At 64.4% G+C, this 55,932-nt stretch carries 56 protein-coding genes, 1 tRNA gene and 1 pseudogene (2 of these 58 cut by a window edge); 28 read left to right on the top strand and 30 right to left on the bottom strand.

Annotated elements, in window-relative coordinates; translation table 11 throughout:
• On the top strand, positions 1–1,083 hold the 3' portion of the coding sequence (gene hemW, locus K408_RS0111445) for a radical SAM family heme chaperone HemW (protein WP_051160660.1). It extends 102 nt beyond the left edge of the window; 1,083 of the gene's 1,185 nt are visible here — the last part of the coding sequence; its start codon lies beyond the left edge, outside the window; it ends in the stop codon at positions 1,081–1,083.
• 53 nt (positions 1,084–1,136) lie between these two features.
• Here the strand turns inward: hemW and K408_RS0111440 are convergent, their stop codons facing one another.
• Positions 1,137–2,369 carry a penicillin-binding protein activator gene (locus K408_RS0111440; protein WP_024338661.1) on the bottom strand — a complete coding sequence of 411 codons (1,233 nt, stop codon included), beginning with the start codon at positions 2,367–2,369 and terminating at the stop codon, positions 1,137–1,139.
• Between the two features lie 334 nt (positions 2,370–2,703).
• Between K408_RS0111440 and rsmI the strand changes: the two genes are divergently transcribed.
• The 7 genes from rsmI (at position 2,704) to K408_RS0111400 (ending at position 9,687) form a co-directional block, all read left to right on the top strand.
• A complete protein-coding gene (gene rsmI, locus K408_RS0111430; RefSeq protein WP_024338662.1) occupies positions 2,704–3,654 on the top strand; it encodes a 16S rRNA (cytidine(1402)-2'-O)-methyltransferase in 951 nt (316 codons plus the stop codon).
• Positions 3,641–4,042, top strand: coding sequence for a YraN family protein (locus K408_RS0111425; protein WP_024338663.1), 402 nt, complete (start codon positions 3,641–3,643; stop codon positions 4,040–4,042). Before rsmI ends, K408_RS0111425 begins: the two co-directional genes overlap by 14 nt.
• Before the next feature lie 10 nt (positions 4,043–4,052).
• Positions 4,053–4,997 carry a glutathione synthase gene (gshB, locus tag K408_RS0111420; protein ID WP_024338664.1) on the top strand — a complete coding sequence of 315 codons (945 nt, stop codon included), beginning with the start codon at positions 4,053–4,055 and terminating at the stop codon, positions 4,995–4,997.
• Positions 4,998–5,279: 282 nt separating this feature from the next.
• Positions 5,280–6,095: a Flp pilus assembly protein CpaB gene (gene cpaB, locus K408_RS0111415; protein ID WP_024338665.1), complete on the top strand. Its 816-nt coding sequence runs from the start codon at positions 5,280–5,282 to the stop codon at positions 6,093–6,095.
• Positions 6,096–6,105: 10 nt separating this feature from the next.
• Positions 6,106–7,623, top strand: a complete 1,518-nt coding sequence (locus K408_RS0111410; protein ID WP_024338666.1) for a type II and III secretion system protein family protein — start codon at positions 6,106–6,108, stop codon at positions 7,621–7,623.
• Positions 7,624–7,672: 49 nt separating this feature from the next.
• Positions 7,673–8,404, top strand: a complete 732-nt coding sequence (locus K408_RS0111405; protein ID WP_024338667.1) for a CpaD family pilus assembly protein — start codon at positions 7,673–7,675, stop codon at positions 8,402–8,404.
• Positions 8,401–9,687 (top strand): CpaE/TadZ family protein, encoded by a 1,287-nt coding sequence (locus tag K408_RS0111400; RefSeq protein ID WP_024338668.1) that lies wholly within the window; start codon positions 8,401–8,403, stop codon positions 9,685–9,687. The genes K408_RS0111405 and K408_RS0111400 overlap by 4 nt, the downstream gene beginning before the upstream one ends.
• 20 nt (positions 9,688–9,707) lie before the next feature.
• On the opposite strand, the gene K408_RS0111395 is transcribed toward K408_RS0111400, so the two are convergent.
• The 8 genes from K408_RS0111395 to K408_RS42035 form a co-directional block, all read right to left on the bottom strand.
• Positions 9,708–10,481 carry a tetratricopeptide repeat protein gene (locus K408_RS0111395; RefSeq protein WP_024338669.1) on the bottom strand — a complete coding sequence of 258 codons (774 nt, stop codon included), beginning with the start codon at positions 10,479–10,481 and terminating at the stop codon, positions 9,708–9,710.
• A gap of 79 nt (positions 10,482–10,560) precedes the next feature.
• A complete protein-coding gene (locus K408_RS0111390) occupies positions 10,561–10,806 on the bottom strand; it encodes a PilZ domain-containing protein (RefSeq protein WP_028145870.1) in 246 nt (81 codons plus the stop codon).
• A gap of 393 nt (positions 10,807–11,199) precedes the next feature.
• Positions 11,200–11,973, bottom strand: coding sequence for a DUF3800 domain-containing protein (locus K408_RS0111385; protein WP_196232367.1), 774 nt, complete (start codon positions 11,971–11,973; stop codon positions 11,200–11,202).
• An 8-nt stretch (positions 11,974–11,981) separates the two neighbouring features.
• The gene (locus K408_RS0111380; protein WP_024338671.1) at positions 11,982–12,872 is read right to left on the bottom strand and encodes a DDE-type integrase/transposase/recombinase; all 891 of its coding nucleotides are present in this window, start codon (positions 12,870–12,872) and stop codon (positions 11,982–11,984) included.
• 138 nt (positions 12,873–13,010) lie between these two features.
• Positions 13,011–13,084: transfer RNA gene (locus tag K408_RS0111375), tRNA-Ser, on the bottom strand.
• A 111-nt stretch (positions 13,085–13,195) separates the two neighbouring features.
• Positions 13,196–13,900, bottom strand: a complete 705-nt coding sequence (locus K408_RS0111370; RefSeq protein WP_024338672.1) for a hypothetical protein — start codon at positions 13,898–13,900, stop codon at positions 13,196–13,198.
• A gap of 73 nt (positions 13,901–13,973) precedes the next feature.
• Positions 13,974–14,201, bottom strand: a complete 228-nt coding sequence (locus K408_RS37945; RefSeq protein WP_035698010.1) for a hypothetical protein — start codon at positions 14,199–14,201, stop codon at positions 13,974–13,976.
• A 2-nt stretch (positions 14,202–14,203) separates the two neighbouring features.
• Positions 14,204–14,377, bottom strand: a complete 174-nt coding sequence (locus K408_RS42035) for a hypothetical protein (protein WP_155248365.1) — start codon at positions 14,375–14,377, stop codon at positions 14,204–14,206.
• A 152-nt stretch (positions 14,378–14,529) separates the two neighbouring features.
• Between K408_RS42035 and K408_RS0111360 the strand changes: the two genes are divergently transcribed.
• The 5 genes from K408_RS0111360 (at position 14,530) to K408_RS0111340 (ending at position 21,060) form a co-directional block, all read left to right on the top strand.
• The gene (locus K408_RS0111360; protein ID WP_024338673.1) at positions 14,530–16,068 is read left to right on the top strand and encodes a YifB family Mg chelatase-like AAA ATPase; all 1,539 of its coding nucleotides are present in this window, start codon (positions 14,530–14,532) and stop codon (positions 16,066–16,068) included.
• Positions 16,069–16,177: 109 nt separating this feature from the next.
• Complete coding sequence (locus tag K408_RS0111355) at positions 16,178–16,642, top strand: hypothetical protein (RefSeq protein ID WP_024338674.1); 465 nt, start codon at positions 16,178–16,180, stop codon at positions 16,640–16,642.
• Between the two features lie 123 nt (positions 16,643–16,765).
• On the top strand, positions 16,766–19,009 hold the full coding sequence (locus K408_RS0111350; RefSeq protein WP_024338675.1) for an ATP-binding protein: 2,244 nt from the start codon (positions 16,766–16,768) through the stop codon (positions 19,007–19,009).
• Between the two features lie 83 nt (positions 19,010–19,092).
• On the top strand, positions 19,093–19,722 hold the full coding sequence (locus K408_RS0111345; RefSeq protein ID WP_024338676.1) for a histidine phosphatase family protein: 630 nt from the start codon (positions 19,093–19,095) through the stop codon (positions 19,720–19,722).
• 312 nt (positions 19,723–20,034) lie between these two features.
• A complete protein-coding gene (locus tag K408_RS0111340) occupies positions 20,035–21,060 on the top strand; it encodes an AI-2E family transporter (RefSeq protein ID WP_349509759.1) in 1,026 nt (341 codons plus the stop codon).
• Here K408_RS0111340 and K408_RS41035 read toward each other — a convergent pair.
• The 8 genes from K408_RS41035 to hisB form a co-directional block, all read right to left on the bottom strand.
• Positions 21,021–21,365, bottom strand: coding sequence for a hypothetical protein (locus K408_RS41035; RefSeq protein ID WP_024338678.1), 345 nt, complete (start codon positions 21,363–21,365; stop codon positions 21,021–21,023). The two genes, K408_RS0111340 and K408_RS41035, sit on opposite strands and share 40 nt — an antisense overlap.
• Before the next feature lie 105 nt (positions 21,366–21,470).
• Positions 21,471–22,427, bottom strand: a complete 957-nt coding sequence (gene coaA / locus K408_RS0111330; protein WP_024338679.1) for a type I pantothenate kinase — start codon at positions 22,425–22,427, stop codon at positions 21,471–21,473.
• Between the two features lie 36 nt (positions 22,428–22,463).
• Positions 22,464–22,787 carry a phosphoribosyl-ATP diphosphatase gene (locus K408_RS0111325; RefSeq protein WP_024338680.1) on the bottom strand — a complete coding sequence of 108 codons (324 nt, stop codon included), beginning with the start codon at positions 22,785–22,787 and terminating at the stop codon, positions 22,464–22,466.
• A 77-nt stretch (positions 22,788–22,864) separates the two neighbouring features.
• Positions 22,865–23,638, bottom strand: coding sequence for an imidazole glycerol phosphate synthase subunit HisF (gene hisF, locus K408_RS0111320; RefSeq protein WP_024338681.1), 774 nt, complete (start codon positions 23,636–23,638; stop codon positions 22,865–22,867).
• A 10-nt stretch (positions 23,639–23,648) separates the two neighbouring features.
• Positions 23,649–24,386, bottom strand: coding sequence for a 1-(5-phosphoribosyl)-5-[(5-phosphoribosylamino)methylideneamino]imidazole-4-carboxamide isomerase (gene hisA / locus K408_RS0111315; protein WP_024338682.1), 738 nt, complete (start codon positions 24,384–24,386; stop codon positions 23,649–23,651).
• Positions 24,387–24,459: 73 nt separating this feature from the next.
• Entirely contained in the window at positions 24,460–25,110 is a 651-nt protein-coding gene (gene hisH / locus K408_RS0111310) for an imidazole glycerol phosphate synthase subunit HisH (RefSeq protein WP_024338683.1), read from the bottom strand.
• Entirely contained in the window at positions 25,107–25,637 is a 531-nt protein-coding gene (locus K408_RS0111305) for a DUF2628 domain-containing protein (RefSeq protein ID WP_024338684.1), read from the bottom strand. Before K408_RS0111305 ends, hisH begins: the two co-directional genes overlap by 4 nt.
• Before the next feature lie 64 nt (positions 25,638–25,701).
• The gene (hisB, locus tag K408_RS0111300; protein WP_024338685.1) at positions 25,702–26,295 is read right to left on the bottom strand and encodes an imidazoleglycerol-phosphate dehydratase HisB; all 594 of its coding nucleotides are present in this window, start codon (positions 26,293–26,295) and stop codon (positions 25,702–25,704) included.
• Between the two features lie 194 nt (positions 26,296–26,489).
• Here hisB and hslV point away from each other — a divergent pair, with 194 nt between their 5' ends.
• The 5 genes and pseudogenes from hslV (at position 26,490) to K408_RS0111275 (ending at position 30,744) form a co-directional block, all read left to right on the top strand.
• Entirely contained in the window at positions 26,490–27,050 is a 561-nt protein-coding gene (gene hslV / locus K408_RS0111295; protein ID WP_024338686.1) for an ATP-dependent protease subunit HslV, read from the top strand.
• Between the two features lie 91 nt (positions 27,051–27,141).
• Positions 27,142–27,623: pseudogene (locus K408_RS37940) on the top strand (GNAT family N-acetyltransferase).
• Positions 27,620–28,237, top strand: coding sequence for a DUF2585 domain-containing protein (locus K408_RS0111285; RefSeq protein WP_024338687.1), 618 nt, complete (start codon positions 27,620–27,622; stop codon positions 28,235–28,237). Before K408_RS37940 ends, K408_RS0111285 begins: the two are co-directional and overlap by 4 nt.
• 49 nt (positions 28,238–28,286) lie before the next feature.
• The gene (gene hslU / locus K408_RS0111280; protein ID WP_024338688.1) at positions 28,287–29,591 is read left to right on the top strand and encodes an ATP-dependent protease ATPase subunit HslU; all 1,305 of its coding nucleotides are present in this window, start codon (positions 28,287–28,289) and stop codon (positions 29,589–29,591) included.
• Positions 29,592–29,619: 28 nt separating this feature from the next.
• A complete protein-coding gene (locus K408_RS0111275) occupies positions 29,620–30,744 on the top strand; it encodes a hypothetical protein (RefSeq protein WP_024338689.1) in 1,125 nt (374 codons plus the stop codon).
• A 180-nt stretch (positions 30,745–30,924) separates the two neighbouring features.
• On the opposite strand, the gene K408_RS0111270 is transcribed toward K408_RS0111275, so the two are convergent.
• From K408_RS0111270 to K408_RS0111260, 3 genes are read right to left on the bottom strand one after another with little or no spacing between them, the layout of a single operon-like run.
• Positions 30,925–31,515: a Smr/MutS family protein gene (locus K408_RS0111270; protein ID WP_024338690.1), complete on the bottom strand. Its 591-nt coding sequence runs from the start codon at positions 31,513–31,515 to the stop codon at positions 30,925–30,927.
• Entirely contained in the window at positions 31,512–33,047 is a 1,536-nt protein-coding gene (gene mltA / locus K408_RS0111265; RefSeq protein ID WP_024338691.1) for a murein transglycosylase A, read from the bottom strand. Before mltA ends, K408_RS0111270 begins: the two co-directional genes overlap by 4 nt.
• On the bottom strand, positions 33,025–33,732 hold the full coding sequence (locus tag K408_RS0111260) for a Tim44/TimA family putative adaptor protein (RefSeq protein ID WP_024338692.1): 708 nt from the start codon (positions 33,730–33,732) through the stop codon (positions 33,025–33,027). The genes mltA and K408_RS0111260 overlap by 23 nt, the downstream gene beginning before the upstream one ends.
• Before the next feature lie 398 nt (positions 33,733–34,130).
• Here K408_RS0111260 and secB point away from each other — a divergent pair, with 398 nt between their 5' ends.
• A complete protein-coding gene (gene secB, locus K408_RS0111255; RefSeq protein WP_024338693.1) occupies positions 34,131–34,616 on the top strand; it encodes a protein-export chaperone SecB in 486 nt (161 codons plus the stop codon).
• Here the strand turns inward: secB and dnaQ are convergent.
• Genes dnaQ through K408_RS0111235 form a run of 4 tightly spaced genes read right to left on the bottom strand, consistent with a single transcriptional unit; the run spans position 34,607 to position 37,441 of the window.
• Positions 34,607–35,329 carry a DNA polymerase III subunit epsilon gene (gene dnaQ / locus K408_RS0111250; RefSeq protein ID WP_024338694.1) on the bottom strand — a complete coding sequence of 241 codons (723 nt, stop codon included), beginning with the start codon at positions 35,327–35,329 and terminating at the stop codon, positions 34,607–34,609. The genes secB and dnaQ overlap by 10 nt on opposite strands.
• Positions 35,330–35,360: 31 nt before the next feature.
• Complete coding sequence (gene coaE / locus K408_RS0111245) at positions 35,361–35,960, bottom strand: dephospho-CoA kinase (RefSeq protein WP_024338695.1); 600 nt, start codon at positions 35,958–35,960, stop codon at positions 35,361–35,363.
• 23 nt (positions 35,961–35,983) lie between these two features.
• Complete coding sequence (locus K408_RS0111240; RefSeq protein WP_024338696.1) at positions 35,984–36,592, bottom strand: Maf family protein; 609 nt, start codon at positions 36,590–36,592, stop codon at positions 35,984–35,986.
• A 9-nt stretch (positions 36,593–36,601) separates the two neighbouring features.
• Positions 36,602–37,441, bottom strand: a complete 840-nt coding sequence (locus K408_RS0111235; RefSeq protein ID WP_024338697.1) for a pyruvate, water dikinase regulatory protein — start codon at positions 37,439–37,441, stop codon at positions 36,602–36,604.
• A 458-nt stretch (positions 37,442–37,899) separates the two neighbouring features.
• On the opposite strand from K408_RS0111235, the gene hemJ reads away from it, so the two are divergent.
• The 7 genes from hemJ (at position 37,900) to K408_RS0111195 (ending at position 46,497) form a co-directional block, all read left to right on the top strand.
• The gene (hemJ, locus tag K408_RS0111225; RefSeq protein WP_024338699.1) at positions 37,900–38,334 is read left to right on the top strand and encodes a protoporphyrinogen oxidase HemJ; all 435 of its coding nucleotides are present in this window, start codon (positions 37,900–37,902) and stop codon (positions 38,332–38,334) included.
• A 256-nt stretch (positions 38,335–38,590) separates the two neighbouring features.
• The gene (gene rho, locus K408_RS0111220) at positions 38,591–39,856 is read left to right on the top strand and encodes a transcription termination factor Rho (RefSeq protein ID WP_011083462.1); all 1,266 of its coding nucleotides are present in this window, start codon (positions 38,591–38,593) and stop codon (positions 39,854–39,856) included.
• 196 nt (positions 39,857–40,052) lie between these two features.
• Positions 40,053–41,411 carry a tRNA uridine-5-carboxymethylaminomethyl(34) synthesis GTPase MnmE gene (gene mnmE, locus K408_RS0111215; protein ID WP_024338700.1) on the top strand — a complete coding sequence of 453 codons (1,359 nt, stop codon included), beginning with the start codon at positions 40,053–40,055 and terminating at the stop codon, positions 41,409–41,411.
• A 473-nt stretch (positions 41,412–41,884) separates the two neighbouring features.
• A complete protein-coding gene (gene mnmG, locus K408_RS0111210; protein WP_024338701.1) occupies positions 41,885–43,765 on the top strand; it encodes a tRNA uridine-5-carboxymethylaminomethyl(34) synthesis enzyme MnmG in 1,881 nt (626 codons plus the stop codon).
• A gap of 150 nt (positions 43,766–43,915) precedes the next feature.
• Positions 43,916–44,548 carry a 16S rRNA (guanine(527)-N(7))-methyltransferase RsmG gene (gene rsmG, locus K408_RS0111205; protein WP_245265893.1) on the top strand — a complete coding sequence of 211 codons (633 nt, stop codon included), beginning with the start codon at positions 43,916–43,918 and terminating at the stop codon, positions 44,546–44,548.
• A gap of 28 nt (positions 44,549–44,576) precedes the next feature.
• Complete coding sequence (locus K408_RS0111200; RefSeq protein WP_024338703.1) at positions 44,577–45,446, top strand: ParA family protein; 870 nt, start codon at positions 44,577–44,579, stop codon at positions 45,444–45,446.
• 163 nt (positions 45,447–45,609) lie between these two features.
• The gene (locus K408_RS0111195; RefSeq protein ID WP_024338704.1) at positions 45,610–46,497 is read left to right on the top strand and encodes a ParB/RepB/Spo0J family partition protein; all 888 of its coding nucleotides are present in this window, start codon (positions 45,610–45,612) and stop codon (positions 46,495–46,497) included.
• Between the two features lie 370 nt (positions 46,498–46,867).
• Here K408_RS0111195 and holA read toward each other — a convergent pair whose 3' ends face one another.
• From holA to leuS, 3 genes are all read right to left on the bottom strand, one after another.
• The gene (holA, locus tag K408_RS0111190; RefSeq protein WP_024338705.1) at positions 46,868–47,896 is read right to left on the bottom strand and encodes a DNA polymerase III subunit delta; all 1,029 of its coding nucleotides are present in this window, start codon (positions 47,894–47,896) and stop codon (positions 46,868–46,870) included.
• Positions 47,897–48,003: 107 nt separating this feature from the next.
• The gene (lptE, locus tag K408_RS0111185; RefSeq protein ID WP_024338706.1) at positions 48,004–48,555 is read right to left on the bottom strand and encodes an LPS assembly lipoprotein LptE; all 552 of its coding nucleotides are present in this window, start codon (positions 48,553–48,555) and stop codon (positions 48,004–48,006) included.
• Positions 48,542–51,166: a leucine--tRNA ligase gene (gene leuS / locus K408_RS0111180; protein ID WP_024338707.1), complete on the bottom strand. Its 2,625-nt coding sequence runs from the start codon at positions 51,164–51,166 to the stop codon at positions 48,542–48,544. Before leuS ends, lptE begins: the two co-directional genes overlap by 14 nt.
• 192 nt (positions 51,167–51,358) lie before the next feature.
• Here leuS and K408_RS0111175 point away from each other — a divergent pair, with 192 nt between their 5' ends.
• Positions 51,359–52,405 (top strand): GGDEF domain-containing protein, encoded by a 1,047-nt coding sequence (locus K408_RS0111175; RefSeq protein WP_028145867.1) that lies wholly within the window; start codon positions 51,359–51,361, stop codon positions 52,403–52,405.
• Here K408_RS0111175 and K408_RS0111170 read toward each other — a convergent pair.
• Positions 52,402–54,105 (bottom strand): sensor domain-containing diguanylate cyclase, encoded by a 1,704-nt coding sequence (locus tag K408_RS0111170; RefSeq protein WP_024338708.1) that lies wholly within the window; start codon positions 54,103–54,105, stop codon positions 52,402–52,404. The two genes, K408_RS0111175 and K408_RS0111170, sit on opposite strands and share 4 nt — an antisense overlap.
• A 108-nt stretch (positions 54,106–54,213) precedes the next feature.
• Here K408_RS0111170 and K408_RS0111165 point away from each other — a divergent pair, with 108 nt between their 5' ends.
• On the top strand, positions 54,214–54,903 hold the full coding sequence (locus K408_RS0111165; RefSeq protein WP_024338709.1) for a YggS family pyridoxal phosphate-dependent enzyme: 690 nt from the start codon (positions 54,214–54,216) through the stop codon (positions 54,901–54,903).
• Positions 54,904–54,959: 56 nt separating this feature from the next.
• Here K408_RS0111165 and K408_RS0111160 read toward each other — a convergent pair whose 3' ends face one another.
• Both K408_RS0111160 and K408_RS0111155 read right to left on the bottom strand, forming a co-directional pair.
• Positions 54,960–55,745: a 2-keto-4-pentenoate hydratase gene (locus K408_RS0111160; RefSeq protein WP_024338710.1), complete on the bottom strand. Its 786-nt coding sequence runs from the start codon at positions 55,743–55,745 to the stop codon at positions 54,960–54,962.
• A gap of 6 nt (positions 55,746–55,751) precedes the next feature.
• Positions 55,752–55,932, bottom strand: partial view of a L,D-transpeptidase family protein gene (locus K408_RS0111155; protein WP_035698006.1) — the 3' portion only. It continues 389 nt past the right edge of the window; 181 of the gene's 570 nt are visible here — the last part of the coding sequence; its start codon lies beyond the right edge, outside the window — the gene reads right to left on this strand; its stop codon occupies positions 55,752–55,754.

The raw sequence follows: 55,932 nt of genomic DNA, 5'->3' as shown, positions 1-55,932 counted from the left end.
GACTTCAACAGCCATGTCCGCCACGCCGCGATCGACGAGGCGAGGTTCGCCTCCGCTTTTGCTCGCGAGATCGCAACGACCGCCGAGCGTGCGCCCGGCCGCCAAGTCACCTCGATCTTCCTCGGCGGCGGCACGCCGTCCTTGATGCAGCCTGCAACGGTCGGCGCGGTGCTCGACGCGATCGGCAAGCACTGGACCGTCGCCAGCGACGTCGAAGTGACGCTGGAGGCGAACCCGACCAGCGTCGAGGCCACGCGCTTCGCAGGCTATCGCAGCGCCGGCGTCAATCGCGTGTCGCTCGGCGTCCAGGCACTCGACGATGCCTCGCTGAAGGCGCTGGGTCGCATGCACAGCGCGCGAGAGGCGCTGGATGCCGTCGCCATCGCGCGCCGCTCGTTCGACCGCTATTCGTTCGACCTGATCTACGCCCGCCCCGACCAGACGCCGGCGATGTGGGCCGACGAGCTGCGTCTTGCGATGGATGAAGCGGCCGAGCACCTGTCGCTCTACCAATTGACGATCGAGGAAGGCACGCCGTTCTTCGGCCTGCACAAGGCCGGTAAATTGAAGACGCCGGACGAGGCGGTCGCGCGCGCGCTCTACGACGTCACGCAGGAGACCTGCGACAAGCTCGGTCTGCCAGCCTACGAGATCTCCAACCACGCCCGCCGAGGCGCCGAGTGCCGGCACAATCTGGTCTACTGGCGCGGCGAGGAATATGCCGGCATCGGCCCCGGCGCGCACGGCCGCCTCGACATCGAGGGCGTGCGGCACGCCATCGCCACCGAGAAGCGCCCCGAAGCCTGGCTGATGCGGGTCGAGACCGGTGGCCATGGCATCGTCACCGACGAGCTGCTCAACAGCGAGGAGCGCGCCGACGAATTCCTGCTGATGGGGTTGCGCCTCGCTGAAGGCATCGACCCCGAGCGCTACAAGGCCCTTTCGGGTCGCCCGCTCGACCCCAAGCGCATCGCGCTGCTGCGCGAGGAAGGCGCGATCACGGTGGACCCGACGGGCCGCCTGCGCGTGACCAGCAGCGGATTCCCGGTGCTGGATGCGGTGGTCGCGGATCTGGCGGCGTAAGCCTGAGCGCCTAAATCAGCGCTCCCTCGCCCGCTTGCGGGAGAGGTAAACCATCACGCCCCAAAGCTCTTCGGTGAGCCCGCGACCGCAACACCGCCACCTTGCGTCACCTTCATCACCGCGAGCCCGCGCTCGTTCGTGCCGTCGGCGCGGAAGCGGAACAGGCCGTCGATGCCGGCGAAGCCGGAAGGATTGGTGAGCACGTCGGACGAGAAGCGCGTGGTGCCTTGCGTGCGCGCGAGCGCGGCGACGAGAGCGACCGCGTCATAGGCGAGCGTCGCGGTGCGGATCGGCTCTGCGCCGTATTTGGTACGGTAGCGGCCCGAGAAGGCGCGGAAGCCGGCCGGGTCGGGCGCGGCGTAGAGGCCGCCCTGAAGCGCCGGGCTCGCATAGACGCGCGGATTGTCCCACAGCCCGGTACCGAGCAGCTGGATGTTGCGCAGGTTTGAGCCTGCCGCCGTCATGGCATCCGCCACCGTCACGACGGCATCGCCGTCGTCGGCGATGAACAGCGCATCCGCGCTGCCAAGCTGCTGCGCCACGGTGCGCGCCGGGGTGGCGCGGTCGGCGCCATATCTCTCGAACGCGACGATGCGCCCGCCGCGCCGCGGCACTGCCGCCTTCACCGCGGCCTCGACGACATTGCCATAGGCATTGTCGGGCACCAGCACGGCGACGGATCGCTTTCCGATGCTGGCGGAATATTCGATAATGCGGTTGACGTCGGACTCCGGCAGGAAGCTCAGGAGATAGACACCGCGTCCGGCGATGCTGGAATCGGTCGAGAAGGCGATGACGGAAATGCCGCGCGTGCGCGCGACCTGCGCCACGGCCGGCACGGACTGTGCAAACAGCGGCCCCAGGATGATCTCGGCGCCTTCGTCGACCGCCTGCTGCGCACCGGCTTGCGCGCCTTGGGGGCTGCCATTGTCGTCCTTGATCAGGAGCTGGATGTTCGGATTCTGGAACTCGGCCAGAGCCATCTCGGCGGCGTTGCGCATGGATTGCGCGGCGAGGCCGGCATTGCCGGCCGCCGAGAGCGGCAGGATCAGGCCGACCTTCACGCCGCCGGTGCCGGCGGTCGTGGCCTGTTGCTGCGGACCTGCCGGCTGGGCCGGCGGCGCGGAACTCGAGAACGGATTGGAGAATTGGCTGAGGCTTTGCTGCACGCCGGCGCAGGCCGACAGCACGGGCGCGCCGAGCAACAGGCCGAGCGCACTCCGCCGGGTCGCTCCCGACGAGCGGAACCCCGGAACGGGAGACTTTGGATGACGCGGGCCCACCATGGCAGCTTCTCTTCTGACCGGCCGTCGCCAGCCGCTCATGACATTCCTTCCGCGACACAGGCCGCGGATTCAGGCATATAGTCGGCGAATAGTTAACCGAAACAAAAGGATAATAACCGCTTAACGCGGAAGCCTCCCCGTCCCGGCAACTGCTCGCCGTCTTCGTTCAGCATCAAGGCGGCGTTTCCGTCGTGAATATGGCGCGAAGGTCCCCATTCCCGCCCCGCGTGATCTTGATCGATCACATTCCCGTCCGTTATCCGCCCCACCTCGGCACCATCTTTTTCAGCCAGCCGGTTCCCAGCCCTGCGGATCATGCCTAAGTTGACCCATTATGCGCGCAAACCCGGCTCCGATAAATACGTCAGAAGCTCAGGACGCCGCCCCGCGCGGTTTCTCCATCGATGCCCATCGGCTCACGGCGTCGAAGGCCGCACCGGGCCTCCACCTGGTCGCAACCCCCATCGGCAATCTCGGCGACATCACGCTGCGCGCGCTGCAGACGCTCGCCGGCGTCGATGTCATCTTCTGCGAGGACACCCGCATCACGCGGCGCCTGACGGAGCGCTACGCCATTGCGGCCCAGCTCAAGCAATATCACGAGCACAACGCCGAAGCCGCGCGACCAAAGATTCTGGAAGCGCTCGCGGCTGGCGGCTCGGTCGCGCTGGTCTCCGACGCGGGCACGCCTCTGATTTCCGATCCCGGTTTCAAGCTGGTGCGCGAGGTCTGCGCCGCCGGCCATGCGGTGCATGCGCTGCCCGGCCCGTCCTCGGTGCTGGCAGCCCTGTCGGTCGCCGCGCTGCCGACCGATCGCTTTTTCTTCGAGGGCTTCTTGCCGGCGAAATCCGCCGCGCGCCGCGCTCGCCTGGCCGAGCTTGCACGTATCGACGCCACGCTGGTGATGTTCGAATCGGGCAATCGGATGCAGGCCACCCTGACCGACCTCGCCGAGATCATGGGCGAGCGGGAAGCCGCAGTCTGCCGCGAGCTGACGAAATTGCACGAAGAGGTCAGGCGTGCGCCTCTGGCCGAATTCGCGCGGCAGGCCGACGCGCCTGAGACGCGCGGCGAATTCGTCCTGGTGATCGGCCCGCCTGCAGCCGACGCCGAGGTGCTGGCATCGGACGCACTCGACGATCTCTTGCGCGAGCAGCTTGCCGCTCACACCGTGAAGGACGCCGTGGCGCACGCGGTGGCGCTCTCGGGGCGGCCGCGCCGCGAGGTCTATGCCCGCGCGCTCGAGCTCGCGAAGGATCTGCGAGGCGGCGATGGCGAAGACTGAGAACCCCCGGGAACCAAAGGTCGCCTCGCCCGAGCGCGTCGCCGCGTTTCGCACCGGCATCTCCGCCGAGAGCCGCGCCGCGGCCTATCTGATGGCCAAGGGCTACCGCATCCTCGCCAAGCGCTACCGCACCCCGCATGGCGAGATCGACATCGTGGCGCGCCGACGCAATTTGATCGCCTTCGTCGAGGTCAAGGCGCGGGCGAGCCTGGACGACGCCGCGTTCGCCGTGACGCCCCGCCAGCAGCAGCGCATCATCGACGCCGCGCAAGGCTGGCTCGTGGCGCATCCCGAGCATGCCGAATTCGAATTGCGATTCGACGCCATGCTGATTGCGCCGCGCTCGCTTCCGCGCCATGTGTTGGCGGCATTCGACGCCTCGACCTGAAAGGCAGACCATGAAGCTCAACGTCGCCGTCCAGATGGACCCCATTGCCCGCATCAACATCAAGGGCGATTCCACCTTTGCGCTGCTTCTGGAGGCGCAGAAGCGCGGTCATGGCCTGTCCTATTACACGCCCGACAAGCTCTCGATGGTCGGCGATGAACTGGTCGCACCGGTTCAGCTCCTGACCGTGCGCGACGAGCCCGGCAATCACTTCACTCTCGGAGAGCCCAGGCGCGAAGCGCTGAACGGCTTCGACGTGGTGCTGCTGCGCCAGGACCCGCCGTTCGACCTCGCCTACATCACCTCGACGCATTTCCTGGAGCGCATCCATCCGAAGACGCTGGTGGTCAACGATCCCGCCTCGGTGCGCAACGCGCCGGAGAAGCTGTTCGTGATGAATTTTCCGCAGCTGATGCCGCCGACGCTGATCTCGCGCGACCTCGACGAGATCAATGCGTTTCGCGACAGGCACGGCGCCGTCGTGATGAAGCCGCTGCACGGACATGGCGGCGCGGCGGTGTTCCGCGTGATGCCGCAGGACATGAATTTCGGCTCGCTGTTCGACATGTTCTCGGTCACTTTCAAGGAGCCCTGGGTGATCCAGCAATTCATCCCGGAGGTGAAGCACGGGGACAAGCGCATCATCCTGGTCGACGGCGAGTTCGCCGGCGCGGTGAACCGCGTGCCGGCCACTGACGACCTGCGCTCCAACATGGTGCGCGGTGGGGCGGCACAGGAGACCGAGCTCACGCCGCGCGAACGCGAGATCTGTGCGACGCTCGGCCCGGCGCTGCGCCAGCGCGGCCTGTTGTTCGTCGGCATCGACGTCATCAACGGCAACCTCACCGAGATCAACGTGACCTCACCGACGGGCATCCGCGCCATCGCGCGGCTCGGCGGCCCCGACGTCGCGGCGAAGATCTGGGACGTGATCGAGCACAAGCGTAAGAAGTAGCTTCTTGCGGCCCGGATGCGCGCGGCGACCTCGCGCTGCGCGCTAACCACCCGTTCACCATGGTGCCCCCGCGCCTCACGCGGACGCGCGTGTCAAACTGCGTTAAACTACGGAGCCGCGGGCCGGTCGAATAACGCCGCGTTCACCATCTGCCGAAATCCGGCATCGCGACTGACGCGCGCGTTCCGCCTCGCAACACCCCTTATACTTTTACTCCCTACTCATCGACACGGGGGAACACGCCAGGTGCGGTTCGAGTACCCCGCGTAAGAGTAGAAGAGTATGAATACCGCACGCATTGTCGTTCTCGTCATTGCGCTGGGCGCCGGCGGCGTCGCTGCGTATCTGGCGAGCGGCTACCAGAACGCGCCCGCGCCTGTCCTGTCCGTTGCCGAGAAGCTGCCGACGGTCGAGGTCCTCGTCGCGAAGAACGACATCCAGCTTGGCCAAGCCGTCAAGCCCGACGACCTGCAATGGCAGGCCTGGCCGGCGGCGACCGCGAGCAGCGCCTTCATCCGCCGCGACAGCAGGCCGGAGGCGCAGACCCAGATCGCCGGCTCGATCGCACGCGTGCCTCTGATGCAGGGCGAGCCGATCCGCGAGCAGAAGCTGGTCAGGGCCGAGGGCTCCGGCTTCATGGCCGCAATTCTGCCGTCCGGAATGCGCGCCGTTTCCACCGAGATTTCCGCCGAAACCGGCGCAGGCGGCTTCATCCTTCCGAATGACCGCGTCGACATCGTGCTGACCCGCCGCCTGAAGAATCCGGATGGCGACAACGGTCCGACCGGCGGCAACGACCTCGTTTTGTCCGAGGTCATCCTCACCAATATCCGCGTGCTCGCGATCGACCAGGCGCCGAAGGAAAAGGACGGCCAGAACGCCGTGGTCGGCAAGACCGTCACGCTCGAGCTCCGGCCCGACCAGGTCGCCACGCTCTCGGCCGCACGCCAGGGCGGGACGCTGACGCTCGCGCTGCGCAGCATCGTCGATGCCAACGCGGTCGACGGCACGCCCGAGGATCAGGCGATCAGGCGAACGGGCGGCGTGAACGTGATCCGCTACGGCGTGCAGGCACGGCAACTGACGTCACAGAAGTGATGGGGACAGCATGAACTACGGGGGTGAAAGGTCGGGCATGCGCATTCGGGGGAAGCGCGCGCGCTCGTTCCTGGCGGGGACGGTGTTGATGCTGGGGCTGCTCGCGGCTTCCGATGTCGTCAGCGCCGCGGATGCGCCGGTCGGCGACCAGGCGCCGATGCAGGCGTCGGACCTTGGCCTGTCGCCGGTCGCGACCGTCGCCCCGGCGAGGACGCGCTTCCTGTCGCTCGGCGTCGGCAAATCCGTCGTCATCGACCTGCCGCGCGAGGTCAAGGACGTGCTGGTGGCCGATCCCAAGATCGCCAACGCGGTGATTCGCTCGGCCCAGCGCGCCTACATCATCGGCGGCCAGGTCGGCCAGACCAACGTGGTGTTCTTCACTGCCGACGGGCAGCAGGTCGCCTCCTACGACATCGCTGTGAAGCGCGATCTCAACGGCATGCGCACGGCGCTGCGCCAGTCCCTGCCAGGCGTGCAGATCGAAGGCGTCGGCGACAGCGTGATGCTGACCGGCTCGGTGTCGAGCCCGGTCGAGGCCCAGCAGGCCGGCGACGTCGCTGCAAAGCTCGTCGGCGGCTCGGACAAGGTCGTCAACAACATCGTCGTGCGCGGCCGCGACCAGGTCATGCTCAAGGTCGTGGTCGGCGAAGTCCGCCGCGATATCGTCAAGCAGCTGGGCGTCGATCTCAGCGCCAGCCTCAACGCCGGCACGGCGGTGGTGAATTTCAACAATTCCAACCCGTTCTCGGTGGCTGGCGGGCCGATCGTCGGCAGCAATGGCCTCGGCCTCGCCGGCGTTTCCAAGGGCGTCGCCACGGTCAGTGCCACGATGCGGGCGATGGAAAGCGCCGGTGTCATGCGCACGCTGGCCGAACCGAGCCTCACCGCGATCTCGGGCGAATCCGCAACCTTCATCGCCGGCGGCGAATTCCCGATTCCCGCAGGCTATTCCTGCGACCCGGTCACCCACGTCTGTACCACCCAGATCAGCTACAAGAAGTTCGGCATCTCGCTCAACTTCACCCCGGTCGTGCTCAGCGAGGGCCGCATCAGCCTGCGCGTGATGACCGAGGTCTCGGAGCTGTCGAATACGAACTCGATCACGTTGACGCAGGCGGTGTCCGCGACATCGAGCAACTCGATCACCATCCCTTCGATTCAGACGCGCCGCGCCGAGACGACGCTGGAAATTCCCTCGGGCGGCTCGATGGCAATGGCCGGCCTGATCCAGCAGCAGACCAAGCAGGCGATCAACGGCCTGCCCGGCATCGACCAGGTGCCGATCATCGGCGCGCTGTTCCGCAGCCGGGACTTCGTCAACAACGAGACCGAGCTGATGGTGATCGTGACGCCCTATGTGGTGCGCGCGGTCGCCCAGAAGGAATTGTCGCGTCCCGACGACGGCTTCGCACCGGCATCGGATGCGCAGACGGCGCTGCTCGGCCGCATGAACCGCCTCTATGGCGTCGCGCGCCGCGTCGATCCGATCAACGGCGCGCCCGATGATTTCGGCTTCATCATCGACTGAAACGAACGGTTTGGGGACCGGCAGGAACGGGGCAAGAGGGGACCAGGCGATGATGACAACATCAGCCGATCGACGTCGCAACCGACGGATCGCGCTGGCATTGACGGCCCTGTCCGTCATGCTCGGCGCCTGCAACACCACGGAGATCGTCACCCAGACGGTTCCGACCGACTATCGCCAGCGCCACCCGATCGCGGTGCAGGAAGGCAAGAAGTCGATCGTGATCTTCGTCGGCAAGGCGAGGGGCGGCCTCTCGGCCGCACAGCATTCGGACGTCGCCGGCATTGCCCGGGAATGGTTGCACGAAGGCACCGGCTCGATCGTCGTCGACGTTCCCGTCGACACCGCCAATTCGCGCGCGGCGGCCGCGACCTTTCAGGAGATCCGGTCCGTGCTCACGTCCGCAGGCGTGCCATCGCGTGCCGTCGTCCAGCATCCGTATCGCCCCGAGGACCCCGGGCTGCTGCCCACCATCCGCTTGAGCTATTCCAAGATCAAGGCAGTCGCGGGCCCCTGCGGGCTGTGGCCTGAAGACATCGGCCCCAACATCCTCGACCCCGGCTATAACGAGAACCGGCCCTATTTCAACCTGGGTTGCGCCAGCCAGCGCAATCTCGCAGCGATGATCGACAATCCGGCCGACCTCGAGCAGCCGCGCGGCGAGACGCCCGCCTATACCGCACGGCGCAACATCGCCTTCGAGCGCTACCGCAAGGGCACGCCGATCGCGACGCCCTCACCCGACGCCGACAAGGCCAAACTCAGCGATACCGGCAAATGACAGGCATCCACGAAGACGCGGACGATCCGCGGCACCCCGAGGAACATATCGCACCGGTTCCCCGTATTTCGGTGCAAGCCTTTTGCGAGACCGAGCAGACGCTCACTGCGGTGACCGCGGCGGGTCAGGATCGCCGGCTTGCCAAGGCCCACCTCACCGCGAAGGAGGGCGGCCTCGCCGCGGCGATCGAGGTCTATGAATCGATGCCGACCCCGAACGTGATCGTCATCGAATCCGACGGCACGCGCGACATCCTCGAGGGGCTCGACGACCTCGCCGGCGTCTGCGATCCCGGCACGCGCGTGGTGGTGATCGGCAACCCCAACGACACCGCGCCCTATCGCGAGCTGGTACGCCGCGGCGTCAACGATTACGTGGTCGGACCGGTCGAGACCCTCGATGTCGTCCGCTCGATCTGCAGCCTGTTCTCGGCCTCCGAGGCCATCATCACCGGCCGCGTGATCGCGGTGGTCGGCGCCAAGGGTGGTGTCGGTGCGTCCACCGTCGCGCATAATGTGGCCTGGACCATCGCCCGAGACCTTTCGCTCGATTCAGTCGTGATCGACCTCGACCTCGCCTTCGGCACCGCCGGCCTCGACTACAACCAGGATCCGGTGCAGGGCATCGCCAACGCGGTGCTGTCGCAGGACCGGCCGGATACCGCGCTGATGGAGCGGCTGCTCGCCAAATGCACCGATCGTCTCAGCCTCCTGGCAGCGCCCGCCACGCTCGACCGGGTCTACGATTTCGGCGCCGAGGCTTTTGACGCGGTGTTCGACACGCTGCGCATGACCACGCCCTGCATCGTGCTCGACGTTCCCCATCAATGGTCCGGCTGGACACGGCGCGCGCTGGTCAACGCCGACGACATCGTGATCGTGGCCGAGCCCGACCTCGCGAACCTGCGCAACACCAAGAACATGCTGAGCGTGCTGAAGGCAGCGCGCCCCAACGACCGGCCGCCGCTGTACTGCCTCAACCAGGTTGGCATGCCCAAGCGCGCGGAGATCGAGGTCAAGGCGTTCGCCAAGACCATGGAGAGCCAGCCGATCGCGGTGATCCCGTTCGACTCGAAACTGTTCTCGACCGCAGCCAACAACGGCCAGATGATCGCGGAGGTCGCCAAGAACCATCGCACCACTCTTCTGTTCCAGAACATGGCGAACCGTCTCGCCGGCCGCGGCGAGGTGAAGAAGCCGAAGCGCTCGCTGCTCGAGCCGCTGCTGAAAAAGCTGAAAGGCAGGCCGGGGCGTGGATCAGCGCCACATCGCAAGGCGTCGTAAGCGCACACCAAAAAGGCGGATTACCTGTCCGCCCGCTGCTGCTTCTTGGCCAGCAGCTGCCGCAGCGCGGTGACCTTGGCCGCTGCCTGGTCCGGCGGCAGATCGGCTTTCACGAGGATTTCGGCCTCGGCCTCGCGGCCCTGCAATCCCAGCACGAGCGCGAGATTGGCGCGGACCCGCACATCGCTCTGATTGCGCTGATAAGCGCGGCCGAGCACCTGTTCGGCCTTCGCCAGATTGTTTTGCAGCATATAGGATAGGCCGAGATTGGACAGCACGGTCGGCTCGTCCGGCACGATCTTCAACGCCGCGGCGTAATATTGCTGCGCCTCCTCGTTGCGGCCGAGCTGATCGAGCGCTGCGCCCTGCGCCGACAGGATTCGCCAGTCCGGATCCTCAGGCGCATGCGCACGGCCGAGCACGTCGAAGGCCCGCTGGAAGTTGCCGCTGTCGGCGAGCGCGCGGCCATAGCCGGCGAGCAGCGCCTTGTTGTTGGGATGGGCAAGCACGGCCTGCTCCAGCACCGCGACGGCCTGCGCGCGCTGGCCGGTGTCGCGCAGCGCCTTGCCATAGGCGAGCGCGACGCCGGGATCGCTCGGCTTGGCACGATAGCGCTCGCGCAACGCGTCCAGCTCCGGCTTGGCGTCGGACCTGGCAGCCGTTTCCGATTTGGCGCCGAGCGCGCCGGTCACATCCTCTATGCCATTGGTCTGGCAGCCGCCGAGGACAAGGACCAAGAACGCAGGAAGCAGGAATCTCGCCGAAGCAAGGGCGGGGTACGGACGCTTGGACATACTCTGATCACTCGGCGACTGATCAGAGATGCTGACCGATTAACGCTAAAGCCTCGTTAAAGAGGCGGTGCTCAAGACCTTAATCGACGAACTCGGCGCCGAACTCGCAGCCGATGCGCCAGCGGAGGCGGCATTGGCGGGAATAGTCGGGCGCGAAGATGATGGTGAACTGCGGCGGCACTTCCAGGAATTCCGCCACCACTTTCACGCCGCCATCCGAAATATCCGTGATCGTGCAATCCCGCGGCAGCGAGCCCGCGCCAAAATGGATCTTGGCGAGCCGGCTGCACACCCGACGTTCGCTTCTCCGGCGATTTACCAGCATGTTGCTACTTCACTTGTTAGACCACGGCCCATCCCGCACCCTCAGCAGTAGCGGACATTCGTTGGAATGTGCTGAGGACAGAAGCCCGCATTCGAAACGTAGTCTCCGCGACGCGTTTACGATTGGTTAGGACTTGCATGGCTACGGCGAATTGTTCCCGTATTGTTCTTGCGAGGCGGGGGTGGTGCCTCAGTTTGAAATTGTTGTTACCGGACTACTCCGTAAAAAGTGATTCGGCTCAATAGGTTAGTAACCTATTGATTTTTCGGTAGGAATCGATTATGTTTCCCTCAATCCGGCGTGAGTCCGAAAAGGCTGGCCCCAAGTAAGAATTTCTGTCGGAGGGAGAGGGTGTTTCGCCCTCGTCGGGGGCCTTGGGCCCCCGGTTTCCGTTTAGGGAAGGCGCTTTATCCCCCAACCCATAATGACCCCGTTCCAAGGATTTCGCCGATAGCGATCCTTTGTGAGTATTTCGACCACCTTCAACCCAAAGGGTGCAGTCATTGGGGGCTGATTTGCATATCCCTCGCGCACGTTGTGGTGGCTCGGGTGAGCAATCATATCGACAAGCTGCAACCCGCAGATGTTGTTCTCTTTCGGATCAAACTTCAGTTCGTGGGAAGTAAGCCGCTTTTGAACTGTCGCGGCCGGAATGTTGGTCGTGCCATTCATGTGAATGTATTTGAAGGCAGCCTTTAGTTTTTTGTCTACGCGCCTGAATCTCGGCTCCGCAACTACGTCACCAACTTGGTCGTGGCTGTTGAGCCAAAGCACATAGCGTTCAACAAGAGCAGTCAGACAATAATGGTACGGGTTGAAGTGCCATACCTGGTATCTATTCAAATGCTCAATCTTGTCGATCATTACTGTGATCGCGATGTAGGGGAGACTTTTAATTAAGCCCAAGATTCGAGTTTCCCACTCGGTATTTACAGCTGGAATCCAGAGTGCGTCGAAGGGCTTTTCTTTTCGAACGATTTCGCGACGATGCAGGATCACCGGATTTGTGACGGGATGGTGCGCAAACAGGTCAGTCTTTAACTTCTCAATCTCTGGGGTAATTACGTGGTCGTGACCATGAAGTTTGGTAATAATACCCGTGAGACTTAGAAACCGCTCGCTTTCAGGCGGGTTCATGTCCTCATTACCGACCTCGTCGATGTACAAACGGCACGTCATAGCAACGCTGCAAGGCTCTTTTTGTAAGGCCCTCGCTTCTTTGGAGGGCCTTCGCGCCGATCAATTAGCGTAACGATGTCGCTCATTTCCAGCGGTGACGAGACGAGCCCAGCCGCCATGGCTGGCGTGCTCCCCTTGAGCGCTTTGTGCGACCGAACGAAATTATACCAGACGAAATAGAGTGACAGCGCGTGGTAGTGGTTCTCCACCTTTTTTGAGAAGGCATTGGTAAGCCGGGTAAAGCGGCGCATCGACATGCGCATCGTAAGGTTCTGGCGCTCCACAAACGACGTAGAGACATGCGCGATGTCAGGCGAACCAAGGATTAGATCCTTTTCGATGCCAATCAGCTTCGCGGGGCTGTAACGCCTCTGTGGCTGCGGATCGCTGCCGTACAGCTTCACCAGCATTCCATAGTCCACGCCATCCGGACCAAACTCCTGGCTGACTGCATGGAGGTAAGCCTTGTGGCCGTCCGTCGTGAGCTGGATGCGGTTGGCGAGGCGCGGCTTAAGGTCGGCAATGAAGGCGTTGGCCGCGCTCGCGTCGCGATCTCCGACAAGCCAAGTCAGGATCAGCTTGGAGTCGGCATCGATAGCGGTCCACGTCCACACGTCGCCGGAGCCGATCGGCGCAGCCTTGGCACTCGCGACGTTCTTTGCCTTGGCATAGGCGAAGCTCCAGATTTCATCGCATTGAATGCGCTCGGACTTCACGTTGCGGACGGTGGCGTCATGGAAGGCGGCGCAAGCACTGCCGGCATCGACCAAGAGCTTCGTGACAGTGTTTAGGGAAACGTCGGTAACCCGCGAGATGGAGCGCATAGAAGAACCCTCGCAGAGCATCTGGAGGATTTGGGCGCGCTTCTCGGTGGGGAGCTTGTTCATGCCCCCAGAATGCAATCATGATTGCTTTTTGTCAAGCATTTTGTTCATTTTGATTCCTTCAAGCATAAGTCATTGATTCATTTTGAGAAAGCCTCAAAATGATATTGCAGGTACCTGCAATGTGTGCTTAAAAGAACGTGGCCCCGCCGGGACTAGAACCCGGAACCTACCGATTAGCAATCGGTCGCTCTGTCCAGTTGAGCTACGAGGCCGACGTACCGGTGGAGCCGGAACCGGCGAGGTGTAGCGACCTCAACCAGCCCGACCCGGCATCACGGTATTTCACGGACGATGAGCCACATCGCGCTTGTCTCCTTTCTTGATCAGAACCGTCTTACGAACTGCCCCGGCGTCTCACCGCCGGGGTTCTTCGTTTCGCCCTTAGGCTCGACGAAGAACCACAAGCGCCCATCACGCCTTGCCAAATCATCTTTCGAAAGGCGGTAGAGCGTCATTCCGATTGTTTTGTCGTGAAGCTTTACATTCCGGGAGGACTCGTAGGCTTGGCGGATATCCGCAGCCTTAATCCCAGTTTCACCTGCCACCCTAAGAGCGTCGATCGTGAACTCGCGCACGCTTTGGGTGGGCTCGCCGAGCCCCGCGAACGTTGTCTGTTCGAAATCCTCCCCGTCTTCCGCCGCGCCATTCTCGCTATCTTCCTCCTCACCCTCTTCCTGCTGCCGAGTTGGCGGCGGAGGAGGAGGCAATGGAGGCGGAGGGGCCATAATCGATGACTTGTCTACCAGGACAACGGCTTGCCTCTCGGCCTCCGCTAGCCCGTCCCTGATGGCGCTATTGTAGAGATCAGCTCCGATGCGGGCTGTGACGCTCTTCCACACCTCTTCCTGTGCGGTGTCGATGTCATAGAGAGAAAAAGCGACCTTTAGATTTGCCAGCGCTAGATTTGCTTGCTGGATACGCTCCATTACGCGAGCGTTGATCTCCTGCGCAGCTTTGCGGGTCTCAAACGCCTTAACATAGCGTGTGAGCAACGATGCGATGGCTGAATTGTCGAGGTCGTTAACCATGATGCCGTTCCGGTGCAGTCCGGAACAGGTAACACAATTCAGGTAGTCAACGCAACCCCATCATATTTGGTAGTCAACGCTTTGTTGACCACCTTGATTCCGCAGCTTTTTTTGCCGACGCTTTTCTATCTTCAGCTGAAAGCCGCGCCGCCCGGACCTTCCCGCCGATCTTTCCACCCTTCGCCCGATTCGGCGCCCTGCTGGGGGCGTCCTCGACTTCGCCGGTGGCGATCCTGCCGATCAGCATGGCGTTCTGTACGGTGTCGGCGTGGCGCTTCTCGCCCTTGGGGCCTTTAGGCATGGTTAGGCCTTCTCGAATTTGAAGGTTACGTCCTCATCATAGAGCGAAGTATCCGGATTTAGCCGCCGAAACTCGCTAAAAGCGATCTCGATTCCGGCTTTCACGTCTGCCGTATAAAACGGGTACTCAAAGAAGGGCTGGCCTTTTTTCAGGGCCACCATTTTCATGACTTCCATCGCTCACCTCACCGCCTAGGCCCCTATCCTACCATAGGCGGGGCGCCATCTTAGCTGGCGTCAAGGCTGGCCAATTTCAAACTGAGGCACCACCGAGGCGGGGCGCTTGCTGCTACCCTCGATTGTGAAAGAACGGGCAGGCTGGTTCGAGCATGGTTCAGCGGGTTTCCACCGTCGCCTTTGAGGGGATCGAGGCCCGCGCGGTCGATGTGCAGGTTCAGGTCGCCCCCGGCCTGCCGGCCTTTGCCATCGTCGGCCTGCCGGACAAGGCGGTGTCGGAGGCGCGCGAGCGGGTGCGCGCGGCGCTGATCGCCTCGGGGCTGGCACTGCCGGCGCGGCGGATCATCGTCAATCTGGCCCCGGCCGACCTGCCCAAGGAAGGCAGCCATTACGACCTGCCGATCGCGCTCGGGCTGATGGCGGCGATCGGCGCCATCCCGCCGGATGCGCTGGCCGGCTTCACCGTGCTCGGCGAGCTCGGTCTCGACGGCTCGATCGCGCCGGTGGCCGGCGTTCTTCCCGCGGCAATCGGCGCCAATTCGCGCGAGGAAGGGCTGATCTGCCCCGCGGCCTGCGGCTCCGAGGCGGCGTGGGCGAGCCCGGACATCCAGATCATCGCGGCGAGTTCGCTGATCCAGATCGCCAACCATTTCAAGGGCACGCAGGTGCTGTCGCGGCCCTCGCCGAAGGTGCACGAGGCCGCCGCCTCCACGCTCGACCTGCGCGACATCAAGGGCCAGGAGAGTGCCAAGCGGGCGCTGGAGATCGCAGCCGCCGGCGGGCATCATTTGCTCATGATCGGCGCGCCAGGGGCCGGCAAGTCGATGCTGGCGGCGCGGCTGCCCTCGATCCTGCCGCCGCTGTCGCCGGGCGAGCTGCTCGAAGTCTCCATGATCGCCTCCGTGGCCGGCGAGATCGAGGGCGGCGCGCTGACGGCCCGGCGGCCGTTCCGCTCGCCGCATCATTCCGCCAGCATGGCCGCGCTCACCGGCGGCGGCATGCGCGCCAGGCCCGGCGAGATCTCGCTGGCACATCAGGGCGTGCTGTTCCTCGACGAATTGCCGGAGTTCGATCCGCGCGTGCTGGATTCGCTGCGCCAGCCGCTGGAGAACGGCGAGGTCGCGGTGTCGCGCGCCAATCACCGCGTGACCTACCCCGCCCGCTTCATGCTGGTCGCCGCGATGAATCCCTGCCGCTGCGGCAATGCGTTCGAGCCCGGCTATGCCTGCAAGCGCGGCCGCATCGACCGCTGCACCGGCGACTACCAGGCGCGCATCTCCGGTCCGCTGATGGACCGCATTGACCTGCGCATCGAGGTGCCGGCCGTGACCGCGGCCGACCTGATCCTGCCGCCGCCGGCCGAAGGATCAGCCGAGGTCGCCGCGCGCGTGGCGGCGGCGCGCGACATCCAGCTCGCGCGCTATGCGGATGCGGGCCTGCCCCACATTCGCACCAATGCCGAGGCGCCCGCCTCCGTGCTGGAGGAGATCGCAAGGCCGGATGCGCAAGGCCAAAAGCTGCTGCGCGACGCCGCCGAAACCATGCGCCTGTCGGCACGCGGCTATCACCGCGTGCTGCGGGTGGCGCGCACCCTGGCGGACCTCGATCATTCCGACAAGATCGGCCGACTGCACCTCGCCGAAGCCTTGTCCTACCGCGCGCTCGCGGAGGATGTGCGGCAGATGGCTTGAGCGCCTTGCGCATCAACCCGGCGGTAACGAGTTTCCTTTACGCTCTGCAAACCATAAGGCCCAACGCGTTTCGGTCGTAAGTTCACAAGGGCCCGGCGAGTACAGCGTCATGTTGCGTTTCAAGTTCCTGGCCTCGGTCGTTCCCCTGTTGGCCGCTGCGGTGTTCGCCCGCGCAGAGATCGGGTCGGTTTCGCATCCCTGCATCGCGCTTGGCGAAACAACGGTGGAGCTCACGCCCCTGTTCTGGACTGCTGGCGTGCATGTCGCCTTCACCGACGATCCCGCGCGAGCCACGGTGCGGGTCCAGATCACCGACGACGCGGACACGGCGGACTTCACCGTGGTGGACGGCCTTGGTTCCGAGCCGGACTCCTGCCAGGCCAATCCGTCGACGCGACTCGTCTCGATTGCTGCCCAGCCCGTCGATGGCGGCCAGGTGATCTATCTCTCCAGCGAAGGACCGGCGGATTACCGCATCTATGTGCGCTCGAAGACGTTCTCGCAGCGCGAGGCGGCGGCACTGATCGTCGGCGCTCGCGGCGGCCAGCGTCATCTCCAGGCGGCCTCGCTGTAAAGCCGTTAACATCTCGTCAACCCTGTTTGGAGGCAGTGCGAAGGCCTCAAGTTGTTCGCAAGGTCGGCGCGCCATCGTCGCCCGCGGCAGCGGGGTTTCAGGCGAGAGTCGGGGTCGATGGCGATGGGTCGGACGTTCCGGATCAAGGTGCGCATGCGCCGCTTCAGGCGCCAGCATCCCAGACTAGCCTTCGCGATCCGCTCCTTCCTGATTTTCTCGGCGACGTTCGGCGGCGCTTACGGCTTCGTGTCCGGCAGCCGGTCCGAGAACGCCGGTTACGATCCGCACGCATTTGCGATCGGTGCGAGCTTCCTGTTCGCGCTCGCCTGCCTCGGCCTTGCGACGCTGAGCATACGTCTGCGCTTCGTCAACAAACGGCTGCGAACGCTCGCCGCCCACAATGAGGCGTTGATCGACCGCAATTGGGAGCTGAAGGAAGCGGAAGAACGAGCGCGCAGCCTGTTCGAGCAGCAGGGCGATCTCATCGTGCTGCGCGATACCAGCGGCCGCATCACCTTTGCCAACGAGGCCTATTGCGCACTCGCAGGACAGGCGCGCAGCGCGTTGGTCGGCACGCGGTTCGATTTCGACGTGCTGGAGCAGGGCGACAGTGCGCGCGAGAGCAACGGCACGCGCATCCACGACCAGAAGATCGCGACCCCGCTCGGCGCGCGCTGGATCGCCTGGCGCGAGGGCTATGTCCGCGCCGATGCCGGACAGCCCGCCGAACTGCAGAGCGTGGGGCGCGACGTCACCGACCGGACCGAGAGCGAACGCGCATTGTCCGACGCGCGCGACCAGGCCGATGCAGCCAACCGGGCCAAATCGCGCTTCCTCGCAATGGCCTCGCACGAGATCCGCACGCCCCTGAATGGCATCATCGGCATGGGCGGCCTCCTGCTCGACACCAATCTGACACCGGAGCAGGCGACCTATGCCAGGGCGGTGAAGACCTCGGGCGAGGCCCTGATGGCACTGATCGAGGAACTACTCGACTATTCCAAGATCGAGGCCGGCAAGCTCGACCTCGACCAACGTCCCTTCGGCCTCTCGAGTTTGGTCGAGGAGATCACCGAGCTGCTCGCGCCCCGCGCGCAGGCGAAGTCCCTCGAGATCGCAGCCTATGTCGACGAGCGCCTCCCGCTGGAGGTGGTCGGCGACGCCGCGCGGCTGCGCCAGGTGCTGCTCAACCTCGCAGGCAATGCCATCAAGTTCACCGCAAGCGGCGGCGTTGCGCTGATCGTCGAGCCAGGCATCTGGCCGAACGAGATCAGCTTCCTGGTCCGCGACACCGGCATCGGCATCGCAGCCGAGGCCCAGCAGCGCATCTTCCGCGAGTTCGAGCAGGCCGACGAGCGGGTCGCCCGCACCTATGGCGGCACCGGGCTCGGGCTTTCCATCAGCGAGCGCATCGTCAAGCGCATGGGCGGCCGGATCACGCTCGAAAGCGAACCGGGCAAGGGCTCGACCTTCGAGGTCGCGGTGCCGCTGCCGTCCTCGCAGGCCAACGCCGCGCAGACGGCTTTTCCCAGCCCCGACCTCTCCGGCAAGTCAATCCTCCTCGTCGCCGCCGGCATCGAGGCATCCTTGATCGCGCGGCGGCTCGAGCGCTGGGGCGGCCAGACCTGCATGGTTGCAGATGCGGCGGTCGCCGACGCATTGCTGCCGGAACGCTCATGGCATGCGGTGCTGATCGATCGCGAGATCGGTCCTGCCGTTGCCGACCGTCTGGGTGAGGCGGCCCGCGCGCATGCTCTGCAGCGCCTCGTGCTGCTGACGCCGAGCTCGCGCCACGAGAAGCTGTCGCCGGCGTTCACCGGCTTCCTGGTGAAGCCGCTGCGCGCGGCCTCGCTTGCCGCACGCCTCGCCCTGACGCCTGAGGTCGCCTCGCCCGATCTCGCGCCGGAACCGCCGGCGGCGTCCGCCGGCGCAGCACCGGCGAAAGGCCTGGCGATCCTCGTCGCCGAAGACAACGAGATCAACGCATTGCTGATGCGCTCGCTGCTGACCAAGCTCGGCCACCGCGTCGTCATTGCGATCAACGGCGAGACCACGCTGGAATCCTGGCTCGCTGCCTCGTCCGCCGGCACGCCCTACGATCTCGTGCTGATGGACATTCAGATGCCGCAGCTCGACGGCATCGAGGCCACAAAACGCATCCGGGCCCAGGAGGCCGCCACCGGCGGCCACCAAACACCGATCCTGGCGCTCACCGCCAACACGCTCGTGGAGGATCGCTATGCCTGCTTCGAGGCCGGCATGAACGGGTTCCTGATCAAGCCGCTCGATCGCGAAAAGCTCGAGGAGGCGCTGGCGGGGCTGGCCGCGTCCCGGCCGGTGGCGGTCCCGAGTCCGACGGGAACCTGATCTCGACCGACAATCCATAATTGAAATCGGCCACGTTGCGCGTCAACATCCTCCGGGGCATTTTGCAATAGAGGATATTGCGCATGAACGTGCTTTGCCGCCTCGCACTCATTGCTCTCTTCGCCGGCATCTCCCAACACGCCGCAGCCGATACGCCGGAACTCATCTCTTCCCTCAAGCAAGGCGGCTACGTCCTGATCTTCCGGCACACGGCGACCGACGACAGCCAGAAGGATGTCTACCCCTTCAAGTTCGACGACATGAGCGCCCAGCGTCAGCTCAGCGACAAGGGCAGGGACATGGCGCGCCAGATCGGAACAGCTATCAAGGACCTCGCGATCCCGGTCGGCGATGTCTACACCAGCAGGCTCAACCGCGCGGTCGAGGCCGGCAAGCTGATCTCGGGCCGGGAGGTCAAGCCGGTGGATGCACTCACGGACAGCAGCAACGCCAGCGCATCCGGAATGGCAAACCCGACTGGCGCCAATGCTAAGGCCGGGCAGGCCGTGCGCCAGCTCGTCGATGCACCGCCGAAGCCAGGCACCAACACATTCCTGGTCACCCACAAGACGAACATTGCCGACGCCTTCGGCAAGGAGGCCGGCAACGTGCAGGAAGGCGAAGCTTTCGTCTACAAGGCCAGCGATTCCGGGCCCGCCGGCTTTGCGGGACGCATCAAGATCGTGGATTGGACCGCGAAGCCCGGCCAGTGATGGGCGGCGTAGCTCCGCCCGAACGGCCGGCGCGAAGGAAAGTCCGGACCATCTCACGGCCGATCGCCGCAAGGACGTTCTGACGCACTGTCAGAGCTGGCGGGCTGGCGGCCAGCACCGGGCGGGTTCACGAGCGAATGTTCCGGCCAGATCTCGGCAAACCGGTGCCCAAACGCCGCGGCGACGCAGCGGAACAATCGGGCCGGCGTGACTTGCCGCTCCGCCACGATGCTGTGATACGGACGTGTCATGACGAGCGACCGAAAGGCTGGCGACCACGTGAGAACCTCAGAAGACCGTTCATTCCTCATCTTGCTGGCGGCGATCTCCGTTGCTTTCGGGTGGGTGCTCTGGCCATTCTCCGGCGCATTGCTATGGGCCACGCTGCTGGCCATCATTTTCGCTCCGCTTTATCGACGCGTGCTGGAAACCCTCCCGGGAAGGAACAATCTCGCGGCGTTGTTCACGGTCATCGTCGTCATCGTGATGGTCCTGATACCTGTGGCGATCGTGGTCGCTTCGCTCGTCGACCAGGGAGCGGAGCTGTATCAGCGCATCCAAAGCGGGGAGATCAGTTTCGCTCATCCCCTGCAGCAGCTGAAATCCGCGCTGCCGGGCTGGGCTGCTTCCCTGTCGGATCGTCTGGTCGGCATTGATTTTTCGGCCCTTAGGGAACGCCTGTCGGGTCTGGTCGTCCCAGCCGGGCAACAGCTTGCCGGGCATGCGCTCAACATCGGACAGTTGACGGTGGAGTTCGTCGCAAGCCTGCTCGTGATGTTGTATCTGCTGTTTTTCCTGCTGCGTGACGGTGAAGAGCTCAACGCACGCATTCGCGACGCACTTCCGCTCCGCCCAGGCCACACCAACGAGATTCTCGATGCCTTCACCCTCGCGGTTCGCGGAACGATCAAGGGGATCGTTCTCGTCGCCCTCATTCAGGGTGCGCTGGGCGGGCTCATCTTCTGGCTGCTCGGGTTGACTGCGCCGCTGCTGGCCGGCGCGCTCATGGCGCTGGTCTCGCTGCTGCCCGTGCTCGGGTCCGCCCTGGTCTGGGTTCCGGTCGCGCTCTACCTGCTCGTGTCGGGGGCAGTCACGAAGGGTCTCATCCTGCTCGCTTTCGGCACCTTCGTGATTGGCCTTGCGGATAATTTTCTCCGCCCGATCCTGGTCGGCCAGTCGATCCAGATGCCGAGCTACGTCGTTCTGCTTGCCACCTTGGGCGGCCTTGCGAGTTTCGGCGCGAACGGCTTCGTCATCGGCCCGCTCGTCGCCGCGATGTTCCTGACGGCGTGGCACATCTATGTCGGCTCGAAAGTGCCGCAGGAGGCCCGGAAGTGACCGTCATTCCGCGGCGCGAACGGACGCTCGGCACCAGCCGGGTTTGGGATCCGCCCGATCCGGAATGATCTGGCGTTGGCGATAAACCGGGGCGCGGACAGCTTGTCGGGCGGCGCCTGGCTTCCTCGGAAGATGGTGTCTGCCTGCGCCGCGCGCTTGCAGTGCGGGCACACGAAGAGATGCGCGATGACCGGGGTTGGCTCGTCTGCGAGCAGTTCCGAGCGGAACCACTTCATCTCCACATGGCAGTCTGGGCAGGTCGGGGCTTCCAGCTGCTCCGCAGCGCTCCTGAGACGATCAACCATGGTGTCCTCCCCGCCGTTTTGCGAGAGTTAGCGGAATACCGTTGGCCGGTCTGCATCAAAAGATACTCTGACTGAACTGCCAAGACCCACATTCATCGCCGTGAATTACAGCCGCCTGAGCGCCACGCTCTCGACCGTGTGGTCGGCGCCCTTCTTGAGAATCAGCGTCGCGCGTGGGCGGGTCGGCAGGATGTTGTCCTCGAGATTGGCGAGGTTGGTGCGCTCCCAGATCGCGATCGCGGTGGCGGTGGCTTCCTCGTCCGACAGCAGCGCGTAACGGTTGAAATAGGATTTCGGATCGGTGAAAGCGGTGTCGCGCAGGGCCAGGAAGCGCTTGATGTACCATTGCCGCAGCGCCACTTCGTCGGCGTCGATATAGACCGAGAAGTCGAAGAAGTCGGAGACGACAGGCACCGCCTTGCCGTCACGCGGCAGCTTGCCGGTTTGCAGCACGTTGACGCCCTCGACGATCAGGATGTCGGGCTGGTCGATCTCGGCCCACTGGTTGGGCACGATGTCATAGGTCAGATGCGAATAGACCGGCGCGCGCACATGGCGGCGCCCGGCCTTGATGTCGGAGAGGAAGCTGAGCAGCAGCGGCAGATCGTAGCTCTCCGGAAAGCCCTTCTTCTGCATCATGCCGTGCCGCTCCAGCACCGCATTGGGATAGAGAAATCCGTCAGTGGTGATCAGCTCGACCTTCGGACGCGGCGACCAGCGCGCCAGCAGCGCCTGGAGCACGCGGGCGGTGGTGGACTTTCCGACCGCGACCGAGCCGGCGACGCCGATGATGTAGGGCACCTTGCGGTCGCGGATGTTGAGGAACTGGCGCTCTGCGTAATACAGGCGCTGCATCGCATCGACATAGATCGACAACAAGCGCGACAGCGGAAGATAGATGTCCTCGACCTCCTGGAGGTCGAGGCGATCGTGCAGCGAGCGCAGCCGGTCGAACTCGCCCGGCTCCAGCGTCATCGGCGTATCATCGCGCAAGCGCGCCCACTGCTCGCGCGTGTAGACGCGGTACGGATTATACTGCTGCTCGGGTGCGCGGATATCCATGACGCGGTCTTTCCGTTGCGAACTGTTCGCCCTAGCCTAGCCGCCCTTGCGCGACGCTTTCTCTTCCAACCCCGACATCGAGGTCCGCTTCTCCAGCGCGGCCTCGACCTCCTCCAGCTTTATGCCGCGTGCCTTCAACAGCACAAGGAAATGATAGAGCAGATCGGCACTTTCAGCGATCAGATGCGCGCGATCGTTTTCGACTGCAGCGATTACAGTTTCGACTGCTTCCTCGCCGAACTTCTTGGCGCAATGCTCGGCGCCCTTGTCGAGGAGCTTGCGGGTATAGGACGCTTCGCCGCCGGAAGCCGCGCGGGCATCGATGGTCTCGGCCAGATCATGAATTGTGAAACGCTGCATCGGACTTACTCAAAAACACACGGGACCACGGCGGCCGTTCGCGGCTGCGAGCGTAGCATTCTTATGAACCGGAGTCGTCAGGCATCGAGGCGCATCGGCAGTCCCCGTCGCGCCATGTGCTCCTTGGCTTCGCGGATGGTGAATTCCCCGAAATGGAAGATCGAGGCGGCGAGCACCGCGGTGGCGTGCCCGTCGCGGATACCGTCGACGAGATGATCGAGATTGCCGACGCCGCCAGAGGCAATGACGGGAACGGGAATGCTGTCGGCGATCGCCCGGGTCAGCGGGATGTCGAATCCCTGCCTGGTGCCGTCGCGGTCCATCGACGTGAGCAGGATCTCGCCGGCGCCGAGCGAGACCACTTCCTGGGCATATTCGACCGCGTCGATGCCGGTCGAGTTGCGGCCGCCATGGGTGAAGATCTCCCAGCGGTCGCCGCCGGGGCGCTTGACGCGCTTGGCGTCGATCGCGACCACCACGCACTGCTCGCCGAATTTCTCGGCGGCTTCCTTGACGAACTCGCGTCGCGACACCGCCGCGCTGTTGATCGAGACCTTGTCGGCGCCGGCGCGCAGCAGCGTCTTGATGTCGTTGACCTCGCGCACACCGCCGCCGACCGTGACGGGCATGAAGCAGGCTTCCGCCGTGCGCCGGACCACATCGAGCATGATGCCGCGGTTCTCATGGGTCGCTGTGATGTCGAGGAAGGTGAGCTCGTCGGCACCGGCGGCGTCATAGGCGATCGCGGCCTCGACGGGATCGCCGGCGTCCCTGAGATCGACGAAGTTGACGCCCTTGACGACGCGGCCGTCCTTGACGTCGAGGCAGGGGATCACGCGCACCTTGAACATCGGATGTCTCCTAGGCGGCGCGCGCGTCGCGGATCAGAGTGAGGGCGGCGGCGGGATCGAGCCGGCCGTCATAGAGCGCGCGCCCGGCGATCGCGCCGGCGAGCTTTTTCGCGCGCGGCATCAGCATGGCTTTCACGTCTTCGATCGAGGCGAGACCGCCGGAGGCGATCACGGGAATGGAGATGGCGTCGGCCAGCGCAATTGTCGCATCGAGGTTCAGCCCCTTGAGCAGGCCATCGCGCGCGATGTCGGTGAAGATGATGGCGGCGACGCCGGCGTCCTCGAACCGCTGCGCGATCTCGAGCACCGTCACCTGAGAGGTCTCGGCCCAGCCTTCGACCGCGACCTTCCCGTCGCGCGCGTCGAGCCCGACCGCGACGCGGCCGGGAAATTTCTTCGCCGCAGACTTCACCAACTCCGGATCGCGCACCGCGGCGGTACCGATGATGACGCGGGTGATGCCCTTGTCGAGCCAGGCTTCGACGGTCTTCAGATCGCGGATGCCGCCGCCGAGCTGAACCGGAATCTTGATCGTCTTCAGCATCGCCTCGACGGCTTGCGCGTTCACCGGCTTGCCGGCGAAGGCGCCATCGAGGTCGACGACGTGGAGATACTCGAAGCCCTGCTCGACGAAGCTCTGCGCCTGCGCGGCCGGGTTGAGATTGAACACGGTCGCGCGTGCCATGTCGCCTTGCTCGAGACGCACGCACTGGCCGTTCTTGAGATCGATCGCGGGAAAGAGGATCATGTCATACCTTTTGCCGTTCTCCTCGAGAGAACGGCGCTGCCACCCATGCACCCCGTGGAAGGCGTCGTAGTCGTCACGGTTTCCATCGCAGGAAGTTCGAGATCAGGGCCAGCCCGAACCGCTGGCTCTTCTCGGGGTGGAATTGCGTACCGATCGCCGTGTCCTTGCCGACGATGGCGGTCACGGGCCCACCATAATCGGCGCGCGCGAGCACGTCCGCCTCGCTGGCGGCATTGAGGTGATATGAGTGCACGAAATAAGCGTGCTGGCCCTTCGGGCCGAGCGGCAGCTTGTTCAGAACCGGATGCTCCTGCAGCACCTCCAGCGTATTCCAGCCCATGTGCGGGATCTTCAGGCTCTCGTCCCGCGGCCTGATCTTCTCGACGTCGCCGCCGATCCAGTTCAGGCCTTCGGTGATGACGTGCTCCTTGCCGCGGCTTGCCATCAGCTGCATGCCGACGCAGATGCCGAAGAACGGCCGCGCCTTGACGCGCACCGCCTCGTTGATCGCCTCGACCATGCCGTTGACGGCATCCAGCCCCCGCCGGCAATCGGCGAAGGCGCCGACGCCCGGCAGCACCAGGCGGTCGGCCTCGTAAGCCTGATCGGGATCGCTGGTGACGAAGACCTTTTGCGGGCTCTCCAGGCTGCGCGCGGCGCGCTCGAAGGCCTTCGCGGCGGAATGCAGATTGCCGGAACCGTAATCGATGATGGCAACGCTCATCTTGATCCTCCCGGTTCCGGAAACAATCCGATGATGCCGCCGGCCGGAATCGGCGGCGGGTTCGAGAATTGCTGACCCGGCGTGCTGCGGGTCGGCGGCGGGCCGCCGCGGTCGACGGCCCATTGGTCGTTGACGATGCCGTGCTGCTTCTGGCTCCAGCGCTCGAAGAAGCGGCGTTCGGCGGTGTCGCCGTTGTCGGCAATCACGACATCGAGCTGCCGCCACTTGCCGCGCGACAACGTCCAGCGGCGCAGGCTCGATGCCTCGAAGCCCATCAGCAGCGCGACCACGAGATTGGCAAAGACGATCGAGCTGCGGCCGATCCCGAGGCTGGACAGACCCGCGCTGAACGCGGCGGTGAAAAGCACCCAGCCAATCAGCGCCAGCCAGAGCCGGTTCCACAGCAGCCAGAACGGGCCGAAGATCATCGCCCAGAAATGGAAGCCGTCGCGCACGAACACGAACTTGTCGGTCGCGCGCAGATCGGCTCCGCCAGGGGAGGGAGCATGAACTGTGTAGACAGGCATGGTGATGCCCCGTTCTGAAGAAAATCAGTGATCCGCCGGCAGCGTTTCGTCAACCGGCGGAGGTTCAGCCGCCGAGCGAGCCCTTGGTGGACGGGATTTCGCCCGCCGCCTTCGGATCGATCGCAACGGCGGTGCGCAGCGCCCGCGCCAGGCCCTTGAAGCAGGACTCGGCGATATGGTGGCTGTTATCGCCATATAGGGTCTCGACGTGGAGAGTCACGCCGGCGTTGATGGCGAAGGCCTGGAACCACTCGCGCACCAGCTCGGTGTCGAACTCACCGATCTTGTCGCGGGGGAAGTCGGCCTTGAACACCAGGAACGGGCGGCCCGAGATGTCGATGACCACGCGCGTGAGCGTCTCGTCCATGGGCATGTGCACGCCGGCATAGCGCGTGATGCCCGCCATGTTGCCGAGCGCCTGCTTGACCGCCTGGCCGAGCGCGATGCCGGTGTCTTCGGTGGTATGGTGATGATCAATGTGCAGGTCGCCCACCGCCTTGACCGTGAGGTCGATGCGGGAATGGCGGGCAAGGAGATCGAGCATGTGGTCGAAAAAGCCGATGCCGGTCGCGATGTTGGCCACGCCGGTGCCATCGAGGTTCACGGTGACCTCGATGTCGGTTTCCTTGGTCTTGCGCTTGATCGTCGCGGTGCGCATTGAAAGCTGGCTTTCATCCTAGCTAGGGAGCCGAAAACGGCGGTCTTTTAACAGCCAAATGACGCCTTCGCTACTGCGGGAACGCTGCGGCAGGCCGGCACTTGCGCCTATGGTGAGCGAAATCTAGGGCCGGAACGGCCCGTTGTGCCCGTGGCCCCCACCGCCTAAATCAGGCCGGACAACGAGGATCATTCATGCAGGCTTCCCAGAACAGCTCGCCCGTCTGGCACGGCACCACGATCTTGACGGTCCGCAAGGGCGGCAGGGTGGTGGTCGGAGGCGACGGCCAGGTCTCGATCGGCCAGACCGTCATCAAGTCCAATGCTAAGAAAGTCCGCAAGCTCGGCAAGGGCGACGTCATCGGCGGCTTTGCCGGCGCCACCGCCGACGCCTTCACCCTGTTCGAGCGGCTGGAGTCCAAGCTCGAGCAATATCCGGGGCAACTGACCCGGGCGGCCGTGGAGCTCGCCAAGGACTGGCGCACCGACCGTTACCTGCGGCGGCTGGAGGCGATGATGATCGTCGCCGACAAGGACGTCTCCCTGGTGCTGACGGGCACCGGCGACGTGCTCGAGCCCGAGGCTGGCGTGATGGCGATCGGCTCCGGCGGCAATTACGCGCTGGCCGCGGCTCGGGCCCTGCTCGATACCGACAAGGACGCCGAGACCATCGTCCGCCGCTCCCTCGACATCGCCGCCGACATCTGCGTCTACACCAACCGGAATCTGACCATCGAGAGCCTGGCAACGGGGTAGGGGCTGTGGCCGGACAGCGGAGCTCCGAACTGCCTGCAACCTCTCCCGCTTGCAAGCGGGAGAGGGGGCACAGCACGGCTGTGGTCGCTAGATGATTCAAAGCTACACCTTCCGCCCGATGACCTTGGCCGACATGCCGCTGATCCGGCGCTGGCTGGACGCCCCGCATGTCGCCGAATGGTGGCACGACCCGGAGACGCTCGAATCATCGGCGGCGATCTCGATCACCCCGACCTCGCGCAGTTCATCGTCAGCCACAACGATCGGCCCCTGGCCTATCTGCAGTGCTACCAGCTCGGCGAATGGCACGTCAGCTTCGGTCCGCACCCGGCTGGCACGCGTGGCCTCGACCAGTTCGTCGGCGAGGCTGACATGCTCGGATGCGGTCACGGCTCCGCTTTCATCCGCGCCTTCATCGACCATCTCTTCGCGCGCGGCGTGCCGCGCATCGTGATAGACCCGAGTCCGTCCAATACACGCGCGATTCGTGCCTATGAGAAAGCTGGATTCGTGCCGCAGCACGAAATCGTCACGCCGGATGGTCCCGCGCTCCTGATGATCCGAGACCCATGACGCTCGCCGCAAGCCCCGCCGCCAGGACCGCATTTCCGCCGCTCGCCTGGGTCGGCATCGCGCTGCTGCTGCTGGCGCTGCAGGCCTCGATCCTGCTCTTGATGGGACGCGTGCCGATCTGCACCTGCGGCACCATCAAGCTGTGGCACGGCGTGGTGAACAGCTCGGAGAATTCGCAGCACGTCGCGGACTGGTACACATTCTCGCACGTCCTGCATGGCTTCCTGTTCTACGGCCTGACCTGGCTGCTGTTCGTGCGGCTGCCGTTCCTGCCCTTGTCCTGGCCCGTCCGGCTGATCATCGCCATGCTGATCGAGGGAGCCTGGGAGATCGTCGAGAACTCACCTTTCATCATCGAACGCTATCGCGCCGGCACGATCTCGCTGGATTATTACGGCGACAGCATCGTCAATTCGGTCTCGGACAATCTGGCCATGATCCTGGGGTTCCTTGCCGCCCGCGCGCTGCCTGCCAGTGCGACCGTGCTGCTTGGACTTGCCTTCGAGATGGTGCTGGCGCTCCACATTCGCGACAATCTGACGCTCAACATCCTGATGTTGGTCCATCCGATCGAGGCTGTGAAGCAATGGCAATCCGGGCCCCCGATCATCTGACCCAAAATGCGGCTTGTCCCAGGCCGCCTCCCGCCCTAGCTAAGCAGACATGACAGACTTCTCCCCCCGCGAAATCGTTTCCGAACTCGACCGTTTCATCGTCGGCCAGGGCGACGCCAAGCGCGCCGTCTCGATCGCGCTGCGCAACCGCTGGCGGCGCCAGCAGCTCACCGGCTCGCTTCGCGAGGAGGTGCTGCCGAAGAACATCCTGATGATCGGGCCGACCGGCGTCGGCAAGACCGAGATCGCGCGGCGGCTGGCCAAGCTCGCGAACGCACCGTTCCTGAAGGTGGAAGCGACCAAGTTCACCGAGGTCGGCTATGTCGGGCGCGATGTCGAGCAGATCATCCGCGATCTCGTCGAGGTCGCGATCGCGCAGGTGCGCGAGCGCAAGCGCAAGGACGTGCAGGCGCGCGCCCAGCTTGCCGCCGAGGAGCGCGTGCTCGACGCGCTGGTCGGCGCCAACGCGAGCTCCGCCACGCGCGAATCCTTCCGCAAGAAGCTCCGCGCCGGCGAGCTCAACGACAAGGAAATCGAGATCGAGACGCAGTCGTCCGGCGGCGGCATGCCGATGTTCGAGATTCCGGGCATGCCGGGCGCGCAGATGGGCGCCATCTCGATCGGCGACATCTTCGGCAAGCTCGGCGGCCGCAGCAAGACACGACGGCTGACGGTGGAAAGCTCGCATGAGATCCTGGTGAACGAGGAATCCGACAAGCTGCTGGACACCGAGCAGCTCACGCTGGAGGCCATCAGCGCGGTCGAGAACAACGGGATCGTGTTCCTCGACGAGATCGACAAGATCTGCGCTCGCGACGGCCGCGTCGGCGGCGACGTCTCGCGCGAAGGCGTGCAACGCGACCTCCTGCCTCTGATCGAGGGCACCACGGTCTCGACCAAGCACGGCGCGGTCAAGACCGACCACATCCTGTTTATCGCCTCCGGCGCCTTCCACGTCGCAAAGCCGTCCGACCTGTTGCCGGAATTGCAGGGGCGCCTGCCGATCCGGGTCGAGCTGCAGGCGCTGACCCGCGACGACATGCGCCGCATCCTGACCGAGCCCGAGGCCTCGCTGATCAAGCAATATGTCGCCTTGATGCAGACCGAAGGCGTGACGCTCGACATCACCGACGCCGCGATCGACGCGCTCGCCGACGTCGCGGTCGCCGTCAACTCCACGGTCGAGAACATCGGGGCGCGGCGGCTGCAGACCGTGATGGAGCGGGTGCTGGACGAGATCTCCTTCACCGCTCCGGACCGCAGCGGCGAGACGGTCAAGGTGGATGCCGATTTCGTGCAGAGGCACGTCGGCGACCTCGCCAAGAACGCGGACCTGAGCCGGTTCATTTTGTGATTTGGGACGGTCACGCTATTGATGCGGCGTGACCGTACCCATCGTGCAAAATCCCTGGCGGCTTCTGCTCGCGATCAACGCGGCGGTCATCGTTGGCGTCTTCATCCACAAGATCCAGCTGCCACCTTACGTCCCCTATATCCACCTCCTCGTCGACTATCATTTCGGCTTCATCAAGCGCGCGTTGATCGGCGCAGTGGTCGCGCTATTCACCGACGAGGTGCCGGTCTGGCTGGTGTTCGCGCTCGGCGGGGCGACGTGGCTGGTGACGCTCGGGCTATATGCCAAGCTGTTCCAGAAGACCTTCGGCTTCACCGCAGGAACGCTGCCGCTGTTCGCCTTCACCGCGGGCTCGCCGTTCTTTTTGAAGAACTTCATGCACACGCTCGGCCATTTCGACATCTTTGGCTGCGCGCTGGCGATCGTGCTGCTGCTGATGCCGGCGGGCTCGCTGCTGTTCGTGGCGACGGCCGCGCTGTTCTCTATCGTTCTCGTCCTGATCCACCACATTCATCTCCTGATGTATGTGCCGACGATCGTCACCATCGTCGTGATCAGGCATTATCTCGCCTGCGGCTGCAATCGCAGCAACGTCGCGTTCGGCGCGACCGCGCTCGCCGTCGTGTCAGCACTCTTCTTTGCGGCGCAGTTCCTGGGGACGATGCCGGTCCCCGAAGCGGACTTCGTGGCTTATCTGAAAACCCGGATGGTCGATCCGTCGCGAACCGACCTGCTGCAGTTCAGCTACATCTGGTACCAGCCACTCGCGAAGGAGATCGCCGACACCTGGGGCCGCCTGCCGCACAACAGTCTCGGCGTGCCGGTGTTCGCCCTGCTGATCTGGCTGCACACGCCGCTGTGGCGTTATCTTGCGCGCCTGATCGGCGCGCTCGCGAGCGAGACACACCGCCGCCTCGTCGTCGCGGCGCTGATCGGCATCAGCCTCGCCTATGTCGTGATGTTCGCGATGGTGTTCGACTATTCGCGCTGGATCTCGAACTGGGCGGTCTGCATGTTCCTGATCCTGCATGCGGCGAAGATGCTGCCGGCAAAGCAGGAAGCTGCGCTGATCCCGGCGGAGGACCGGAAGACGAGCATCTTCGGAGTGATCATCACGCTGATCCCGCGCGTCGGAATCATCCGGCCGTTTTAGGCGAGGCTCAGTCGCAACCTCGGGGAAGGTGCGCTCCCCCGCGTGCAGGAGAGGGTCGGGGAGAGGGCTTTCTCCGCGATCAGAACCCCGAGGGGAGAGAACCCTCACCCGCCGCGCTTCGCGCGACGGCCTCTCCCGCAAGCGGGAGAGGCGAGAGAGCCCGGAGAGCTCGGCTCATTCCTAAATCCTCGCCCGCCGGATCCGCACATACAGCGCGCCCTCGCCGCCATGGCCGATCGCGGCTTGCTCGAAGCCGACGACGAAGGCGCGGAATTCCGGCAGGCTGAGCCATTCCGGCACCTGACGGCGCAGCACGCCGCTTTCGCCGCCGCTGCGGCCCTTGCCGGTGATGACGAGCACGAAGGTCAGGCCATCATGATGGGCGCGGTGGAGAAAGCCGGACAAGGCGCGATGGGCACGCATCTGCGTCATGCCGTGCAGATCGAGCCGCGCCTCGATCTCGCTGCGGCCGCGCGACAGCCGTGTCCGCTCGCGCTTGCCGATCGGCGCAAGCGGCGGGACAGACGGTTTTGGCAGGCGCGGCGCCGGGGCAGCGGCGACCGACCGTGGCGACGACGCGGATCGCATGGCAGGCGCGGTGGGCGGCAATTCGGCGCGCGGCGCGGCATGCGCCTTTGCAGCGCGGTGCTTCTTCAGCGGCTTGACCTGCTTTGCCACGAGGTCCCACAGCTCGCGATCCTCCTCGCTCAGCGCGCGGCGACGCGGCGAGGGGCGAGGCTCCAGCGCGGGCGGACGGGACGACCGTTTCATTGCTGCCGATGCGGGCGATTCTTCACGGGCCGGCGCGGCTCTGGAGCCGACTCGATGGCGGGACGCGGCACCGGTAGCGGGACGGGACCGGCGATGGCAACCGTTTCGTTCTTGTCTTGGGACCCGGCGGCCGCAGGCGTTGCCGCCTTGGCCGGGAGGGTTTGCGGAAACAGCTTCGCAATCTTCTCGGAGGGCCGGGGGTCCGGGACCGGCAGCTTCGCGGCGCGCGGGGCAGGATCGAGGCTCTTCGGCACCAGCATCACGAATTGCATGGGATGGCGCAGCCGGCCGGAAATGCGGCCGGCTTCCGCGCCGGCGCCGAAAAACAGATCGGCGCGCGCGGGCCCGATGATGGCGGAGCCAGTGTCCTGCGCGATCATCAGCCGGCGGAACGGGGTCTTGGCGCGGTCGGACTCGATCGGCAGCTCGCCCTCGATGAAGAACGGCGTGCCGTAAACGTGCAGCGCCTTATCGACCGCGATCGAGCGTCCCGCCGTCAGCGGAATGCCCTGCGCGCCCACCGCCTCGTCCTTGTCGGACAGGTTGACCTCGCGGAAGAAGATGTAGGCGCGGTTGGCGCGGCGCAGCTCCTTGGCGCCGTCAGGGTTTTGCGCCATCCATTCCCTGATCCTCTGCATCGACATCTCCTCTTTCGGGATGATGCCGCGCTCGATCAGGATGCGGCCGACGGCCGTGTAGGGATAACCGTTATAGGCATCGTAATTGAGCCGAACCGAGCTGCCGTCTTCGAACCTGATCCGCGCCGAGCCCTGGATCTGGGCGAACAGGAGATCGGTCGGGTCCTTCAGCCAGGCAATCTCCAGCCCGCGGCCGGCGATCTTGCCGTCCTCGATCTCGCCGCGGTCGTAGTACGGCACCAGCTTGCGGCGGCCGATCTTGCGATAGACCGGGCCCTTGTTGGGCAGGCTGAGCGAATCCTGCTTGTAGCCGCGCACGAACAGATTGGATGGACGGCGATAGACCGGCACGTTGTAGACGTCGGTCTGGGTGCGCGATCCCTCCAGCACCGGCTCGTAATAGCCGGTGACGAAACCATCCGGCTCGCCGAGGCGCGAGATCCGTACCGGTGCGAAATTCTCCTCGAAGAAGGTCTTCGCTTTGGCATCGTCGGCGAGGTCGAGCGTTTTGGCAGCCCGGCAAGGCTCGCCGAGCGAGTTGCCCAAAGCCTTGGGCTCGGCCGCGCCGTTCTGCGCGTTGATCGGGCGGCAGCTGGCGCGGAAGGTCTTGTAGGCGGCGAGATGATTGTCGTCGTCCCAACCCTTCACGTCCGTCCAGGCCAGCGGCAGATATTGCGCGCCGGGAATCTCCAACGGCAGGGGCAGCTGCGGATAGGGCAAGGCCCGCGGCGGAGCGGCGGGCATTCGCGGAAGATGATGGTGATGGTGATGGCTGCGATGGTGGCGACGCGCCGCCTCGGCGCCGAGCGAAAATGCTGACAGCGCGACAGCACCTGCGCAAAGCGCCGTCGCGCTGGTCTTCAGAAAGATCTTAATTCGCGCTTCCGGTGCCAACCAGCTTCCAGTTCGGATCGCGAGAGGAGGTGTCGCGGGCGAAAGTCCAGATGTCGGTGATGTCGGCGACCGTGTCGGCGCTGCCGTCCACGATGTTGCCGGCCTTGTCGCGGGTGGCCGAGATCATCTGCGAAACGAAGCGCACGGTGAGCTGGGCAGTGCGGTCGCGCATCTCGGCGCCGACGAGCTCGGCCTTGTCGATCGAGACGAAGCGCGTCTCCGTCTTCTGCTCGTTCTTCTCGCGTTCCTTGATCGCGGCGTCGAAGCTTTCATAGACGTCCGGCGACAGCAGGTCGCGGAGCGCGCGGCGGTCGCCATTGGCGAAGGCCAGCACGATCATCTCATAGGCGCCGCGGGCACCCGAGATGAAATGGCGCGGATCGAAGCTGGAATCCCTCTCGACGATGGCGTCGAGGCCCTGTGCCAGCGCAGTACCCGGCTCGGCCAGCCCCTTCCACCGATCGGCGGGCGGGGTCGGCTCGGCCGTTGGCGCCAGCGGGGCCTGATCGATCACCTTGCCCGGCATGGTCACGACGTTGTTGTCCTGGGCACCCCCCAGCGCATTGCGGGCGGCGGTACGATCGAACGGTGGCCGTTCGTTGCCGGTGCGCTGCCCCAGCACGCTACGCAGTCTCAGAAAGATAAAGACTGCCAGCGCCAGGAATATGATGGTGTAGATGTCCACGTCGTATTCGCTTTCTGGTCTTTTCAGGGCTCGCTGCCGGGAAAATCAATCCGGCCAGTAGACCGTTCCCTACGGAAACGGCAAGTCCACATCACCATTTTGGATCCACGTCAGGTCCGTGGGATGTAGGCACGAAATCTTGCTCGGCCAATGGCGCCTTTTGGCACAGCACCAAGTCTAGCGCGTTTTATGCTTAAGGGGAAACCCGATCCTGAGCGGAAATCGCGCATCTTCAAACGTTTAGGGCACAATTTCGCGGAAAGGGCACGACGAGCGTCCAAGTTACGGGCGCGGCCCCGACCCTCACATCCGGGACCGTTCGTCCTTGTGGAACGAGGCGGCCCTATGTTAGCCAACCGCCGCGAAATTCAGCCCCAATCGGGTAAGGAGAGACTTTCATGACCAACGGTAACGGCACCCCTCCCGAGGCGGCCCAGGCTCCCCAGCTCAATGTGCTGGCGCAATACACTAAGGACCTCTCATTCGAAAATCCCAACGCGCCGAGCTCGCTCCAGCAGCAGAACCAGCCGCCGCAGATCAATATCCAGATCAACGTCAGCGCCAACAATCTCAGCGAACAGGAGTTCGAGGTGACGTTGTCGATCGAGGGCAAGGCCGAGGCCGCGGCCAAGGTGATGTTCTCCTTCGAGCTCGCCTATGCCGGCGTGTTCCGGATCGCCAACGTGCCGAAGGAGAACCTGCACCCGCTGGTCATGATCGAGTGCCCGCGCCTCTTGTTCCCGTTTGCACGCGAGATCATCGCGACCGCGGTGCGGGACGGCGGGTTCCCGCCGCTGATGCTGGACCCGGTCGACTTCGTCGGTCTCTATCGCCAGAACATGGAGCGGCAAATGGCCGCTCAGGGTCAAGCCGGTCAGGCCTGAGCGGCGACCGCCGCGGCTGGAGCGGGCAGGTACTCGTTCCAGATCGCCTTGTCGCCGAGGGTTGCGATGAAGGCCCGATGGGCTTCGCGCTCGGCTTCCGTAATGCGCGGCGCGAGCGGCACCAGACGCTGCCGCCGCGGCGCATCGCCCGCGCTGGCGACCCGGATCTCCTCGCCTTCCGCAGCCAGCAGCAGCTGCGACTGCCGCGCCCCGACCAGATCGACATAGACTTCAGCCAGCAGCTCGGCGTCCAGCAGCGCACCGTGCTTGGTGCGGTGCGAATTGTCGATCGCATAGCGCGAGCAGAGATCGTCGAGCCGGTTGGACACGCCGGGATGCTTGCGCCGCGCCAACAGCAGCGTGTCCACCAGCCGCTCGCGCGGGATTGCGGCACGCTTGATGCGGTCAAGCTCGGCATTGATGAAGGCGATGTCGAACGAGGCGTTGTGGATCACCAGCGGCGCGTCGCCGATGAACTCCAGAAACTCGTCGGCAATCTCGTGGAATAGCGGCTTCGTCGCCAGGAATTCGGACGATAATCCGTGCACCGCGAAGGCTTCCGCCGGCATGTCCCGTTCAGGGTTGATGTAGACGTGGAAGCTCTGTCCCGTCGGCATGCGGTTGAAGATCTCGACGCAGCCGATTTCGACCAGGCGATCGCCGCGGAGCGGATCGAGGCCGGTGGTTTCGGTATCGAGGACGATTTCGCGCATGTCTTTAGGAAGCCGTGTGCCGCGGCGCGAATCAGGCTCGCCGCTGCGGCATCTTAACGACCTCCGCCAGGATGTGCGCGATCTGCGCCCGCACCGGTTCAAGTCCGTGTGAGCTATCCACCACGAAATCGGCGCGCTTTCGCTTCTCGGCGTCCGGCATCTGCTTGGCGATGATGGCGTCCAGCTTTGCCTCGTCCATCGTCCCGCGCGCGAGCACCCGCTGACGCTGGAGTTCGGGCGAGGTGGAGACCACGACGACGGCGTCGACCCGCTTCTCTCCGCCGGTCTCGAACAGCAGCGGGATGTCCAGCACCACGACCGGCGCGTTGGCGGTCTCGGCATCGGCGAAGAATTTCTGCCTGGAAGCACCCAGCATCGGATGAACGATCTGCTCGAGCTGCTTGATCGCGGCGGGATCATGGACGACGCGCGCCGACAGTTTTTGTCGGTCGACCTTGCCGTTCGCGGTGGTGCCGGGGAAAGCGGCCTCGATCGCGGGCGCCGCCTCACCCTCATAGAGCTGATGGACAGCGGCATCGGCATCGTAGACGGGGACGCCGGCCTCTGCGAATAATTTCGCGGTGGTCGATTTCCCCATCCCGATCGAGCCGGTCAGTCCGAGAATCCGCATCAGCTTCCAGCCATCTCAATCATTCACACCGCAACTAGCCGTTCGCGGCGCAGGAACGCAAGCAGCGGCAGCAGCGGCAGGCCGAGAATGGTGAAATGATCGCCCTCGATCCGTTCGAACAGGTGGATGCCGAGACTTTCGAGCTGATACGCCCCAACACTGGTCGTGACGGCATCGCCGGCAGCGTCGAGATAAGCCGAAAGCTCGGCATCGGTCATCTCTCGCATACTCATGCGGGCGACCGAGACATCCTCGAAAACGATCGTGCCGTCACGCGCGACGGCCACAGCGGCATTCAGCTCGTGGGTCTTTCCGGCAAGATCGCGCAATTGCGCCAGCGCTTGTGCGCGGCCCGAAGGCTTGTTGAAGAGACGCGTTCCAAGAGCCAGCGTCTGATCGGCGCCGATCACGTAGCTCCCGGGATGACCCGCCGAAACCGCCTTGGCTTTCTCGCCCGCCAGCAGCAGGCCAATCTCGCGCGGGTTCGACAGCCTGGACGCAGCTTGAATGCCGCGCTCGTCGATATCAGCCGTGATCGCCTTGAATTCGAGGCCAGCATTGCCCAGCAGCATCTTGCGAGCGCTGCTCTGCGAGGCCAGGATCAACGGAGATGTGCCGCGCCACAGACCCATCGCCGACCCTTACTCGGAGGGCCGGTTGCGCTGGCGATCACTGTAGAGCTTCATGATCGCCGCCGCAGTCTCCTCGATCGAGCGGCGCGTGACATCCAGCAACGGCCAGTCGTGCTTGGCACTCAGCTTGCGCGCGAACGCGACCTCCTCGGTAACCGACTGCTTGTCGGTATAAGTGTCGCTGCCGGAATCGGCGCCCATGGAAAGCAGGCGATTCTGCCTGATCTGGATCAGGCGTTCCGGCGTCGCATGCAGGCTGACCACCAGCGGTCGCGTCAATGTTTCCAGTTGCGAGGGTACCGGAATGCCTGGAACCAGGGGCACGTTGGCAGTGCGAATGCCGCGATTGGCAAGATAGATCGATGTCGGCGTCTTCGAGGTGCGGGACACACCGACCAACACCACGTCGGCCTCGTCGAGACCTTCGACATGCTGACCATCGTCATGGATCATCGTGTAATTCAAAGCGTCGATCCGCTTGAAATATTCCGCATTGAGGACGTGCTGGGCGCCCACACGACCGGTGGTCGCGGCCCCGAGATAGGCTTCGAACAGCTGCATGACCGGGCCGATGATCGACAGGCTGGGAACATTGATCTCCTTGCACTTGTCCTCGAGCCTGGAGACCAGATCCTTCTCGAGCAGCGTGAACAGGACGATCCCCGGCGCCTCCTCTATCTCATCGAGCACGCGGTCGAGCTGCTTCTGGCTGCGCACCAGCGGATAAACATGCTCGACCGGCGTCACGTTGGCGTACTGGGCCGCAACCGCCCGCGCCACGGTGATGAGCGTCTCTCCCGTGGAGTCCGAGACCAGATGCAGATGGAAATAATTGTTCGAGGTCGGCACAAAAACCCTTTGAATTTCGTTGGGGTGGTTTGTGGATTTCTGTGGAGCTTAACCCCTCGTAAAGGGATGTGCGACACCAGGGGCGGGACAACGGCCAATTTTCTTCACACCGCTGCCCATCGGAACAAGTTCGGCGCCCTGCCGAGATGGAAGCGGGATTGCGCGGACAACTCTCTTGACAAGCTGCCGACAGGCGGGAGCAAGGTCTTGAGTCCGACCGGCTTATCGGAAATCGCCGGCGCGATCCGGGATATGTGGATGGATGTGAAAAAGCACGCGTGAACTCGCGGATGGAATTGCATGAGTCCAATCCACGGTCACATAGACTCAAACCTTAAGAATCTAAGATTCTAGATTTGAGGAAGGCCCTTGGGATGGATATGTGTGCGGGGTGAGACCTTAACGAGTTCTTACTATCCCCAGCGTTCTCCGAGCTGGCATCAATCCGGGCACAGAAAATGTTCGAAGACGTCTATCTCTGGATCAAGGCGCTGCACGTGATCGCGGTCATCGCCTGGATGGCCGGCATGCTCTATCTGCCGCGGCTGTTCGTCTACCATTGCGAGGCCGAGATCGGCTCGAAGCAGTCGGAGACGTTCAAGATTATGGAGCGTCGGCTGCTGAAGGCGATCATCAACCCCGCGATGATCGTCACCTGGCTTGCCGGGCTCTATCTCGCCTGGTCCGGCCATTGGTTCTCGTTCGGCTGGCTGCACGTAAAACTGGCACTGGTCCTCGCGCTGTCCGCGGTTCACGGCTTTTTTTCGCGCTGGCTGAAGGATTTCGCCGCCGACCGTCGCCCGCGAAGCCAGAAATTCTATCGAATAATCAATGAGGTGCCGACTGTTCTGATGATTTTCATCGTCATCATGGTGATCGTGAAGCCGTTCTAGGCGACACGCGCGACGATTAGCTCAGCGCTTCGGCTTGCGGAGCGGGGAGCGATTTTCTATATTGTCGACATCCCACCCAACGCAGGCGGATGTGGTTGTGTCCGAGCTTTCCAGAGGCCGGACACCGCATCAGGTTTGAAGCCTCACCGGCGCTCACCTTGCCAGACCTGCGGACCTTACCTGCACCTGCTCGCGTCCGCATTTCAGAGCCTCCTCGCACCCCCCTCTTTTCAGGTTACCCCACAGGACCATCCCAATGCGGGAAATTAAACTTCAGGACCTCAAGTCGAAGACCCCGGCTGAGCTTGTCTCGTTCGCGGAAGAGAATGGGGTCGAGAACGCCAGCACCATGCGCAAGCAGGAGCTGCTGTTCGCCATCCTCAAGCAGCTTTCGCTGGCCGAGACCGATATCGTCGGCGAGGGCGTCGTCGAGGTTCTCTCCGACGGTTTCGGCTTCCTCCGCTCGCCCGACGCGAATTATCTGCCCGGCCCGGACGACATCTACGTTTCGCCCTCGCAGATCCGCCGCTTCGGCCTGCGCACCGGCGACACCATCGAAGGCCATATCCGCAGCCCGAAAGAGGGCGAGCGCTATTTCGCGCTGCTGAAGGTCAACACGCTCAACTTCGAGGACCCGGAAAAGGCCAAGCACAAGGTCAATTTCGACAACCTCACGCCGCTGTTTCCGAATCAGCGTTTTCGCATGGAGATCGATGATCCCACGAGGAAAGACCTGTCTGCCCGCGTGATCGACATCGTCGCACCGATCGGCAAGGGCCAGCGCGCTCTGATCGTGGCGCCGCCGCGCACCGGCAAGACCGTGCTGATGCAGAACATCGCGCATTCGATCACGCATAACCATCCCGAATGCTATCTGATCGTGCTGCTGATCGACGAGCGTCCGGAAGAAGTCACGGACATGCAGCGCTCGGTGAAGGGCGAGGTCGTGTCCTCGACCTTCGACGAGCCGGCGGTGCGTCACGTCCAGGTCGCCGAGATGGTGATCGAAAAAGCAAAACGCCTGGTCGAGCATGGCCGCGACGTCGTGATCCTGCTCGATTCGATCACGCGCCTCGGCCGTGCTTACAACACCGTGGTGCCGTCGTCGGGCAAGGTGCTGACCGGCGGTGTCGATGCAAACGCGCTGCAGCGCCCGAAGCGGTTCTTCGGTGCGGCCCGCAACATCGAGGAGGGCGGCTCGCTGACCATCATCGCGACCGCGCTGGTCGATACCGGCAGCCGCATGGACGAAGTCATCTTCGAAGAGTTCAAGGGCACCGGCAACTCGGAACTGATCCTGGACCGCAAGGTCTCGGACAAGCGCACCTTCCCGGCGATCGACATCTCGCGCTCCGGCACCCGCAAGGAGGAGCTCATCACCGATCCGCAGGTGCTCAAGAAGATGTACGTTCTCCGCCGCATCCTCAATCCGATGGGCACGATGGACGCGATCGACTTCCTGCTCGACAAGCTGCGCTCGACCAAGAGCAATTCGGAGTTCTTCGATTCCATGAACACCTGAGTGCAGTGCAGCATATCCGAGGGCGCCTCCGGGCGCCCTTTTTGCTGCGCGCTCTGCTGCAGCAATCATGCAGCACGAAGGACGGGGTAAGTAGGTCTGGTTATGCTGCACTGCAATAAATGCATGCTGCGGCAACTGCTCTGGATGATCTCAGGTCGGAGATTTGCCTTTTCATCGAGAGGCGGACAAATAGGCCATGCATCCGCGTGACCAGACGATCTTTGCGCTCTCATCCGGGCGGGCGCCCAGCGCGATCGCGGTGGTACGCGTCTCGGGCGCACAAGCTGGCTCGGTGTTGACGACGCTTGCTGGCAACCCGCCGCCGCCGCGACAGGCGAGCCGGAGGTTGCTTCGGGGCGGTTCGGGCCAGCCGATCGACGATGCCGTCGTGCTCTGGTTTCCGGGACCGGCAAGTGCGACCGGCGAGGACGTCGCCGAATTTCATGTTCATGGCGGACGCGCGGTGCTCGCGGCGCTCCTCGGCGAGATTTGCAAAATTCCGAATACGAGGGCGGCTGAGCCTGGAGAGTTCACGCGGCGTGCCTTCGAGAACGGAAAGCTCGATCTGACCGAGGCCGAGGGCCTCGATGACCTCATCCATGCCGACACCGATCGCCAGCGCCGCCAGGCGCTGCGCCAGCTGCAGGGCCTCCTCGGCAATCGCGCGCGTGACTGGCGCGAGCGCATCATCGAGGCCTCGGCGCTGATCGAGGCGGGCATCGATTTTTCCGATGAGGGCGATGTGCCCGCCGAGTTGAGGGCCCCGGCGGTCAAGGCGATCAAGGCGCTGCATGACGAAATCGCAGAAGTGCTTGCGACGCAGGGACATTCTGAACGCTTGCGCGAAGGCCTTGTGGTTGCCATCGCCGGCGAGCCGAATGTCGGCAAGTCGACGCTGATCAACCAGCTCGCGCGTCGTGAGGTTGCGATCGTCTCGCCGTATGCCGGCACGACGCGCGACGTCATCGAGGTGCAGCTCGACCTCGACGGCTATCCCGTCACGGTGATCGATACCGCCGGCATCCGCGAGACCGATGATCCCGTCGAGCAGGAAGGTGTGCGCCGGGCGCGGGCGCGGGCCGCGGACGCCGATCTCGTGCTGTGGCTGGTGGAGGGGGGGCGAGCGGTCGATCCGGACGCGATGCGCCCGCTTCGGAGATCCGGCGCCGATGATCCGTCGTCCGGCGGCGCGGTCTGGATCGTCCGCAACAAGATCGATCTCGGCAGGAACCAAGGCGCCATCGCACCGGGTGAGTTCGCTATCTCCGCCAGTCGAGGCGACGGCATCGCCGAGCTGGTCGAAGCCCTCGTGAAATTCGCCGCCAGATTCTTCGGAATGAGCGAGGGCGCATTGGTCACCCGGGCGCGTCAGCGCGATCTTCTGCAGCAGGCGCTAGACAGCTTGCACCGCAGTCTGGACCTTGTAGAACACGGCGAGGAGCTCGCGGCCGAAGAGCTGCGGGCCGCCGCTTTTGCCTTGGGCCGGCTCTTAGGCCGGGTGGATGTCGAAGACGTCCTTGGCGCCATCTTCCAGAAGTTCTGTATCGGAAAGTAGCGCTAGGTCTTCACTCTAGATTAGCCCTTGTTCCATTTCTTGTGTTTCACGTGAAACGTGGGGGTTTCGTTTCACGTGCTAGGTGGAACGCCGTCATCTTGCCAACCGGGGCGGCTCTGTTTCACGTGAAACACGAGGATGTGGTCTGCAATCGACTTGAGGAGATCGACTGGCCTAGGTGGCATCGGCAGCGCTCCATTCACTCCTCGATGCTCGTCATTGCGCGCAGCCTTTGCGAGAAAGCAGTCCAGCTTCTCGGTGCGGAGGATCGGAGGATCCGGATTGCTTCGCTGCGCTCGCAATGACGCCCTCTTTCGTTTCACGTGAAACACCGGGTTTCCCGAGGCTCCCTCTACTGTGCATGGGGTTGTTTTCGCGAAAACATCCGCCACCCGCGTGGCTCGTGTTTCACGTGAAACAGCCGCTTCCAGTTTCCGCTTCCCGCTTTTCCGCCCCTGAGCTAGAAGTCCCCTATGCGAACAGAGCGAGCAAGTTTCGACGTCATCGTGATTGGCGGCGGCCACGCCGGCTGTGAAGCTGCGGCCGCTTCGGCCCGGATGGGCGCCTTGACCGCTCTGGTAACGCATCGTTTCTCCACCGTTGGCGCAATGTCCTGCAATCCGGCCATCGGCGGCCTGGGCAAGGGGCATCTGGTCCGCGAAGTTGATGCGCTCGATGGTCTGATGGGCCGTGTCGGTGACGCCGGCGGCATCCAGTTCAGGGTGCTCAACCGCCGGAAGGGTCCGGCCGTCCGCGGTCCCCGGGCCCAGGCGGACAGAAAGCTTTATGCGGCTGCCATGCAAGCCGCCATCTTGGAGACCGAGGGTCTTTCCGTCATTGAGGGGGAAGCCGACGAGCTGATTACGGCCGACGGCCGGGTGACCGGACTGCGCCTGGCTGATGGCCGCGAGCTCCGGGCAGGGGCCGTCGTAGTCACCACAGGGACCTTCCTCCGCGGTCTGATCCATCTGGGAGAAAAGAACTGGCCCGCAGGTCGGGTTGGCGAGGCGCCGGCGATGGGTCTTTCCGGCTCCTTTGAGCGCGCCGGCTTTACACTCGGACGCCTCAAGACCGGGACGCCGCCGCGCCTCGACGGCACCACGATCGACTGGTCTGCAGTCGAGATGCAGCCCGGAGACGATCCGCCAGAGCCGTTCTCGGTGATGACCGAACGGATCACGACCCCGCAAATCCAGTGTGGCATCACCCGGACCACAACCGTCACCCACGAGGTGATCAGGGCCAATGTGCATCGATCCCCGATGTATTCCGGGCAGATCAAGAGCTCCGGTCCGCGCTATTGTCCTTCGATCGAGGACAAGATCGTCCGCTTTGGCGATCGGGATGGCCATCAGATCTTCCTGGAGCCGGAAGGGCTCGACGAAAGCACGGTCTATCCCAACGGCATCTCGACATCGCTTCCCGAGGAAGTTCAGCTCGCGATCCTCGCCAGCATTCCCGGTCTGGAGCGGGTGAAGATGGTCCGCCCGGGCTATGCCATCGAGTACGACCACATCGATCCCCGCGAGCTCGATCCGACCCTGCAGACCAAGCGGCTGCGCGGCCTGTTCCTGGCCGGGCAGATCAATGGCACCACCGGGTACGAGGAGGCCGCCGGGCAGGGCATCGTGGCCGGCCTGAATGCGGCCTTGTCCGCCAGTGGGGCCGCGCTGACGGTGTTCGACCGGGCTGACGGCTATCTTGGCGTGATGATCGATGACCTCGTCACCCGCGGGATCAGTGAGCCCTATCGGATGTTCACCTCCAGGGCCGAGTATCGTTTGACGCTACGGGCCGACAATGCGGACCAGCGTCTGACAGAGAAGGGCATCGCCTTGGGATGTGTCGGCAGGGCTCGAACCCGGCACCACCGCACCAAGATGGACGCCCTGAATGCGGCCCGAGCACTGTCGAAGTCTCTGACCATCACCCCGAACGAGGCAATCAAGCACGGCCTTTCACTCAATCGGGACGGCCAACGCCGCTCCGCCTTCGAGCTGATGGCGTATCCCGAGATCGGCTGGAGCCAAGTCCGCGCGATCTGGCCGGAGCTGGCCGCGGTTGATCCGGTTATCGCCACGCATCTCGAGATCGACGCCAAGTACGACGTCTATCTGGAGCGCCAGAGTGCGGACGTTGAGGCCTTCCGGCGCGACGAGGGGTTGGTTCTGTCGGAGGTCGATTACCAGATGGTCCCCGGTCTCTCCAACGAGGTCCGTGCCAAGCTGGAGAAGGCGCGCCCGTTCACGGTCGGCCAAGCTGGCCGCATCGATGGTATGACGCCGGCGGCGCTCGGTATCCTTGCGGCGTATCTCCGCCGTGAAGCTCGGAAGAATTCCAAGGCAATCGCATAGGCGTTTCACGTGAAACAGCGCGGACCGGGTGGGGAACGACCGCTCTCGCGGCGGCCAACGGCAGGCGAGGGCGCCGGTGGGCACGCTGAGCCAGGACCGCCCAGACCGAAGATCGAGAAGGCCAGCGCCAACGATCGATCGCTCGACGCGATCATCGCGGCCGACAAGGTCGCCGCGCTCAAGCTCGCGCCCGTTTCACATGAAACAGAGGTCCGCCTCGATCGCTACATCGCGCTGCTCCGCGAGTGGCAATCCAAGACCAATCTGGTCGCGCCTTCGACACTGCCAAACCTCTGGACACGGCACATCGCCGACTCCCTTCAGCTCGTCGATCTCGCGCCGACTGCAAGACGCTGGGCCGACCTCGGCAGCGGCGGCGGTTTTCCAGGCGTGGTCCTCGCCTGTGTGATGGCGGGCAAGCCGGGCGCGAGCGTCCACCTCGTCGAGCGAATCGCGAAGAAGGCTGCCTTTTTGCGCGAAGCGATCCGCGTCACCACATCTCCGGGAGTCGTACATCTCGCTGAGATCGGGGATAATGTGGATAGAATCACCGGCCCCGTCGATTGCGTCACCGCGCGTGCACTGGCTCCGCTACATCAACTCATCGGCTTTGCGGAGCCCCTCATGCGCCAAGGCGCAAAGGCATTGTTTCCGAAAGGTCAAGATGTAGAGGCTGAATTGACCGAAGCCACTAAATATTGGAATATCCAGCCCAAGCTGCATCCAAGCCGAACCGGGGACGGGTGGATCGTGGAGCTGACGTCCGCCGAACGGCGAGGCTGAGGCGTTCAGGGGTGAGTGGGGAATTGCGATGAGCGTGATTGACGAACCAGGCCAAGAACAGTCGGCCCAGGACAAGGCAGCGGAGGTCCCGCACGGCCACCCGCGCATCCTTGCGCTGGCGAATCAAAAGGGCGGCGTGGGAAAGACAACCACAGCGATCAATCTTGGCACGGCGCTCGCTGCAATCGGCGAGCGCGTCCTGATCGTCGACCTCGATCCCCAGGGCAACGCCTCGACCGGGCTCGGCATCGACCGCCGCAACCGCTCCCTCTCGACCTATGACGTGCTGGTCGGCGAAGCCGCCTTGCGCGAAGCGGTGGTCTCGACCGCGGTGCCGCGGCTGCACATCGCGCCCTCGACCATGGACCTCTCCGGCCTCGAGCTCGAGCTTGGCACCACACCCGGCCGCGCCTTCAAGCTGCGCGATGCGATCGGCGCGCTGAACAACAACGTCTCGCCCGACGCCGACTACACCTATGTTCTGATCGACTGCCCGCCTTCGCTCAACCTGCTCACCGTCAACGCGATGGCTGCGTCAGATGCGATCCTGGTGCCGCTGCAATGCGAGTTCTTCGCGCTCGAAGGTCTGTCGCAACTCTTGCAGACCGTTGAGCAGGTGCGCTCGACGCTCAACCCGAACCTGTCGATCCACGGCATCGTGCTGACCATGTTCGACTCGCGCAACAACCTCTCGAACCAGGTCGTCGCCGATGTGCGCCAGTTCATGGGCGAGAAGGTCTACAAGACCATGATCCCGCGCAACGTGCGCATCTCGGAGGCGCCGTCCTACGGCAAGCCGGTGCTGGTCTACGATCTCAAATGCGTCGGCAGCGAAGCTTACCTGCGGCTTGCGACCGAGGTGATCCAGCGCGAGCGCGAGCTGCGAACGACGCATTGAATCCAGACGTGTCATTCCGGACAATTTGCGGCACGCGAACTGATCCGGAATCCCGAGATTTGGAATTGAGCAACGCCGGGAGTCCGGGTTCGCACTTCGCGCACTCCGGAACGACGGGACCAGAGTAGCAGGAGCGTTCGAGTTGAATCCAAGGGAGCTGGCGATGGCCGACGAAGCGCGTTCGCGACTGGGCCGAGGTCTTGCGAGTCTGATCGGTGATGTCGGCGGCGAGGCGCAGCATGTCGATCGTCCGCGCGCGCAGCGCAAGGTGCCGATCGAATTCATCAAGCCCAACCCGCGCAATCCGCGCCGTACCTTTTCGGACACCGAGCTGAAGGAGCTCAGCGATTCGATCAAGCAGCACGGCGTGATCCAGCCGATCGTGGTGCGCCCGGTGAAGGGCGTGCAGGACCGCTACGAGATCATCGCCGGCGAGCGGCGCTGGCGCGCCTCGCAGATGGCCGGTCTCCATGAGGTGCCGATCGTCCCCGTCGATATCAGCGACAGCGATGCGCTGGAGTTCGCGATCATCGAGAACGTGCAGCGCGAGGATCTCAACCCAATGGAGGAGGCGCAGGGCTATCACGCGCTCGCCAACGAGTTCAAACGCAGCCAGGAGGACATCGCCAAGGTCGTCGGCAAGAGCCGCAGCCACGTCGCCAACATGATGCGGCTGACGAAGCTGCCGGCCGAGGTGCAGGCCTTCATCGCAACCGGCGAGCTGACCGCGGGTCACGCCCGTGCGCTGATCGGCGTGCCGGATCCGCTCGCGGCCGCCAAGCGCATCGTCGAAGAGGGCCTCAACGTTCGCCAGGCCGAGGCGCTGGCGCATGAAGAGGGTGTGCCCGAGCGCAAGCCGCAGAAGGCGCGCGCCAGCGGTGGCAAGGAAAAGGATCCTGACACGATCGATCTGGAGAAGCGCGTCAGCGACGCGCTCGGCCTCAAGGTCACCGTCAACCACCGCGATCCCGGCGGCTCCGTGCAGATCAACTACCGCAACCTCGATCAGCTCGACGAGGTGATGAAGCGGCTGGCCAAGGGCGCGCTGTAGCCTGGGTCGTCGTTCCGGGCCGGCGATGCGAGTCCCGGAATATCGCACGGCGTAGTCACGTCTTTCCCTCGCCCTGGGGAGCCGCGGAGCGGCGTCTCGAGGCGAGGGAAAGAGACGTGCCTGCATCCTTCGAGACGCGCGCAAGAGCGCGCTGCTCGGGAAGAGGGGCCACGGCAGTCACCGTGACGCGGCATTCTCTCAACACGTCATTGCGAGGAGCGTCAGCGACGAAGCAATCCAGAATCCTTCCGCGGAGGGAGTCTGGATTGCTTCGCGGAGCCTGTCATCGGGCGGCGCTTCGCGCGGACCCGTTGGCTCGCAATGACGTGGAGAGAGTTGCGTCCGCAATGACGTGGCGCGAGAGCGGCGCCTAGCCCCGGCGCTTTGCATTCGCGGCGATCGCCATCAGCGCGCGTTGGGCGATGGCGGCGGCGAGCGTGGATTGCCTGCGGGTATCGAGCGCAGCGGTTGCGAGCTGCTCGATGATGGCGGCAAGCCGGGCTGGGGTGAAATTGCGCAGCGCGGTTTCGACCGCGGGCTTTCGCGAAAAATGCAGGCGCGGGAAGCCGCCGTCGAGCACGGCGGACGCAGGCGTACCGTCGGCGATCGCGAGCGCAGACTTGTGCAGCCACGCGGCCTGGCGTTGTGCGGCCGAGATGATCACGCCGGGATAGGTGCCGGCGATCATGGCCTTTGCGAACTCGCTTTCGACGATGTCGGGCCTTCCGGCAAAGGCGCCGTCGACGATCGGGTCGAGCTTCAGCTCGGAGGCGTCGGCGACCACGGCCATCACGTCCTCCAGCGTCACCTCGCCCTTGCCGTGGGCGTAGAGCGTCAGCTTGCGCAACTCGTTGCGCGAGGCCTGGCGGTCGCCGCCGAGGAACGACATCAGCGCCGCGCGGGCATCCTGCGCGATGCGCAAATTGGCGATGCGGAGTTCGTCCTCCATCAGCCTCGCAAGATCGCGCTCGGTATCGGGATAGCAGCCGATCGCCACGGCGGTCTTGGCTTTCTCGCAGGTCTTGCGCAGTGGCGATTCGGGACGGAGCTCGCCGGCCTCGATCACGATGCGGCAATCCCTCACGCTCATCTCGGCCAGCGTCTCGATTCCGCTGGCAAAGCTGCGCGAACCGGCGCGAACGCGGATGGCGCGGCGGCCGCCGAACAGCGGCACCGTCATGGCCTCGTCGACGAGGCGAGAGGGTTCGGCCGAGAGCTCGTCGCCATCGAGCTTGACCAGCGAAAACGGATCGTTGGGATCGTCCACGGCCGAGGCGATCAGCGCATCGGCGCGCTCGCGCACGAGGCCGGCATCGGGTCCGTACAGCAGGATGATGGGGCGGCCCGCATCGGGACGGGCGAGGAAAGCGTCGATCTCTTTTCCGCGCAATGCGACCATGGTCCAGATCGTCATTCCGGGGCGCGCGCAGCGCTAGCCCGGAATCCAGAGGTTTGGGATCAAATCCCGGGTTCGCGCTGCGGGCGCCCAGGAATGGCGGGAATGACCTACGTGCCCGCGGTGAAGAACGAGGCGAGGCGGGTCGTGATGTTCTCGGCAATCTCGTTGGCGGCGCGATCTTCGGCATCGCGCACGGCGCGGGTGCGCGAGAAGCGCTGATAAGATCCCGGCATGTCGTAGGACACGCGCGAGAAGGTCGAGCCGGACATGACGGACTTGCCGGTCACGACTTCGACCAGGTTGTACTGGGCGTCGATGCCGAGATTCTCGCTGGTCGGCAGTCCCGTCGTGGCGCTGACGATCAGCGAGGAGCGGGTGGTGGTGAAGCGGATGTCCAGCCGGTGGGTCGGCGGCATGCCGGTCGCCGTGCCGTAAAGCTTGAAGGCCAGCGCGTTGCGGATCTCGACGCCGACGCGGGCTTCGCGGGACGCGTTGGGCTTGTTGATGGGGGGCAGCTCGACCCCCATCAGCTTCTCGCGCAGGCCGGGGGTCCCGTCGTTCCGCTCGGCGTACATCGGCTGGAAGCAGCCGGCCGTCAGCGCCGCCAGGGCGGCGACCGCCAGCAAGCGGGCTGCGATGCGGATCCTAGCCGACAACATTCACGATCCTCTTGGGGACGATGATCACCTTGCGGACGGGCTTGCCGTCCAGGGCCAGCTTTACCGCATCGAGGGCCAAAACGGCAGCCTCGATTTCCGGATTCTGGGCCAGTGTTGCAACTGTGACCTCACCCCGCTTCTTGCCGTTGACCTGGACCACCAGGGTCACGCTGTCTTCAACCAGCAGATCGCGTTCGATTTGGGGCCAATTGGCCTCCGAAACCAGCCCCTTCTGGCCGAGAACCTGCCAGCACTCCTCGGCCAGATGCGGCATCATCGGGGAGAACAGCTGGACCAGGATCTGGCTGGCTTCACGGATCGCCCAGGCGAGGTCCGGGGCGGGCTGGCCGGGGCGCTGCAGCACCTCGGAGAATGCATTGGTGAATTCGCGGATATGGGCGAGGCAGACGTTGAAGTGCAGCCGCTCGATCCCGGTGGTGACCTTGTCGAGCGCACCATGGGCGGCCTTGCGCAAGGCCGTGGCGTCCGGACCGAAGCTGGCCGGCCGGGCCGCCGGCGCGGCCTTGGCGAGCGCGACGCAATCGTTCACCAGGCGCCACAGCCGCTGCACGAAGCGCGAGGCGCCCTGGACGCGCTCGTCGCTCCAGATCACGTCGCGGTCGGGCGGTGAGTCCGACAGCATGAACCAGCGGGCGACGTCGGCGCCGTAGGTCTCGATGATGTCGTCGGGGTCGACGGTATTCTTCTTCGACTTCGACATCTTCTCGATCGGACCGATCTGGATGTCTTCGCCGGTGGCCAGCAGCGTCGCGCGGCGCCCGTTGCCGCCAACCTCGACCTTGACCTCGGCCGGCTGCACATAGGAGCCGTCGGCCTTCTGGTAGGTCTCGTGCACCACCATGCCTTGCGTGAACATGCCGGCGAACGGCTCGTCGAGCGCGATGTGCCCGGTCGCCTTCATCGCGCGGGTGAAGAAGCGGCTGTAGAGCAGATGCAGGATCGCGTGCTCGACGCCGCCGATATACTGGTCGACCGGCAGCATCCGGTTGGCCACCGCGGGCGTCGTCGGCGCATTCTCGTTCCAGGGATCGGTGAAGCGGGCGAAGTACCAGGACGAATCCACGAAGGTGTCCATGGTGTCGGTCTCGCGCTGCGCCTTGCCGCCGCATTTGGGGCAGGTGACGTGCTTCCAGGTCGGATGGTGGTCGAGCGCGTTGCCGGGCTTGTCGAAGGTCGCATCGTCGGGCAGCTTCACCGGCAGGTCGGCATCAGGCACCGGCACCACGTCGCATTTCGGACAGTGGATGACGGGAATCGGGCAGCCCCAATAGCGCTGGCGCGAAATGCCCCAGTCGCGCAGGCGGAAATTGACCTGCCGCTCGCCCACCGGCGCATTGCCGCGCAGCTCCGTCTCGAGACGCCTCGCCACCTCGTCCTTGGCCTGCTCGATGGTCATGCCGTCGAGGAAGCGCGAATTGATCATGCGGCCGTCACCGTCATAGGCGGTGTCGGTGATGACGAAGGACTTGGGATCCTGGCCTTCAGGGCACACGACAGGCGTGTTGCCGAGATCGTACTTGTTGACGAAATCGAGGTCGCGCTGGTCGTGCGCCGGGCAGCCGAAGATGGCCCCGGTGCCGTATTCCATCAACACGAAATTGGCGACATAGACCGGCAGCTTCCAGGACGGGTCGAACGGGTGCACCGCGCGGATGCCGGTGTCGAAACCCTGCTTCTCCGCGGTATCGATGATCTCCTGCGCGGTGCCGATCTTCTTGATCTCCGCGATGAACTCGGCAAGCTCGGGGTTCTTAGCGGCTGCGGCCTGCGCCAGCGGATGATCGGCCGAGATCGCCATGAACTTCGCACCGAACAGCGTGTCGGGGCGCGTGGTGAAGATCTTCAGCTCGCTCTCGCCTGCCGGCGTCGTCGCCGCATCGAGCGCGAAACGGATCAGCAGGCCCTCGGAGCGGCCGATCCAGTTGCGCTGCATCAGCCGCACCTTGTCGGGCCAGCGGTCCAGCCCGTCCAGCGCGCTCAAGAGCTCCTGCGAGTACTTCGTGATCTTGAAGACCCACTGGTTCATCTCGCGCTGCTCGACCACGGCGCCCGAACGCCAGCCCCGGCCGTCGATCACCTGCTCGTTGGCGAGCACGGTCATGTCGACGGGGTCCCAGTTCACCTTGCGCTTCTCGCGCTCGGCAAGCCCCGCGCGCAGGAAGTCCAGAAACATCTTCTGCTGGTGCTTGTAGTAGGAGGGATCGCAGGTCGCGATCTCCCTGGACCAGTCCAGCGACAGCCCGATGGAGCGGAGCTGCTTCTTCATCGCGGCGATGTTGTCGTAGGTCCATGCCTTGGGCGCCACCTTGCGCTCGATCGCGGCATTCTCCGCCGGCAGGCCGAAGGCATCCCAACCCATCGGATGCAGCACGTTGAAGCCCTTGGCGCGCATGAAGCGGGCGAGCACGTCGCCCAGCGTGTAATTCCGGACGTGACCGATATGGATGCGCCCGGAGGGATAGGGGAACATCTCAAGCACGTAATATTTCGGCCGCGGATCATCGTTCTTGGAGACGAAGATCTTCTGATCGTCCCAGAGGCGTTGCCAGCGCGGTTCGGCGTCGCGGGCGTTATAGCGTTCGGAGGTCATGGAATCGTTGGGCTTTTCGTGGGTTCGGCCGGCTTAAGACGGCGGACTAGGCCATAGAAGGCCTTAGGGGGTCAATGGGTTGCCGCATTCTGGAACTTTGGCCGGGTCTCCGCATAACTACGAGGGCCCGCGTTGGCGTGTGATTAAGGGGTCGATGCCAATTTGCGGCTCGACAAGACCGCGATACCGCAAATGTATTCCAGCTTCGACGATCCCGATTACGACTATGCCGCGTCCATCGCCGGACGTGCGATGCGGAGCATTGCTGAACAGCGGATTGCGCCGACGCCGGCCAATTTTGCCGTCTGGTTCCAGTATTTCGCAGGCGGTCATGACGATTTGCGCAACGCCATTGATCTCCTGATCGATCACAATCGGCCCTTCGACGCCCGAACCAACAAGGATCTGTTCGAGACCTACGTCGCGAACCAGGTGAGCGCCGCGGTGGTCGACACCTCGGAGCGGCTCCAGGCGCTCATGGGGGCCGCGAAGGAGTTTCTGGCGACTGCGATTGCCGACAATCATTCGCAGATGCAGGCCATCAGTGAGGTGGCGGATCAGGGCAGGGCCGGCGTCGATCCAAAACTGCTGGTGGCCCAGCTCATGAACGAGCTGGCGCGGGCCGCCACACGCGCGACCCGGCTCGAGGCGGGCTTTGCGGAGAAGACGCGCGAGCTCGACGTGATCCGCGACTCACTGTCGAGGTCCGAGCAGCGCGCCCGGACCGACATGCTGACCGGGCTGGCGAACCGGAGGGCACTCGACGAATTCCTGCGCAAGGCGCAGGCGACCGCTGAATGGGGCGAGCCGCTCTGCGTCCTGATGCTGGACATCGACCACTTCAAGTCCTTCAACGACAATTTCGGCCACGGCGTCGGCGACCAGGTGCTGCGCCTGATGGCCAAGGTGCTGCGCGAAAAAGTTCGCGAGCAGGATCTGCCGGCCCGCTATGGCGGCGAGGAGCTGATTGCGGTGCTGCCGGACGCCGATCTCGCGGCTTGTGCCGAGATCGCCGAACGCATCAGGCGCGCGATCGCCGAAGCCACGATCACGCGTCGCTCGACCGGCGAGATCCTGCCCAGCATCAGCGTGTCCATCGGCGCGGCGCAATACCGCGTCGGCGAGGCGATCACAGATCTGATCGAGCGTTGCGATCGCGCGCTCTATCTCGCCAAGAGCAGCGGGCGCAACCGTGTGGTGACGGAGATCGAGGTCGAGCGCGCGGGAGCTGCCGGCTAGGCGCTGGCCGCAAATATCACCTCGGTCGTGCCAGTCTCGATCGCCTGCACGCCGTGCTCCACGACGTTGTTGCGACCGCGGTGCTTGGCGGCATAGAGCGCGGCGTCGGCGGCTTCGATCAGATCGCCTGGCCGCAAGCTCTCATTGGGCTTCGTCGCGGCGACGCCGATCGAGACCGTGACGATCATGTGGTTCGAGGTGATGTGCGGGAGGCAGAGTTTCAGCACGGCCGCGCGCACCTGTTCGCCGATTTCGACGGCACGCATGACGTCCGTGTTCGGCAGCAGCAGGCAGAATTCCTCGCCGCCATAGCGTGCCGCGAAGCCCATCGTGTCAGCGGCAATGCCGGACAGTGATTCGCCGAGCCTGGTCAGGCAGGAATCGCCTTCGAGATGGCCATAGGTGTCGTTGAACAGCTTGAAGTGATCGACGTCGATCATCAGCAACGCAAGCTCGCTGCCATATTGCTGCGCACGCATCCATTCGAAGTCGAGCCGGCTCTGGAAGCCGCGGCGATTGGCGAGGCCGGAGAGCATGTCGATCGAGGCCATCACGGTCAGGCGATCGTTGCTTGCGATCAGCTCGCGTTCGCGCTGGCTCAGCTGCGCGGCCATCGCGTTGAACGCGCGCGCGAGCGGCACGAATTCGGCCGGCAGTCTGTTGCGGGCCGCGCGCGCCGACAGGTCGCCCTCGCCGAGACGTTTGGCCATGTCGACGAGCATCTCGATCGGCTTGATGACGAGTTTCTCTGCCGCGATCAGCGCGCCGAGCAGGACGAACACCACGACGAAAGCGAACTGCAGATAGGCGGTACGGATGTCGCGACTGACGGCAGCGGACACCTTGTCCTCGTCGATGCTGGTGATCAGGCGAGCATTGGTCCCCGCAATGCGGATGTAGCTGACTGCCCGGCGAGAGCCATCGGCAGCGAGGAAAGACAGCGAGCCCTCGTCTTGATCGGACCGAAGCGCCTTGTCGGCGATCGCGGACATCAGCGGCATGTTGTCGAGGGGCCGGCCGACCGCGCTGCGCTGATCGGCCGGGGCGGCCAGCACGGTGCCCGCGCTGTCGACCAGCACGGCGGTGATGCCGGGGCGGCCGCCCAGATTGCTCATGACCTTCGACATCCAGTCGAGGTTGACGGTGGCGAGCACGACGGCATCGGGGACGCCGCTGAAGGCGGAGACCGGATAAACCGCCATGACCGTCGGCGACAGCACCGGTCGCGACATGATGAAGTCGCTCAGTATGAAGCGGCCGGTTTGCTGTGCCTGCTGGAAGTACGGCCGGTCACTCAGATCGAGGCCGACATACATGTTGTTGGTGGCGCATTGGATGCGACCGTCCTGGCCGGCGATCAGAAGCGTGCGTATCCAGGGGAGGCTCGACGGCAGGCTCGCGCGCAGCACGTCGCAGCTCTTGCTGATGCCGCCGACGGAGGCGCGGATGAAAGCCTCCGATTTCAGGATGGTCTCGACGGACGAGATCACCTCGCGTTGCGCATCGGCGCTATGCCTCGCCACCGTGGTGAACTCGGCCGCGGCCTGCGCGATCTGGCGCGTACGCGTGTCCTCGAGCGAACGGATGCGGTCGAACATCAAAGGCGCCACGAGAATCACCGCGAGCAACGCAAGCCGCGCCCGGATTCCGAGAACCTGCTTGAGTTTCGCTCGCTTGCGGTTGAGACTGACGCTGGCCATCTTCGCTACCCACCCCGTGGCCCAAGGTAAAGCGAAGGGTTCAAAAACTGTTTCTTGAACTCGGTAAAATTGGACTTAACTCGGTTGGGAGCACAGCCAAGAGACGTCATGACGGAAGCCAACACCGCGCCGGTAACCGGCCATTCACCAAACGCGCTTGCCGCGGTCGAAGCCGAAATCGCCCGCGCCTGCAAGGACGCGGGGCGCGACCGCGCATCCGTGACGCTGATTGCGGTTTCCAAGACGTTCGCCGCGGATGCGATTACCCCGGTCATCGCCGCCGGACAGCGCGTATTCGGCGAGAATCGGGTGCAAGAGGCCAAGGGCAAGTGGCCGGCGCTGACGTCTGTTTACCCCGATATCGTGCTGCATCTGATCGGGCCGCTGCAATCCAACAAGGCGAAAGAGGCGGTCGCGCTGTTCGACGCGATCCATTCGGTCGATCGTCCGAGCATTTGCCAAGCGTTAGCCAAGGAAATCGAATCCCAGAACAAGCACCCGCAACTCTTCGTCCAGATCAACACCGGCGAGGAGCCGCAGAAGGCCGGCGTCGCACCCGGCGAAGCCGATGCATTCCTCGCGAGCTGCCGGGACACCTACGGGCTGACAATCTCCGGCCTGATGTGCATCCCCCCGGTGGATGAGCCGCCGGCCGGGCACTTTGCTCTCACCGCCAAGATTGCCGCACGCAATGGATTGAAGAATCTCTCGATGGGCATGAGCGCGGACTTCGCCACCGCCATCATGTTGGGTGCCACCCATGTGCGGGTGGGAAGCGCGATCTTCGGGCACCGGTGAGAGCCGTTAGCGAGGAACGCGCTGGCAACCGCCATCGATGACGCGGAGTGAGCCGCCTACACGAACCCCACCGACACCTTTCCCAGCACGCCGAAATCCGCGGCGAAATGATCGCCGCCCTGGATCGGCAGCGGCGGGTGGCATGTGCCCGTCGTCACCACCTCCCCTGCCCGCAAGGTGATGCCGAGCCCGCGCAGCTCGTTGGCAAGCCAGGCAAGCGCAATGCGGGGATCGCCGAGCACGTTCCTGCCGTGGCCGATATGGCGCTCGCCGCGCAGTGCGATCTGCGGCCGTTCCGCAACGAGATCCATCGCCCGCCAGTTCGCAATGGTCGGCGCGCCCAGCACGAACAGATGCGCGCAGGCGTTGTCGGCGATGAGCTGCGCCTCGCCCGCGCTGACGAAATCGGCAAAGCGCGAATCGGGAATCTCGATCGCGGGATGCAGGGTCTCGACGGCGGCGAGCACCTCGTCGGCGCTGTAGGGCGTCGCGCGCGGCGGCAGATCGCGCCCCATGCGGAAGGCGAATTCAGGTTCACCGACGCGCATCTCATTGCCCTTCATCGATGCGGTCCCGCCGTCGGCGATCACGGTGTCGCTCATGATGCGCCCAGCCAGCGGCCCCGTGACGTTGATGTGCTTCTGACCGGCCTCGCTCGTGGCTGCGATCTTCCAGCCGAACAATGTCCCGCTCGATCGTCGTTCGAGCGCGGCCTGGATGGCGTAGCCTTCAGCGCGACTCTGCGGCCGCAACCGCGTCTCCAGCGCGTCGAGCTTGGTGCCGTCGCGCCAATGCCTGACCAGGAGCTCTGAAGCGGCGTCGATCTGATCCTTGTCGAGCATGCACCCTCACCCGATGATGATTCTCGTTCGCGGGCCCAAGCGCCGCAGCAATTGCAACATCGCAGATTTCGTCATGGAGACGCAGCCCGCGGTCGGGCCGAAATTATCGCGCGCCAGGTGCAGGAACACCGCGCTGCCCCGGCCGGCGACGCGCGGCCGGGTGTTGTGGTCGATCTCGACGATAAAG

Source organism: Bradyrhizobium sp. in8p8 (genome assembly GCF_000426845.1).
Classification (GTDB): Bacteria; Pseudomonadota; Alphaproteobacteria; order Rhizobiales; family Xanthobacteraceae; genus Bradyrhizobium; species Bradyrhizobium japonicum_C.
The sequence above is the reverse complement of the archived record's forward strand: the minus strand, read 5'-3'. Positions and strand labels throughout refer to the sequence as shown.

Bases quoted from the DNA above. Each gene is read 5' to 3' on its own strand.
- K408_RS0111410 (WP_024338666.1), top strand. From the start codon at position 6,106: ATGAACTACGGGGGTGAAAGGTCGGGCATGCGCATTCGGGGGAAGCGC.
- hslU (WP_024338688.1), top strand. From the start codon at position 28,287: ATGACAGACTTCTCCCCCCGCGAAATCGTTTCCGAACTCGACCGTTTC.
- hisF (WP_024338681.1), bottom strand. From the start codon at position 23,638: ATGTTCAAGGTGCGCGTGATCCCCTGCCTCGACGTCAAGGACGGCCGC.
- K408_RS0111395 (WP_024338669.1), bottom strand. From the start codon at position 10,481: ATGTCCAAGCGTCCGTACCCCGCCCTTGCTTCGGCGAGATTCCTGCTT.
- K408_RS0111400 (WP_024338668.1), top strand. From the start codon at position 8,401: ATGACAGGCATCCACGAAGACGCGGACGATCCGCGGCACCCCGAGGAA.
- K408_RS0111170 (WP_024338708.1), bottom strand. From the start codon at position 54,105: ATGGCCAGCGTCAGTCTCAACCGCAAGCGAGCGAAACTCAAGCAGGTT.
- secB (WP_024338693.1), top strand. From the start codon at position 34,131: ATGACCAACGGTAACGGCACCCCTCCCGAGGCGGCCCAGGCTCCCCAG.
- mnmE (WP_024338700.1), top strand. From the start codon at position 40,053: ATGCATCCGCGTGACCAGACGATCTTTGCGCTCTCATCCGGGCGGGCG.
- K408_RS0111160 (WP_024338710.1), bottom strand. From the start codon at position 55,745: ATGCTCGACAAGGATCAGATCGACGCCGCTTCAGAGCTCCTGGTCAGG.
- hisB (WP_024338685.1), bottom strand. From the start codon at position 26,295: ATGCGCACCGCGACGATCAAGCGCAAGACCAAGGAAACCGACATCGAG.
- K408_RS0111350 (WP_024338675.1), top strand. From the start codon at position 16,766: ATGGGTCGGACGTTCCGGATCAAGGTGCGCATGCGCCGCTTCAGGCGC.
- K408_RS0111405 (WP_024338667.1), top strand. From the start codon at position 7,673: ATGATGACAACATCAGCCGATCGACGTCGCAACCGACGGATCGCGCTG.
- rho (WP_011083462.1), top strand. From the start codon at position 38,591: ATGCGGGAAATTAAACTTCAGGACCTCAAGTCGAAGACCCCGGCTGAG.
- K408_RS0111380 (WP_024338671.1), bottom strand. From the start codon at position 12,872: ATGAACAAGCTCCCCACCGAGAAGCGCGCCCAAATCCTCCAGATGCTC.
- K408_RS0111345 (WP_024338676.1), top strand. From the start codon at position 19,093: ATGAACGTGCTTTGCCGCCTCGCACTCATTGCTCTCTTCGCCGGCATC.
- K408_RS0111390 (WP_028145870.1), bottom strand. From the start codon at position 10,806: ATGCTGGTAAATCGCCGGAGAAGCGAACGTCGGGTGTGCAGCCGGCTC.
- K408_RS0111270 (WP_024338690.1), bottom strand. From the start codon at position 31,515: ATGAAACGGTCGTCCCGTCCGCCCGCGCTGGAGCCTCGCCCCTCGCCG.
- K408_RS0111200 (WP_024338703.1), top strand. From the start codon at position 44,577: ATGAGCGTGATTGACGAACCAGGCCAAGAACAGTCGGCCCAGGACAAG.
- hisH (WP_024338683.1), bottom strand. From the start codon at position 25,110: ATGAGCGTTGCCATCATCGATTACGGTTCCGGCAATCTGCATTCCGCC.
- coaA (WP_024338679.1), bottom strand. From the start codon at position 22,427: ATGGATATCCGCGCACCCGAGCAGCAGTATAATCCGTACCGCGTCTAC.
- hemJ (WP_024338699.1), top strand. From the start codon at position 37,900: ATGTTCGAAGACGTCTATCTCTGGATCAAGGCGCTGCACGTGATCGCG.
- leuS (WP_024338707.1), bottom strand. From the start codon at position 51,166: ATGACCTCCGAACGCTATAACGCCCGCGACGCCGAACCGCGCTGGCAA.
- mnmG (WP_024338701.1), top strand. From the start codon at position 41,885: ATGCGAACAGAGCGAGCAAGTTTCGACGTCATCGTGATTGGCGGCGGC.
- hisA (WP_024338682.1), bottom strand. From the start codon at position 24,386: ATGATCCTCTTTCCCGCGATCGATCTCAAGAACGGCCAGTGCGTGCGT.
- K408_RS42035 (WP_155248365.1), bottom strand. From the start codon at position 14,377: ATGGAAGTCATGAAAATGGTGGCCCTGAAAAAAGGCCAGCCCTTCTTT.
- K408_RS0111165 (WP_024338709.1), top strand. From the start codon at position 54,214: ATGACGGAAGCCAACACCGCGCCGGTAACCGGCCATTCACCAAACGCG.
- K408_RS0111195 (WP_024338704.1), top strand. From the start codon at position 45,610: ATGGCCGACGAAGCGCGTTCGCGACTGGGCCGAGGTCTTGCGAGTCTG.
- K408_RS0111325 (WP_024338680.1), bottom strand. From the start codon at position 22,787: ATGCAGCGTTTCACAATTCATGATCTGGCCGAGACCATCGATGCCCGC.
- hslV (WP_024338686.1), top strand. From the start codon at position 26,490: ATGCAGGCTTCCCAGAACAGCTCGCCCGTCTGGCACGGCACCACGATC.
- rsmI (WP_024338662.1), top strand. From the start codon at position 2,704: ATGCGCGCAAACCCGGCTCCGATAAATACGTCAGAAGCTCAGGACGCC.
- K408_RS0111240 (WP_024338696.1), bottom strand. From the start codon at position 36,592: ATGGGTCTGTGGCGCGGCACATCTCCGTTGATCCTGGCCTCGCAGAGC.
- holA (WP_024338705.1), bottom strand. From the start codon at position 47,896: ATGGTCGCATTGCGCGGAAAAGAGATCGACGCTTTCCTCGCCCGTCCC.
- K408_RS0111285 (WP_024338687.1), top strand. From the start codon at position 27,620: ATGACGCTCGCCGCAAGCCCCGCCGCCAGGACCGCATTTCCGCCGCTC.
- K408_RS0111305 (WP_024338684.1), bottom strand. From the start codon at position 25,637: ATGCCTGTCTACACAGTTCATGCTCCCTCCCCTGGCGGAGCCGATCTG.
- K408_RS41035 (WP_024338678.1), bottom strand. From the start codon at position 21,365: ATGGTTGATCGTCTCAGGAGCGCTGCGGAGCAGCTGGAAGCCCCGACC.
- lptE (WP_024338706.1), bottom strand. From the start codon at position 48,555: ATGTTGTCGGCTAGGATCCGCATCGCAGCCCGCTTGCTGGCGGTCGCC.
- cpaB (WP_024338665.1), top strand. From the start codon at position 5,280: ATGAATACCGCACGCATTGTCGTTCTCGTCATTGCGCTGGGCGCCGGC.
- K408_RS0111175 (WP_028145867.1), top strand. From the start codon at position 51,359: ATGTATTCCAGCTTCGACGATCCCGATTACGACTATGCCGCGTCCATC.
- K408_RS37945 (WP_035698010.1), bottom strand. From the start codon at position 14,201: ATGCCTAAAGGCCCCAAGGGCGAGAAGCGCCACGCCGACACCGTACAG.
- K408_RS0111370 (WP_024338672.1), bottom strand. From the start codon at position 13,900: ATGGTTAACGACCTCGACAATTCAGCCATCGCATCGTTGCTCACACGC.
- K408_RS0111425 (WP_024338663.1), top strand. From the start codon at position 3,641: ATGGCGAAGACTGAGAACCCCCGGGAACCAAAGGTCGCCTCGCCCGAG.
- coaE (WP_024338695.1), bottom strand. From the start codon at position 35,960: ATGCGGATTCTCGGACTGACCGGCTCGATCGGGATGGGGAAATCGACC.
- dnaQ (WP_024338694.1), bottom strand. From the start codon at position 35,329: ATGCGCGAAATCGTCCTCGATACCGAAACCACCGGCCTCGATCCGCTC.
- K408_RS0111355 (WP_024338674.1), top strand. From the start codon at position 16,178: ATGTTGCGTTTCAAGTTCCTGGCCTCGGTCGTTCCCCTGTTGGCCGCT.
- K408_RS0111440 (WP_024338661.1), bottom strand. From the start codon at position 2,369: ATGGTGGGCCCGCGTCATCCAAAGTCTCCCGTTCCGGGGTTCCGCTCG.
- gshB (WP_024338664.1), top strand. From the start codon at position 4,053: ATGAAGCTCAACGTCGCCGTCCAGATGGACCCCATTGCCCGCATCAAC.
- K408_RS0111360 (WP_024338673.1), top strand. From the start codon at position 14,530: ATGGTTCAGCGGGTTTCCACCGTCGCCTTTGAGGGGATCGAGGCCCGC.